Below are 57,671 nucleotides of genomic sequence, written 5' to 3'. Positions count from 1 at the left end.
TTGGGAAGCTCTGTTTCTTCGTATGGACGGAGGTCGTCACTTCTTTCGTTGCATGTCCATTTTCCAGTTCGTCGGAAACTTTCAAATCTGTTACTTTGTAGCTTTCAACCGGTATAGTGACGGACTTTTTAAGTGTATTCACTCGAACACCCAATCGCTCCAGTTTTTTTGCTACCTCTTTGTACTCGGCAGGGAGGATATAAGCCGTTGGACGATTTCTGACCAGTGTAGGGTAAGCGTCGGTCGAATCGAACCAATCGATGGACGTATCCACCTTTTTGGCTTTTTCCAGATCGATGACGGTTAGTTTTTGGTTCTTGATTCGTTTATTTTCACTTTTTATGACAACCTTATCATTGTCATTCGCTTTTGCGCCTTTTTTGACGACTTCACTTTCTGATTGGCGAACCACTTTTCTCACTTTGCTTGCCTGATCAGCCGTTGCTTTTATGAAGGCAGCCTGTGCTGTAGCTTGTGCATGCACACGTCGCGTGAAATCCGTCCGACCAATATTGATTCCGCGAGTTTCTATTAAATAAGACATCGTATTCTTCAAGCCTAAAGCGTTACGTCCAATCCGTGCCTCCGTGCTTCCTTCGGTGGCCGTCAGCACCCCATCTTCAGAGGTAGCGAGAGTATAGTAGTCCTTATAGGATAGCTTTTCTTTTTCCAATGTCTTAAAAACCTTCGGCAAAAGCAATTCATCGGATGCTTTTCGCAGCTGCTGCGGGATATTTAGATTCTTTGCTGAAGAGATGAGCAAATCATATGAAGCTATTGCGCCATTCTTGCCGACTTTTTTAAGCGGGGCAGGGTTGACCGTGTACTCATGTACGTCAAGAATGACCTCTGGTTCGTAAGCATTTATTGCCCGGTGGATTGTCTGGACTTCAGGATGCTCCACTTTTAAATAGTCCCGATTGGCATCCAAGTTAGTGGCCGTCGTGCGTTTAAAGTAATAGGATCCATCCGGATTCACGCGTGGGACGATGGCGATATTCACTTTATCGAGGACATTGCCAAGCTTCCCTTCTGCTAACCATTGGGCAATGACTAAGGTGGATTCCCCGGCAGCGGGTTCATTGCCATGAATTTGTCCCTGAATCCAGATCAATGGTTTCTTTGAATTCTTTTGCAGTTTTTTTGAGTCCTTACTGAAAAGAAGCATGGGAATATCGCGACCTTCTGTGGATTGACCAATGGTCTTCATTTGAATATGCTTATTTTTATGGGTGAGACCTTCGATGAATGTGTTCATTTCTTCTTGACTGGTAAAAGCAAGTCGATCTTGTTGAAAGGCAGGCGTCTTGAATGAAGTGTCAGGTACAGGAAAGAGGTAGGAGAGATTATCAGGTTGAATATAACTTGGCCCACTCCCATAGTAAGGAGTGAATTCTTCTGCTTGAGCGACGTTGCTATGGCTCGGCAATCCAGTGGCAAGGCTAAGAGAGATGACAGAAACTAAGGTAGGTGCGATTTTTTTCACAGATAGTCCTCCTGGAAAAGTCATTTACCATAAATTAACATAATGTGCACAAGAAAAGTAGTCAAAGCTAACAATATGGTAAAAATGATTAATAGAACCTAAGTGTTTATGCCCATATATTATTTTAATGTGTTTTGTAACTGGCTTAAAAGGTCGTCTGTGTCGGCCCCAATAACCAATTCTCCATTAACCATGGCGTAAGGAGATTTCTTGCAAAGCGCACATTCACTTAAACATTCATATTCTTTATACTGAATCCGGGGACTCTTTAAGAATTTTCCATAGACCTCCGAAGTTTGTTCATTGAGGAAACGATCAAGATTATTTTGGCAAAATTCTATTTTGACATGTTCTTTTTTTGTGAAAAGTTTAGTTAGAAAGGTTTTCATCATATCGCTACTTTCGTTGAAGAGTAAATAGATGTTATTTCCATTTTATCATGTAGGAAGGGGGGTGCATAGGTAGAGCTGGACGAACTATCCTAAAGAATGAAAGGAATTCTCGGTAAAGAGTCATCCAGACAATTCCATTATACCCAAGTAATTAGATTTATTAAGTTGACACATAGCGGAGACATGGTAGAATGAAAAGGTAATAATGATAATGAATCTCATTATCATATTTAAGTGACAAACATCATTCTATCGTTCATTTGAAATGAATTTTCATTCAAGCATTAATACATAGTTTCAAATCAATCATATATCACTGTATATTTACTGAGATAGGAAGAGTAGGAAACGTAGATGAAGATTAGATATTTAGTTCTTATGTTAATCGTTTTATCCTTTACTTCTCTATTTATAGGTGTTAAGGATATTACGCCCTTGGATTTATTGGACTTAAGTGATGATAAAGTCCAAATTATGTTGCAAAGCCGTTTTCCTAGAATGGTAACCATTATTATAGCTGGTGTCGTCATGAGCATCAGTGGTCTTATCATGCAGCAATTGAGCAGGAACAAATTTGTATCACCTACAACTGCTGGTACGATGGATTCAGCAAGACTAGGTCTTCTTCTTGCTCTGATCATCTTCCCATCGGCAGCCCTTATAGAGAAAATGGCATTTGCCTTCATCTTCGCCTTGGCTGGTACTTTTCTATTCATGAAAATACTGGACAAAGTAAAATATAAGGATACTATTTTCATACCATTAGTGGGATTGATGTTTGGTAATATCGTTGGATCCATTTCAACTTTCTTTGCTTATAAGTATGATTTAATCCAAAGCCTCAACACTTGGATGAATGGGGATTTCTCGATGATCATGTCTGGTAGGTATGAATTGATATATGCTAGTATCCCGTTAGTCATCGTCGCATATATCTTTGCCAATAAATTCACGGTGGCAGGGATGGGGGAAGAGTTTGCCATCAATTTGGGCCTCAATTACAAATTTGTGGTCAACCTTGGATTGGTTATCGTGGCGCTTGCCTCCACGCTCGTTTTATTAACGGTAGGAACAATTCCTTTCATCGGGTTGATCGTACCTAATATTGTTTCCCTTTACCTTGGTGATAACTTGAAGAAGAGTCTTTCTCATACAGCATTGCTAGGGGCTGTTTTCCTATTAATCTGCGATATTTTGGGCCGGATCATCATTTATCCATTCGAGATTCCGATTGGCCTTGTGGTGGGAGTAATAGGAAGCGCCATATTTATCTATTTGATAATGAGGAGAAAGGCATATGAATAATAAGAGTAAGATCATAATATTGGCGGTTCTTGCCGCCGTTTTAACAGCCTTTTACATCTTTTGGGACCTTGGCCCGAATTGGGATTATTCCCTTCCGAGGCGGGTCTGGAAAATTATCGCCATCATCGTAGTGGGGTGTGCGATAGCCTTTGCTACAGTGATATTCCAGACGGTCACCAATAACAAAATACTGACACCAAGCATCTTGGGATTAGATTCCATGTATATGCTCATCCAAACAGCGGTCATTTTCTTGCTTGGCTCGACGCATATCTTGATCACGAATAAAAACCTTAACTTCCTGGTAACGTTGGCCATCATGCTCATCTTTGCCAGTTTGCTTTTCAAATTCATGTTCAAGCAGAACCGGAACATTTATTTCCTACTGCTGATTGGAATCATCTTTGGAACATTATTCGGTAGTATGTCATCCTTCATGCAGGTGTTGATTGACCCGAATGAGTTCCAAATCATACAGAACAAAATGTTCGCGAGTTTCAATAATGTCAATACAGATCTTTTAATCTTGGCTATTGTACTCATGATCGCGGCTATCGCTTACTTCTTTAGATTCATGAAATATTTAGATGTCATGTCCCTTGGTAGGGATCAGGCCGTCAACTTGGGTGTGGATTATGATTACGTCACCAAACGAGTATTGATCGTTGTCACGATACTCATCTCGATTTCAACGGCCCTGATCGGTCCCATCACATTCCTCGGTTTGCTGGTTGCCAATGTCGCGTATCAATTCATCAATTCCTATCAGCATAAAATCATCCTTCCGGGTGCGATGCTGATCAGTGTCATCGCCTTGGTCGGCGGTCAGTTCATTGTTGAGAGGATCTTTACCTTCTCGACTACATTAAGTGTCATCATCAACTTTATCGGCGGTGTATATTTCATCTATCTTCTATTAAAGGAGAATAAATCATGGTAGAAGTTAAAAAATTATTCAAACGGTACAATAATAAAACGGTCGTTGAGGATGTCTCTTTGAAAATCCAAAAAGGAAAGATCACTTCTTTCATTGGACCCAATGGTGCAGGAAAAAGTACGGTCCTCTCCATGATAAGCCGGCTCATTGCCAAAGATTCAGGGGACGTCCTGATTGATGGAAAAGATATGAACAATTTCAAAAGTAACGAGCTTGCGAAGAAGATTGCCATTCTAAAGCAGGCCAACCACATTAACATTCGTTTAACCATTCGTGAACTCGTCGCTTTTGGCCGTTTTCCTTATTCACAAGGGAAACTGACGAAAGAGGATTGGGTATATGTCGATGAAGCGATTGAATATATGGAACTTGCGGATATGCAGGACAAGTTTCTAGACCAGCTTAGTGGTGGACAGCAACAACGGGCATTCATTGCCATGGTCATTGCTCAAAACACAGAATATGTGCTTCTTGACGAACCATTAAACAACTTGGACATGAAGCATTCCGTTCAAATCATGAAGGTTTTAAGAAGACTGACCGATGAATTGGGAAAAACGGTCATCATCGTCATCCATGATATTAATTTTGCTTCTTGTTACTCCGATTACATCGTTGCACTGAAGGATGGAAAGGTTGTCCATAATGGACCGACCGAACAGGTCATCAACTCCAATGTCTTAAAGGAAATATATGATATGGACATTGAAATCCAAAACATCAATGATAATAAGATTTGTGTGTACTTTACTTGAGTTAATCCGTTCATATTGATTTAAAATCACCTAGGATTCAAAGCTTGAACATACTTTAATCTCTATTTTTCAAACTGTTTCAGTAGGCAGGCGCCCAAGATATGGCTGGCTGAAAGGGTTTATAGAAGATATGGTTACAGAAGGCTAATGGTTTCAAAGGTGATTTCAAATATAAAATAACTTTCGAGGTGACTATCTAATGATGAAAAAATTATCTTTATTGCTTTTATTGGCAATGTTGGCAGTCGTAGCTGCAGCTTGTGGATCGAATGATGAAAAAGAAGAATCAAGTACAAAAAAAAATACAAGTGAAACAGCTAAAAGTGAAGAATTCACCGTTAAACACCAATTAGGCGAAACAAAAGTTAAAACGAACCCTGAAAAAGTTGTTGTATTCGATATGGGTGCCCTTGATACTCTGGATAAATTAGACGTAGAGGTAGCGGGTGTTCCTCAAGATAGCCTTCCTAAATACCTTTCTGACTACAAGGAAAGCACTGAAAATGTAGGTGGCTTGAAAGAACCTGACTTCGAAAAAATCAACGAAATGGCTCCTGACCTTATTCTGATCTCAGGTCGTCAATCAGAAGCATATGAAGAATTAAGTGAAATCGCCCCAACTGTATTCGTTGGTGTGGATACTACAAAATATATGGAATCATTTGAAGAAAACGTTACACTTTTAGGTAAGATCTTTGGTAAAGAAGACCAAGCAGCTAAAGAACTTGCAAGCGTTGAAGAAAATATTGATGCTTTGAAGGGAAAAGTTCCTGCTGATAAAAAAGGTTTAATCGTTCTTGCTAATGGTGGAAAAGTAAGTGCATATGGTCTTAACTCAAGATTCGGTATCATCCATGATGTATTCGGCGTTCCTGCTGTAGACGATAAATTAGAAGTATCAACACACGGTCAAAGCATTTCTTTCGAATATATTGCTGAAAAAAACCCGGACTACCTTTTCGTTATCGATAGAGATGCTGTAGTGGGTGATGGTGCTGCTGCGAAAGAAACTGTTGAAAATGACATTGTGAAGAACACAAACGCTTATAAAGATGGCCACATCGTTTATCTTGACCCTAACTACTGGTACTTATCAGGTGGCGGATTAGAATCCGTTAATGAAATGGTTAATGAAATCTCTGAAGGCCTTAAGTAATTCATGAATCCCGAAATGCCTGTTCCCACTTTATGTGAGAACAGGCATTTTTTTATTGGCTAACACAATCGCAGAGGTGGAAACATACCTTTAAGAAATCAACGAAACAGAGTGCGTAAAATTATTTTTCTTCCTATTATAATGCTCCTCACGGAGTGCTCATGAAAACGAGTAAGATGGTGTGTATCTTACAATAAATCGAAATGAAAAAAATCTCATGCAGGTTACAAAATTATTTTTTTATGGAGAATGAATCATTTTCGAGGACAATCCGTATATATTAAGGAATGTCTTAAGGGAAATTGGAGAACCAGGAAAGAAGGAGAATGGTGTCGATAGAAGACGATATCTTGTGGATAACATTAGCCCGCTCATAATCGTATGAGCCATCTCAAACCGTTACGAAGTGGGGGGAGGAGAAAGGGTTTTGGATCTTCATTGGGCGAAAACTACAGTTGGTTTCAAGATGTCGAATGATCGGACAAGAAAAAAAGGAATTATAGTAAAGGGATGACAAAATAAAACGATGAATTTTCCGATAATTTCCGAAAAGCTGTTTACATATTTTGTAAAGTTGTGGTCTTTTCGTAAGGAGTCGTTTATAATGGTAAAGGCTTAGGAGATTTGAAATCGGGATGGAAATATCATTCGTCGTTGCCAGGAAACATGGGTTATATTTATTGGAATATAACAGGAGCTTCCTATATATTTAAAGGTATAGGTATTGAAACTTTTTTGGATGGAGAATAATGACAGACGAGAAAAAACACGTGACATTTGAAAGTTTTGTGCATTCTTGACTATAGAAGCAAAAGAGTGCTATCATAAGGTTTGCGAATTTCCGTCTTCTGTAAGAAAGTAAAAGTTTACTATATACCACTAGTTTAATAGAGGTGAAAGCATGAAAAATTTCTTGAAAAAAGGCCAGCATTTATTTATAAATAACATACTAGGCTTTTTTGTTGTTGCTATAGTCTTGTTTTGGATAAAAACCTACATTGGTTATCGAATGGAATTCAATTTAGGCCTAGAGAATGGATTACAACAGTTCTTACTTTTCATTAACCCAGTTAGCTCAGCTATCTTGTTTTTCGGCTTGGCATTATTGGTGAGAGGTAAAAAGTCGTTCAAATGGGTTATCAGGTTAAACCTATTGATGTCCTTATGGTTATTCTTTAATATTGTGTATTACCGTTCCTTTACGGATTTCATTACACTACCAACCTTGACGCAAGTGCAAAATGCCGGAGATTTGGGACCGAGTGTTTTAGCATTATTTAAATCTTATGACGTATTTTATTTCCTAGATACGGTTCTTTTAATGGTTCTATATAAATTCAAAGACGTTAAATTGGAAAACGTTAAAGTTAAACGTCGTACAATAGCATTGGTCTACCTTACTGGACTTGTGATTTTCGCTATCAATTTGGGACTGGCTGAAAAAGACCGCCCCCAATTATTATCAAGAACATTTGATCGGAACTACATTGTTAAGTATCTTGGCATGTTCAACTATACTGTATACGATGCCGTTCAAAACACTAAAACGTACGCTCAGCGTGCAACGGCCAACAGCACGGATATTGCAGAAGTCGTCAACTATACAAAAGCGACAAGTGCAGAGCCGAATCCGGAATACTTCGGTAAAGCAAAAGGCAAGAACGTTATTTACTTGCATTTAGAATCAATGCAGAATTTCTTGATCGACTATAAGTTGAATGGAGAAGAGGTTACTCCTTTTCTAAATTCACTTGCACATAATGAGTCGGACTTCATGTATTTTGATAACTTCTTCCATCAGGTTGGTCAAGGAAAGACAGCGGATGCTGAATTCATGCTTGAGAATTCATTGTTCGGTTTACCACAGGGAGCAGCATTCACTACTCAATCGCAAAATACGTATCAAGCAGCACCAGCTATCCTAGGACAAAATGGATACACTTCCGCCGTGTTCCATGGTAACTATAAATCCTTCTGGAACCGGGATAAGATGTATAAGTCACTTGGATTCGATAATTTCTTTGATGCCGCACATTACAATATGGACAACAAAGATGAAGTGTTGAGTTATGGATTAATGGATAAGCCTTTCTTTAAAGAATCGATTCCTATGTTAGAAACGCTTCAACAGCCTTTCTATACAAAGTTCATAACTGTATCCCATCATTTCCCTTATGCCATGGACCAAGAGAAAACAACAATCGAAAAACATACAACAGGGGATGCATCGGTTGATAGTTATTTCCAGACAGCTCGCTATGCTGACGAAGCCCTTAAAGAATTCTTCGATTATCTGAAGGAATCAGGTTTGTATGATAACTCTGTCATCATCATGTATGGTGATCATTACGGTATCTCGGAAAATCATACAGATGCGATGTCAAAAGTGCTTGATAAAGAAGTGGGCACGTTTGAAAATGCTCAGCTACAACGTGTACCATTATTGATTCACGTTCCAGGTGTTGAAGGTGGGGAAATGCACCAATACGGAGGTCAAATCGATCTTCTTCCAACCATGCTTCATTTACTCGGAATAGAATCCAATGATTATGTACAATTCGGTTCAGATTTATTGTCAAAAGATCATAATGAAATTGTACCTTTCCGGAATGGAGACTTCGTATCGCCAGAAGTTACTTCTATCAAAGGAAAATACTATGATTCGAAAACTGGGGAATTGGTCGAGGAAAATGAAGACATCCTCAACTCTAAATCGAGAGTGGAGACCATGCTCAATTTGTCCGACAAAGTCGTGAATGGTGACTTGCTTCGTTTCTATTCACCGAAGGGCTTTGAACCAATCGATCCAGCAGATTACGATTATACGTACAAAGAAGATGAATCGAACCAGGTTGATCCGGATAATAAATAATAATGAAAGAAAGCAGGATGGGAAGCAAATGCTTCCCACCCTGCTTTTTTTAGGTACGTTAAGACTTTGAAGTCATCATGGCAATGTACTTTTTGATTTCTTCGGGATTTCCGGCGTATTTTTCGGCACGCTGTTCATCTTTAAGTAGTTTATCTTTTGCCTTTTTTAAAATTTCCTCACCTTTTGACTGAGGGACGACGACTACTCCATCCATGTCCCCAATAACCAAGTCCCCTGGGTTTACGGTGACTCCACCACAGGAAATGGGCAAATTGGTCTCTCCCACTCCATATTTTCCACTTGAGGCAACGGTGGTGCCTTTGCTGAATACAGGGAAATCAAGTTCCTTAATAGCACCGAGATCACGTATCACTCCATCAACCACGAGTGCCCCAATTTGCATCGTCTTCATCATGCCAATGACGAAGTCACCAGCAATGGCCCGGTATGTATCTCCTTTACTGTCGACCACCAATATATCCCCTGGACGTGCCTCGCCGATTGCTTTTAACACGGCTGAGTTATCACCAACGGGTAATTGAACCGTATATGCCCGGCCGGCAAACCTATACCCTTCCTTTAAGGGCTTAATGCCTGAATCTACGTTGTTCATGCCCTCCATTGCATCTGAAATGGCCGTGGTAGGAATCTCTTTGAATTGTTGAATTAAATGATCCATATTCTTCATCCTCCTCATTTTAAAAAGACACCTTCATTATACATGTTATTTTAATTTTCTGATAACTAAATCCGGCTAGGTCCCAGAGGATTTCGCTAGTCGACCTGCTCACATTATTCCATTAGTAAAGCCCATCCTTATACAAGGATGGGCTTTATATATCAGTTGGAGACGAGTGATAATTGACCGTCTTCCATCTTATACACTTTATCGCAATATTGTAGCATGCGTTCATCATGGGTTACCATGATGGCTGCTTTCTTCCGTGACTTAACTTCTTTGGCGATAAGTTGGACGACTTCATGTCCTCGTTTGGAATCAAGGCTTGCAGTTGGTTCATCTGCAAGTATGATATTGGGTTGGTTCATGAAGGCTCTGGCGATGGCTGTCCGCTGGCGTTCTCCACCTGATAACTCGTTTGGAAACTTACTCATTTTACTTCCTAGACCTAAGTCAGTGAGTAGACTTTTAGCAAATGCTTTATCTTGCTTTGTGATCTTGCCTGCCATTTTTTTCACGACAAGCAATTGGTCAAGTACCGTTAAATACGGTATGAGGTTCGATGTTTGTAAGATAAAACCGATATCGTTCAAACGGACATTGGCCAGTTCTTTCGCATTGAGGCCACCTAGATCCTTACCATTCAGGCTGACTGCACCTGCAGAAGCTTGAAGGAGGGCTCCTGCTATGGAAAGGAAGGTACTTTTACCAGAACCGGATGGGCCAATGACGGCCACAAATTCCCCTTGTTCGACGGATAAAGAAACATCTTGAAGGGCCGCTATCTTATGGCCACCCTCTTCGTAAAATTTCGATACATGTTCAAGTTGTAATCCAGTCATTATTCTGCCCTCCCAATAGCTTGCAATGGATCGATTTTCGTGATTTTACGAACTGAAATCCATGAACTTACAACGGATATGATAAGTAAAATTATGCTGTAGATAATCACTAACTTCGTATCCAGTTCAAATGGCATGCCTGCTGGTAAGATAAGTGCCGTACCATATGTTAAGAGGATACCTACGATTATACTGATAAGTGATAATAGGAACACTTGGGAAACAATCGCTTTACCAAGGAACCCATTGCTTGCTCCAATCGCTTTCATGATGCCAAATTGGTTGGATTTTTGTAGCGTTAGTACATAGAAGAATACACCTAGGACGAAAGCTGAAATCGCAAGAAGGAAGACAAGCATCATAACGATTGTCCCATTTTCTTCCACGTAACCTGGCATACCTTGAACCGCTTGGGATTTAGTAACGATATCATAACCCTTGAATTCTTTATTTATGGAATCAACGTCAATATCTTTGCCTTGAAGCATAATGGCGTTAACAGGTTCATTGACTCCATTATCGGAACCAGGAGCCGCATAGTGAATGCTCCGCCACTTATCAAGTGTTGTAAAGACGGATGTCACATGGTTGTATGTTTGATTTTCTGTAAATCCAACAATCGTAACTTTCTCTGTCGTTCCTTCCAATTCCAAGGTATCGCCAAGCTTAAAGCCTTCTTCCTTGAATGAATCATTTACGACAACATCTTTGGGACGATCTTTAGATAGAGCATGTCCTTCGATGATTTCAGGCTCCAGGAAGCTACCGGGTTCTATCGCAAGCAAGGCGATATCCGTTTTTTCCTCCGTTGCGTCAGTATCCCCTTTTAAAACAGTTGCCATTGAATGTCCCATGGGAGATACAGCTTTGACTTCCGGGAATTCCTTTAGTTCATCTGCAAGATCTCCACTAAACATGGACCGTGTCATCGAGTTTCGGGATCCTTCTTCAAAGACTACATAATCGGCATCCATATTCTTGAAGGATGCAGCACTTAATGTAGAAAGTCCATTGCCAAGTCCTGAAAGGATGAAGACTAGCCAAGATATGAGCACTAGGATGATACCTATCATCATGAATCGGAATTTTCCGTGCTTGAGTTCCTTTAGTGCAAGATACATCGTAACACCTCTTTAGTTTTATAGTGATTAGTCAGTTATGACTATTTCTCCTAAAGTATAGTACCGTCTGTATTAATAGTCAAATAGAAATTCCATGCAAACAAAAAACCCCACCGAGTAGGAAGTGCAGGCTACTTGGCAAGGGTTTAGACTATCATGTACTTTTCAGTTCTTTCAGCTGATCCTTAAGGGTGAGTACGGTGTTCTTGATGAATTCCGTTTCTGCTTCAAGCATGGCAATCTTATGAGCTACGGCAAAATCGACGCCATGTCCTGAACCGTGTACGGGAGTCTTTTTTAACACGGTAATCAGTTTCGCATTCTCTGTGAGCTTGTTTTCAAGAGCTGGAATGACATTTTCCAAGGGGAGGTGATCAATGAACATCAGGCCGATATCCCCGCTGAACTTTACACTTTCCGCAGAGGAGAGGTTTTGAATGAGCAGCTCGTAGAAATATTGTTTTCCCTTTTCATTAATGGAATACACTTTACGAGGTGGTCTGTTGCCTTCTTGCTCAGTGTGTACCTCAATGTAGCCTTGTTTACTTAATTTATCTAATGTTGCATAAGCGGTTGGCTTCTTCATATCTGTAATGGTACTTAAGTTTCTTTCTATGAATTCATTAATTTGGTAGCCATGTTGACTCTGGGCCATAAGTAATCCAAGTAAAATAAGTGATCGAGTATCCATAATGGGGCCCCTTTCCGATGGTATCTACTCTTATAGTAGCATGTTTTACATCAAATCTATAGCATGAGTTGGTCGATAAATGGATGAAGCGAGGCCCATAGTCTTTTCTGAAAAGAGACCAATAGACGAAGCGGGTCTACCGGGGATTGCATCATTCGGTGTTTCTGCCTCGCTTTGTTAATCCCAGGCTTATGAGAAATTACATGTGTACTGTTTTCTAGCGGGTATAATGGGTATAGTAGTGGAAAGAAGAGAAGAAGAAGGAGGAGGAAACGATACGTGATCATTGTATATATTAGTCTGGCCCTCTTTATTGGTTCGATTATTTATTTAGCATTTTTTGCTTTTAAGACATTTAAGGATTCTAAACCAACCATTGATAATGTAAATGAAACTGTTGCGCGCATGCAGGCGAAAACAGATCAGATTAAGTCGGAGACGGATCATCTTGCGGAGACACAGCAGGAAATCACAGAGGATGTTCAATATAAAAAAGAAGCGGTTCAGTATACGGTGGATGCCGCGAAGGAAACACCCCAACCATTTAAGAATATCTGGCATACCATTAAAGGCGATAAAGGGACAATGACAAGCAGAAGAAATGGGTAAGAAACGTTTGACCCCCATTAAATCGAAATGATATAGTACAGGTAATTGAAATGTTTCTAGGGTTCCGCGGTGCAAGGCCGGACTGGTCCGAGAGAGACGCGCAGGGAAAACTCTGCGTACACGGAGGGATAAAAGCCCGGGAGGTTATGTTTGTGACCTCCCGGGCTTATTCTGTATTGGAGGAAAATAAGATGGCTTGGATTCAACTCGTTATTGCTGGGTTATTTGAAGTGGTTTGGGCTACAAGTTTGAAATATACGGAAGGCTTCACGAAATTATTTCCTTCTGTCATCACGATTGTAGGCATGATTATTAGTTTTTATTTTCTGTCCTCAGCAATAAAGACGCTACCGATGGGAACGGCGTATGCGATATGGACGGGAATTGGAGCAGTCGGCGCCGTATTGGTGGGCATCATTGCGTTTAACGAACCGAGGGATGCCATACGCCTGGTCTTCGTTGGTTGTATTGTCGTAGGGATTCTCGGGTTGAAAATCACTTCTTCTGAATAATTCCTTCCCTCCTTGCAAATAGTAAGGGAAACCATATGTGAGGAGGGAAAAAAATGAAAAAATACAAAGCGTTAGTGACAACCGCAATGGTGGCTTTATTCATTACAGGATGTTCCGCGAATGAAAATGAAGGAGCAAACGAAAACCTCGGGCTGAATCGGACCAATCAGGATAGAGATTTGAGTCAAACTGGTTATAATCCTACGACGGTGAACGATAGAACGGATACTAAAACTAATAATAATAATAATAATAATAATAATAATAACGACAACAACAACAACGCTGGTCAAGGTAACAATCAGATGAGGGTAACTGAGAATATTGCTGACCGAATCGAGGAATTGAAGCAAGTAAAAAGAGCAAGAGTTATCGTGATCGATAATGATGCATATGTGGGTGCCGTACTCAGAAAAGGGGAAGACTCCCTTACCACGGAAGTGAAAAACAAAATTGAAGGTGCTGTAAGAAACAGTGATACTTCCATCAATGATGTTCATGTATCGACCAACCCCGATTTTGTAAAGAGGATGGATCAATACGTGAAAGATGTTAAAAGTGGAAAACCGGTTGAAGGGTTTACAGATGAGTTTCAGAATCTTGTACACAGGGTTTTCCCTAGTTAAACTAGCATATATCCATTCATGATCAAGGCTTGTCCGATTGATTTTCAGCTGAAGAGCTTGAAGATAAAGCGGGTGAGCCTTTTTTTAGGTGTAGAAAATATGTTATTGGTAATATTCTGAAGTTTCACTCTTTATAATAGAAAGATTATTGTATAATTATGTAAAGGTTATGGAGGGAGTGGTAGGTATGGAAAAGACGTGGTGGAAAGAGTCGGTTGTTTATCAAGTGTACCCTCGTAGTTTTATGGATAGCAATGGAGATGGAATAGGTGACTTGAAAGGAATCTTACTCAAGCTTGATTACTTACAGGAGCTTGGTGTGGATGTAATTTGGCTTTCTCCCGTATACAAATCACCGAATGATGATAACGGGTATGATATTAGTGATTATCAGTCAATCATGACGGAATTCGGGACGATGGATGATTTTAATCGGCTTTTAAGTGCGGTCCATGAACGGGGAATGAAAATCATGATGGATCTCGTAGTGAATCATACGTCAGATGAACACCCATGGTTCCTGGCTTCTCGTTCCTCCGTGGATGACCCGAAGCGAGATTACTATATTTGGAGACCTGGTAAGGATGGAAAGGAACCGAATAATTGGGAGTCTGTCTTCAAAGGTTCAGCATGGAAATATGATGAGGGAACGGATGAATATTATCTACACTTATTTAGCCAAAAGCAGCCCGATTTGAATTGGGAGAACCCTCAACTTCGTGAGGAAATCTATAGCATGATGAAGTGGTGGCTGGATAAAGGGGTTGACGGATTCCGGATGGATGTCATTAACTTTCTATCGAAGGACCAGCGATACATGGATGGAAACATTTTGGATGGAAAACAGCACGGCGATGGAAGTCCCTATTTCCTGAATGGACCCAGAATTCATGAGTTCTTGCAGGAAGTCAATCAACGCGTCCTTTCTGATTATGATGTGATGACAGTTGGAGAAATGCCCGGTGTTTCACCAGATGACGCGGTACTCTACACAGGGGAGGATCGTGGGGAATTACATATGGTCTTCCAATTTGAACATATGGATATAGGGGGAGGACCGGAAGGAAAATGGAATAATGAAAAATGGGATCTGAGCGATTTAAAAGGGATTCTCTCAAAATGGCAATATGGGTTGGAAGAGGTAGGTTGGAACAGTTTGTACTGGAATAACCATGACCAGCCAAGAGTTGTATCAAGATTCGGAGATGATGGGGAGTATCGGGTGGAAAGTGCGAAGATGCTTGCTGCTTGTCTTCATATGTTAAAGGGGACACCCTATATCTACCAGGGGGAAGAGCTGGGAATGACCAATATCGCTTTTGAAAGCATAGAAGAGTATCGTGACATAGAAACGATGAATTCCTATGAAGAATTAGTGAATACGTATGGATGGTCAAAAGAAAAGATGATGGCTGCCATTCATGCACGTAGTCGAGATAATGCGCGAACACCCATGCAGTGGAATGATGGACGGAATGCGGGATTCACGACAGGAACTCCATGGATCGGCGTGAATGCCAACTACCCGGAAATCAATGCAGAGAAGGCCTATAATGATCATCAATCCATTTTTCATTTTTATAAAAAGCTCATTCAATTACGTAAACAACATGACATTATCGTATATGGTCGTTTTGATTTACTTTGTCCGGATGATGAACAGATTTTTGCCTATACGAGGACGCTAGGTGAGGAAAAGGTGCTTGTGCTATGCAACTTTAAGGGACAAGAAGCGACTTTGACGATACCGACGGCGTTACATTCATTAAAGGCTACCCTGTTGATCGGCAATTATGAGCAGGAGGAAAGCGACACGGTCTCCAGTGAACCGTTGCGTCCATATGAATGCCGTGTCTACCTTTTGAAATAAGAAAAGACCTGAACTTCTCTGTTGAAGAGAGATTCAGGTCCTTTTTTTTATTTCACTTTTAGATCACATTCCTCAAGGGGAATGATTTTGGATTTATGTTTAATTTTATATCCGAGCCAGAGAACGAAGAACAAAAGAAGACCAATGTAGGAAACAAACATGGAGTTCCAATCAATTCCGTCTGTGCTGAAAGCTTGATAGCCTTGTCCAAGGATGATGAAGAGGCAAAGGACAAGCGCAAAAACCGGACCGAACGGAAAGGTTCTTGAACGGTATGGGAGGTCATTTAAATCCAGACCTTGAGCGATATAAGCTTTTCGGAATCGATAGTGGGCAAGGGCAATCCCGACCCATGTGACGAAACCAGCCATGCCGGAAGCGTTCAGTAACCAAATATACACGACTCCATCCCCGAAGAAGGAAGCCAAGAAAGCAAGACATCCGACTAAAGAAGTCACGATAAGAGCATTTACAGGTACGCCTCTTTTATCAAGCTTGCCAAGGAACTTCGGTGCTTTTCCGTCACGTGCTAAATCCCATAGCATACGGGTTGAGGCATACATGCCAGAGTTACCAGCTGAAAGTACGGATGTTAAAATGACTGCGTTCATGACAGCAGCGGCAAAGGCAAGGCCTGCGCGTTCAAAAACAAGCGTAAATGGACTGACGGCAACATCTTCACTTAGTAAACGTGCATCCGTGAAAGGAATGATCATTCCTATGACAAAGATTGCTAGGATATAGAATAAGATAATGCGCCAAAAAACGGATTTGATCGCCCTAGGGATGTTTTTCTCAGGATCTTCACTTTCTCCAGCGGTTACTCCAAGCAATTCCGTTCCTTGGAAGGAGAAGCCAGCTGCCATGAAGACTCCTAGAATGGTAAAGAAGCCTCCATTAAATGGCCCATCACCCATGGTGAAATTAGAAAAACCAATCGGATCATTTCCGCCCATGATGCCAAAAATGATTAAAAAACCAGTAATTAAGAAGATAATGACGGTCACGATTTTAATCATTGCAAACCAATATTCGGCTTCGCCAAAGCCCTTAACGGACATATAGTTAATTAAGAACATGATGAGTAATGCAACGGCACTCCAAATGAATGATGGAGTATCCGGGAACCAAAATTTCATGATCAGGACAACGGCCGCCAATTCAGCTGCTATCGTGATGGCCCAGTTATACCAATAATTCCACCCAATCGCAAAACCGAAAGAGGGATCGACGAATTTGGATGCATAAACGCGGAACGAACCGGCAACTGGCATATAAGCAGCCATCTCGGCAAGGCTTGTCATTAAATAAAAAACCATGGCGCCAATTACCGCATAAGCAACTAATGCACCACCGGGGCCAGCCGTATGAATGGCACCACCACTCGCTAAAAATAGTCCGGTGCCGATTGTTCCACCTAGAGATATCATCATAAGGTGCCTAGCTTTCAGACTCCTTTTCAGTTCAGTAGGATTTGAATTTTGTTGTTGATTTTTCAATTGATGTTACACTCCTTTTTATGGGAAGGGGACGGAATATAAAAAAAACAGCAGTCGAAAAAGATCGACGGCTGTATATAGATACCCGTTTAATCCTTCCGAAGATAGCTCCCCACGTTTTATGAAAACGTGACAGTGATGTTCCTGTTCGAAAACATCGCCAGCCTAGAAATACAAGGAATATTTCTACACTTCGGCAACTTATCCTTTCAAACGGAGTCGTCAACTTTCCTGAATCTCGTCCGTGTTACTTTTATAAGCCGCAGCCTCTAACTCATCGGTAAATGAGGAAGTATTCAATTCGTACTGTTAATAACGCGAATTTTAAATGGTGACATACAGTTTGTGAGTCACCGAGTGAAATTTGCTATATTAAAATTATAAAATATTCCTCTAGAGAGCGCAATGTTTATTTTTCAAGTATCTTTTTCCCTAATTAGACATGAATCAAACCATTTCGCGCTCAACTGGATAATATAGGTGAATAATAAAATCAAATAATTCTGATTATTAGACACTTTTTCGCGTTATAAGGCTGAAACCTAGCTTTACATGTTTGATCGTGGCAGGATCTTCAAAAAGGTCAACAGCCATTCTCCCAATCGAATCCAAGGGTAGGGATATAGTCGAGATGTCCAGCATTTCGCTAATACTATCGTTATTGAAACCAAGGATGGCGACGTCTTCAGGTATCTTCACTCCCGCTTTTTGAGCGGAAATGATGAAGCCAGCTGCCGTATCATCGTTCGTTATAATGATGGCCTCCGGCTTATCCTGCATGGCGACCCATTCTTGAAAGGCCCTTTCTCCGTCTTTGATATAATAACTGCCTTCAAACAGCCATTCCTCTTTACTTATAAAATGATGTTTTTTCATGCTATCTTCAAACGCCTTTATCCGAAGTGAACTATTCCTGCTCTTTTTTCGCCCAAGGCTGTAGCCTATTTTCTTATATCCCTTGTTTACCAAGTAGTCGAGGGCTGAGGAAAAGGCGGCATAATGGTCGATGCTGATCGAAGAAAATTCTGACTGCGATGTATCTTCACATAAGATAATCGGACCGTAGACATGATACTCCAAGAGCACTTTCATTTCTGAGATTCTAGAACAGACGATGATGCCATCGAGTTGCTTCATTTGTAACATTTTCAGTGCTTGGATTTCTTTCTCTCTTTCATATTGTGTTTGGAAGATGACAATATGGTAACCAAGGACATTTGCTTGTTTATTAATTCCCTGGATGATTGCTCCGTAATAGGGGTGATTGGTGTATGGAATGATGACGCCAATCAGATGAGTCTTGCCTTTCGTAAGATGGATGGCGTTGATATTTCTCGTATAGTTCAATTGCTCGATGGTCTTTAGTACACTCTTTCTCTTTTCCTCACTTACATAAGGATGGTTATTCATCACGCGAGATACGGTCGTAATCGATACACCTGCATATTCAGCGATTTTTTTTATGTTCGTCATTAGATCACCATTTTTCGTTTTTTACAGTCTACCCTATGAAACCCATTTCAGAGCAAGAGAACGAAGGCATAACGGGGAAATCCCTTCATGCTGGGACTTGTTCTGGTATGGGTTTCATCCTTTAAGATTAATAAAAGTCTTGAAGGAGGGATGAAGATGTTAACGACTTTGCTTTGTTTGATCGTGCTTTGCGGGATTGAGTTGGGGTTAGCTTATCTAGCAGTAAAATCACAAAAATGATTTAAAGCTTTGCTTCATAATAAAAAACGGAAATCGCCCATGACCCGAGATGAAGAAGTAAGAGAATACCTAGAACAGGGGCAACAGAGAGTTTTACGCCAAAAAATAATAAGAAGAAAAAGATATAGATCCCAAAAAGGGTGAAAAACCAGCTGGTTGCCCGTGCTTTAGTTCGGATGAGGTCAAATCGTTCATCCAATCCCCGTCGCTTGGCAGCGGCACGGCGACCTCCCCTTAATCCAGCCAGCCCTCCGATGATGCCAAGGGTACTTCCTAAAAAAGCCCACCAGTTAAAATCCATTACATTTCCTCCTCCTCAAATAGAAATATATCCTCAATGGTCAAATCGAACACTTTTGCCAGTTTGTAAGCAAGCTTGATGGATGGATCGAATCTTCCGGATTCTATAGAAATAATCGTCTGCCGGGATACGCCCGTTAGTTCGGATAGCTTTTCTTGTGTAAGTTGATGAGACTTGCGCATATCCCGTAATTTGTTTTTCAACCCCTCAGGCTCCTTTCTTTAATGTAAAGCTCACTGTACGTAAAGTATACTTTACAAAAGTTGTTTTGTATATATTTTCCTGCATTAAATTTCTTCAGTCCAACATTTAAAAATTTGCACTTTTTACGAATAATTGTGTATAGTATAAAATAAGTTGTATAGAGGAAACATTCTAGCGCGTAGGACAAAATATAACGGATTTTTTTTGGCCTAAATCTTGCCCTTGGTAAACTTTTTTATATAGGGCTATAAAATGGAGGGGAATACATGAAGTTTTTGAAATGGGTTGGAAGCTTGCTTATGGCAGTGGTCATGATATCAGGATGTAGCAATGAACCATCGAATCACGTTCAAGGAAAGCTGAATGTAGTAGCTACGACGGGGATGATTGGGGACTTGGTCGAGAATATCGGCGGTGAACATGTGAAGGTCACAAGTTTAATGGGGCCGGGAGTCGACCCCCACCTATATAAGGCAACGCAGGGGGACGTGAAAACACTTGATTCAGCTGACATGATTTTTTATAACGGTGTGCACCTTGAAGGGAAAATGACGGATATCTTTGAAATGATGAGTAAGGAGAAACCGACGATTGCGGTGACGAAAGACTTTACGGGGGATCAGCTTCATAAGGTCAGTGAAACGGAACATGACCCGCATGTCTGGTTTGATGTAAAGCTTTGGATGGTGGCAGCGGAAGCCGTGAAGGAAGAGCTGATTGCAAATGACCCGGACCATGAAGCTAGTTATCTAGAAAATTATGAAGCCTATGTTATCCAGTTGAAGGAACTTGATGAATATGTCCATGAGGAGATAAATAAGATTCCGGAGAATCAGCGGGTCCTCGTCACGGCACATGATGCTTTTGGGTATTACGGCAAATCATATGGATTGGAAGTGAGAGGGCTTCAGGGGATGAATACTCTATCGGAATATGGTTCGAAGGATGTAACGGATATGCGTGAATATCTTGTGGAAAATGAAATCAAAGCCATTTTCGTGGAATCAAGCGTACCGAAAAAGGCTATCGAAGCGGTCATTCAGGGAGCTGAAAAGCAAGGCCATAGCGTGGAAATAGGCGGCGAGCTGTTCTCGGATGCAATGGGGGAAAAAGGCACGGAAGAAGGAACCTATATCGGAATGGTCCGGCATAATACCGATACGATCGTGAAGGCATTAAAATAGGAGGAAATGGGATGAATTATGCGTTGAAAGTCGAGAATCTGACGATAGCTTATCATAAAAAGCCGGTGGTCGAAGATGTTACATTCGAGGTTCCGGAAGGGAATCTGATTGGTATCATCGGTCCGAATGGGGCGGGGAAATCCACCTTGATCAAGGGGATTCTTGAATTGGTTCCAAGACTAGCCGGGAAAGTCACGATCCATGGTGCTTCTTATAAATCCATGAGGAAGAGTATCGGTTATGTACCACAGCGAGAATCGGTGGACTGGGATTTCCCGACAAATGCACTCGATGTCGTGATGATGGGCAGGTACGGGCACCTGGGCTGGTTGAAGCGTCCCGGGAAGGCTGAACGAATGAAGGCGATGGAATGTCTGGAAAAAGTAGGGATGGTTGAGTATGCTGACCGTCAGATTAGTCAGCTTTCCGGCGGGCAGCAGCAACGGATTTTCCTGGCACGGGCGTTGGCGCAGGAAGCGGACATCTATTTCATGGATGAACCATTTGTGGGCGTTGATGCCGCAACGGAAAAGGCAATCATCCAGCTATTGATGGAGCTGAAAGAAAAAGGGAAGACAGTTCTTGTAGTGCATCATGATTTGTCGACTGTGAAGGAATATTTCGATTGGACGATGTTGCTGAATAAAAAGGTGATGAAGATTGGTCCGACAGAAGAGGTCTTCATTCCTGAGTTTTTGCAGGAGACATATGGAGGACGGTTAGCGATATTATCCGATGCTGAGTCAGGCTTGCTATTGAAATGAGGTGTACACGATGAACGTTCTGGATATACTTGCGGACCCCAACACAAGATGGATATTGCTAGGCACCATGTTCCTTGGCTTAAGCAGTGGAGTCATCGGAAGTTTTGCTTACTTGAGAAAACAATCCCTATTGGGTGACACGCTCGCACATGCGGCCTTGCCTGGGATTTGCGTCGCTTTCATAGTAACAGGGGTGAAGTCGACCTCCTTCTTTCTGATTGGAGCGGCCGTCGCAGGTTTAGTGGCGGTTTTTCTGATTAGCATACTAACGAGGTACAGTAAAATCAAACAGGATGCGGCACTAGGCATCGTATTGACTTCATTCTTTGGATTGGGAATCGTATTGCTAACCCAAATCCAGCAGAGTGAATATGGAAACCAAAGCGGACTGGACACTTTTCTGTTCGGGCAAACGGCATCGATGGTGATGTCGGATGTGTATATGATGATGACCGTTTCCTTTATACTCATTTTCACTTGTACGTTATTTTTCAAGGAATTTAAGCTATTGTCCTTCGATCCTGGATTTGCCAAGGGGATGGGATTGCCGGTCGTATTCCTCGACTATTTCATCATGATGCTGATAGTGGCGGCTGTCGTCATCGGCATTCAGGCGGTAGGGGTAGTGTTGATGGCATCCTTGCTGATTACCCCAGCCGTTTCTGCCAGGTACTGGACGGAGCGCCTGCATATCATGGTCATACTCTCTGGAATTTTCGGTTTGCTGAGCGGGGTGTCCGGGACATTAATCAGCACGTCGGTCAATAACCTGCCAACAGGCCCTTTGATTGTTTTATCGGCCACGGTCTGGTTTTTCTTTTCCATGCTTTTTGCTCCTAAACGTGGAGTCATCTCCAAGACGTGGAGAAGGGTTTCGGCAAAAAAGATCTATGTAAATGAACAGGAAAAAAGGAAAGGAAGCCATTCAGCATGAACGATTTTTGGATTATCTTAGTCGGGGCGCTTGTAGCGAGTTCCTGCAGTGTACTGGGGTGTTTTTTAATAGTAAGGAAGATGACCTTGATTGGCGATGCAATCAGTCACTCGGTTTTACCCGGCATCGTATTGGCGTTTTTAATAACGGGGTCGCGTGATTCGATTCCCATGCTGATTGGTGCAGCAGCACTCGGTTTACTTACCGTATTCTTAATCCAGCTATTCCAAACATCCGGGGTTCAATCCGACGCAGCGATAGGCATCGTGTTCACTTCCCTATTCGCAGTAGGGATTGTATTGGTCAGTTTATATACACAGCAAATCGATTTTGATCTGGATCATGTCCTGTATGGCGAGATTGCATATACCCCATGGAATATGATGTCGATCGGTGGGGTTATGGCAGGGCCAAAGGCCGTTTGGATTGTAGGAAGTTGTTTCATGATCAATCTTCTCTTACTTTTCCTTTTCTTCAAGCAATTTAAGCTGGTTTCCTTCGATCCCGCACTTGCTGCAGCGATGGGCATACCGGTTATACTTTTTCACTATTTACTGATGGGTCTCGTTTCGCTGACAACTGTGGCGTCGTTTGATAGTGTCGGTTCGATTTTGGTGGTGGGGATGCTCATTATTCCTGCGGCAACGGCCTATTTGCTTTCGGACCGATTAAGTCGGATGATTGTCGTCAGCATCGGGGTCGGGATCTTGAGCTCGGTCATTGGGTATTATTCAGCAACTTTTCTTGATGCTTCCATCTCAGGGTGCATGGTTGGTTCAGCCGCTTTCTTATTCGGCTTGGCTTTCCTTTTTTCACCGATCAACGGGGTGGCCACTAGGTTTATAAAACGAAGAAGGGCGAGGGAAACCCATTTATAGTACATTCCACTTAGAGGCTGCATGATTTTCACTTCATGTGGCCTTTTTGCCATCAAACTATCCTTAGATATAGTTGTGATTTTCTTTGTTTAAAGTATAATGAGTAAGTGTAATTTAAAGAAGCAGGAACCTTTTTAAGGGAGAGTTCATTATGGAAGAACAAAATAAATTTTCATCGCGAATAGATTTTTCTTTGGTCACGATATTATTGTTGTTATGTATTGGTAGTTGTTTGGCCATATACAGTGCGCAGACTACTGGACAATACGAAGAAAACTTCTTAATAAAACAAATATTTTGGTATGCGGTTGGAGTCGGGATTGTTCTGGGAATCATCACGCTGGATTCAGATCAGTTGAAGAAGATATCTTGGTATGCATATGGGTTCGGATTATTGCTATTGTTATTATTGCTTGTCATGCCAGATTCCATTGCGCCCGTACGTAATGGTGCGAAAAGTTGGTTCATCATTAAGCCACTGGGATCGATACAGCCCTCGGAATTCATGAAGGTTTTTCTCATTTTGGCCTTGGCGAATGTCATTTCAAATCATCATCTCAAGAATACGTTGAAAACCATCCAAACCGATCTCTGGCTTCTTGTTAAGATAGGGCTTGTGACGGGAGCTCCGTTGCTGTTGATCATGCAACAGCCGGATTTAGGTACATCGCTTGTTTTAATGTCAATCATGATCGGAATGATCTTCATTTCGGGGATATCATGGAAAATCTTGCTTCCAATCGTGACAGCCGGTATCGTTGCAGTTTCCACCATCATGTACTTCGTCCTCTGGCATCCGGAATTGCTTGAGAAAATAGGTGTGAAAACGTATCAGTTCGGCCGTATTTATTCATGGCTGGATCCTTATAACTATGCGAGTTCGGAAGGGTATCATTTGACGAAATCCTTGCTGGCCATAGGTTCGGGGCAGACCACGGGTAAGGGCATAGGGTCAAGGGAAGTATATTTACCGGAAAGTCATTCGGATTTCATCTTTAGTATCATCGGGGAAGAATTCGGCTTCATCGGTTCCAGTATCATTATCTCCTTGTTCTTCTTATTGGTTTACCATATTACAAAAACCGGCATGGAAACGCGGAATAATTTCTATACATATATTTGTGTGGGCATCATCAGCATGTTAACGTTTCACGTGTTTCAAAATATCGGAATGACGGTCGGCGTATTACCGATCACCGGAATTCCGCTTCCATTCATCAGTTACGGGGGAAGCTCGCTCATGGGGAATATGATGGCCATGGGCTTGATATTCAGCATAAGGTATCATTATAAAAAGTACATGTTTTCGACGGATATATAAAAAACGCCGGCCATTCACCATGGCCGGCGTTTTTTATAGTTATTGAAGCTTTGAACCGGCTGGGAATTGATCTTTATATCCAGAGAACTGCTGGTAGGACTGGCCTAAACTATCAGTTTGTGCCTTTTCCAAGCCATACCATCCTTTTTCGAACATCAGGTTATAAAGTTCCCGTTGCATTTCCTGGGTTTCCTTAGAGACCGAGAAAATATCTTGAAATAAAGCTTGGTTACTCATCTCATGGAGGGCAACTGAATAAGAGTTACAGAAATACTTCTCTGTTGCCAACATATCATTTGTAAAATCGCGATCATTCATTTCTGGCGTTTTGGCAATGGTTGATTCGGGATTTTGGACCTTGTTTTGATTAGGCATCAAGAAACCTCCTTTACTGGAATTGTTGTTGGTTTTGCTGTTGGTTTGGATTTAAGTGGGACAAGATGGTGTCGTAATGACGTTGATGCATCTGTCCACAGCGGGTTAAAGCGTCTATGATTTGAGGATCTTTACATTGTTTCGCGTAAAAGTGTGCTTTTTTAATCGCAATCAAGTTCCAGGAAAGCATATCGGTAAGGTACATACTATCTTTTACAGATACCATTTCGGGTGGCTGTTTCATGAAACCGGTCGTTTTTAGCTGGTTGTTCATCGAGTTTTGTTGTTCCATCATCTTACCTCCTTCATTGTGGTCTGAACGAGATTAATTTCCCCTGTTTTTAATTTTATATTCGAGAAGAGCAAGTGACTGAATATACATGAAGGATATAAGAGTCTAACCCTAACATCTATTTTTCCAAACGGGGATTTGGAGGGAACGCAGATGGAACTAATGAGGAACTTCTTTCTCTACCTATCGAAGTATAAACCATTAATTAAGGCTGCACGGAGATATGGATTGCGTTTTGGGGCAGCCCGCTTTGTTGCCGGAGAAACTTTGGTTGAAGCGACTAAGGTCATTGCAGAACTAAATCGGAAAGGGTTATCTGTGACGATAGACTATCTAGGTGAATTCATAGATCATGAGCAGGAAGCAGAAGAGATGGCAAACCAGTGCATCGATGCGATTCGAGCCATTTCCGAGCATGGTCTCGATTCCCAGTTATCCTTGAAACTGACTTCGATGGGTTTGGATATCTCGGAACATGTTGTCATGAAGAATATGAGAAGGATTTTAGAAGAAGCAAAAGCCGCCCGGGTATTCGTTACGCTAGATATGGAAGATTTTCCGCGCTGTCAGCCAACATTAGAAGTGTTCAAAAAACTAAAAGCTGAATATAATGATCTTGGTACGGTTATACAAGCATATCTTTATCGGACGGAGAAAGATCTCGACGAGTTGAATTTCCTCCATCCGAATCTTCGACTGGTTAAAGGAGCTTATAAAGAACCAAGTGACATCGCCTTCCCAGAAAAAGAGAAGGTGGATGCAAACTTCAAGAAAATCATTAAAAAGCATCTGCTAAATGGGAACTATACGGCGGTCGCCACCCATGATGATAAAATCATTGATTACACGAAAAACCTCGTCAAGAGACATGGCATCAGCCCGGATCGGTTCGAATTTCAAATGTTATACGGCATCCGGAATGAAAAGCAATTGGAATTAGCTGATGAGGGTTATAAGGTTAGGGTGTATGTTCCATATGGTACGGATTGGTACGGATATTTCATGCGCCGCCTAGCGGAGAGGCCAGCCAATGTTGCCTTCGTTTTAAAGGGGATATGGAAGAGATAGCAGGTGTAAGAGCCGGCCCGGATAAGGGACGGCTACTCTACTTTGGACTCTATTTTTTAAATTGATTGTTCTGGCTGTTCACCTTATTCTTTCCGTTGTTACGTTCACCGCCAGGACCCGCGTTTCCTTTCACGCTTGCGGCACTTACGGCTCCTTTGGAAGGATTATCTTTATGCTTCATGAGTATACGTCACCTCCTGTTCGTTATTTTCTTCTAAAGAGTGAAAACTAACCAAGGGTTTTACGATAAAAATATTTAATTTTTCCTGTTTAATCATTGCAGAATTTCCAAATTTATTCTATATTAGTAATAAGAATAAATATTCAAAAATTTTTTAGGACAAAAATGAATGAGCATTCATTCAATACATTGTGTAAGGGGGATATGAACTTGGTTCGACAAATACGAAAGGCTGCTGTTCTAGGGTCAGGAGTTATGGGATCAGGGATTGCTGCACACCTTGCTAACATCGGCATTCCGACTTTATTATTGGATATTGTACCTCGTGAACTCACGGAGGACGAGAAGAAAAAAGGTCTTACATTAGAAAATAAACAAGTACGTAACCGCATTAGTCAGACTGCGATTACTAAACTTCTAAAACAAAAACCAGCTCCGTTATCAGCAAAAGGCAATCTGGCCTTGATTGAAGCGGGGAACCTGGAAGATGATATAAGCCGTTTAAATGAAGTAGATTGGGTAATTGAAGTGGTCGTGGAGAGACTTGATGTGAAGCAGAGTGTGTTTGCTCAGGTTGATAAATACCGTAAACCGGGCAGCATCATTTCTTCCAATACATCAGGTATATCAATTGAGGCGATGGCCAAGGGACGTTCTGAAGATTTCCAAAAGCATTTCTTGGGAACTCACTTTTTCAACCCTCCACGCTATTTAAAACTTTTGGAAGTCATTCCTACGAAAGCCACTGCTCCTGAAGTACTTGAATATATGAAGCAATTTGGTGAAGACGTTCTTGGTAAAGGAGTGGTCGAAGCCAAAGATACACCGAATTTCATCGCCAACCGCATCGGTACGTATGGTCTGCTTGTTACCCTTCGTGAAATGCAAAAAGGCGGATACAGCGTGGGTGAAGTGGATTCTGTAACAGGTCCATTGATTGGCAGGGCGACGAGCGCAACATTCCGTACGCTTGATGTAGTGGGTCTTGATACTTTTGCACATGTTGCGAAGAATGTATATGACCAGGTTGAAGGAGAGGAAAAGGAAGTTTTCCGCATCCCGGATTTCATGAATAAAATGCTTGAAAACGGTTGGCTTGGAAGCAAATCCGGACAAGGATTTTTCCTGAAAAAAGGCAAGGAAATCCTTGAACTGAATCCTGAAACACTTGAATACGAACCACGGAAAAAACTGAAAACGCCTTCTATAGAAATGGCGAAACAGGCAAAAGGTCTTTCTAATAAAATGAAAGCGCTTGTTTATAGTGATGACCGTGCTGGCCTCCTGCTTTGGAATGTGTTGAATCCAGCCCTTGTGTATTCTGCACAACTACTAGGAGACATTGCTGACGATATTGTGGCAATTGACCAGGCAATGAAATGGGGCTTCGGTTGGTCTACAGGACCTTTCGAAACGTGGGACGCAATTGGTGTCGAAAAATCAGTAGCACGCTTAGAACAAGAAGGTGTCACTGTTCCTCAATGGGTGAAGGAAATGCTGGAAAAAGGCATCACTTCATTCTATAAAGAAGAAAATGGTGTAGTTTCCTACTATCACAATGGTGAATATAAGGAACTTCTTGAGAATCCAAAGGTGATCAACCTGAAAGCGATCAAGAAGCAAAAAGGCGTAATCAAGAAAAACAGTGGTGCAAGTTTGATTGATATTGGAGACGGAGTCGTACTTCTTGAGTTCACGTCACCGAACAATGCAATTGGTCTTGATATCATGCAGATGATCAATGCGGCTGTTGATGAGGCCGAAGCAAATTATAAAGGCTTGGTCATTGGAAACCAAGGCAAAAACTTCTGTGTAGGCGCCAATATCGCCATGATGTTGATGGAAGCCCAGGATGACAATATATTCGAATTGGATATGGTGATCAGCCAATTCCAAAAAGCGATGTTGAAAATTAAATATAGTGCGGTCCCTGTTGTCGTAGCGCCATTCAATATGACGCTTGGCGGAGGTGCAGAAGTTTCCCTTCCTGCTGCACGCATTCAGGCGACTACGGAAACGTATATGGGTCTAGTGGAAGCTGGCGTTGGCTTAATACCTGGTGGTGGCGGAACCAAAGAACTTTATGTGAAAACATTGAAGAGCATGCCAAAAGGCGTCGACTTTGATTTGCAGAAGGTAGCGAATCGGGTATTTGAAACGGTTGCCATGGCTAAGGTTTCTACTTCTGCCGAAGAGGCCCGGGAAAATAATTTCCTTGGTGCTTCCGATCGAATCAGTGTGAATTCCGACCATCAGTTATATGATGCGAAGCAGTCCGTCATTTCGATGTATGACCAAGGTTACACAGCACCAACCCGCACGAAAATCCCTGTGGTTGGTGAGACCGGTTATGCCGCACTTCTTTTAGGGGCAGAAGCGATGCGTCTTTCAGGCTTCCTCTCCGAGCATGACCTAGTCATCGCTAAAGAGCTTGCGTATGTCCTGGCTGGTGGGAAACTTCCATTCGGTACAGAAGTAGATGAACAGTATATCCTGGACCTAGAAAAACAAGCATTCTTAAAATTGATTTCAACACCGAAATCACAACAAAGGATGCAACACATGCTTGTTAAGGGAAAACCACTTCGTAACTAATTGATCGTCCAAAGATAGAGTCAAATAACTAAAGTTCAATAGGTTGATAGCTTAAAAATGAAGTAAGGGGGATCCTCATGAAAGAAGCAGTAATAGTAGCTGGAGCAAGGACTCCGGTAGGAAGAGCAAAAAAAGGTTCTCTTGCTAACGTTCGTCCAGATGATTTAGGGGCTCTTGTGGTAAAGGAAACGTTGAAGCGTGCTGGAAATTATGAAGGCAATATCGATGATTTGATCATCGGCTGTGCGATGCCGGAGGCAGAGCAAGGCCTGAATATGGCAAGGAATATCGGAGCATTGGCTGGCTTGCCATACACGGTGCCGGCCATTACCATCAATCGTTACTGTTCGAGTGGTTTGCAAAGCATTGCATATGGAGCGGAACGAATCATGCTCGGCCAAAGCGATACGGTCATCGCAGGTGGCGCAGAATCTATGAGTCTAGTGCCTATGATGGGCCATGTTACCCGTCCGAACGCACATCTTGCTGAAACGGCGCCTGAGTATTACATGGGTATGGGGCACACAGCCGAAGCTGTAGCGAATAAATATGGGATTTCCCGTGATGACCAAGATGCATTTGCTGTACGAAGCCATCAAAGAGCGGCGAAGGCCATTGCAGAAGGGAAATTCTCTGATGAAATCGTTCCGGTAGACGTAACTCTCCGTTCTGTAGGTCCGGATTTGAAACTGCAGGAAAAGAAATTTCAATTCACTCAAGATGAAGGCGTCCGTGAGGGGACGACAGTCGAAGTCCTTAAAAAGCTAAGACCGGCATTTTCTGTAACTGGATCCGTTACCGCAGGAAATTCATCGCAAACAAGTGATGGAGCTGCTGCCGTTATGGTGATGGAGGGAGAGAAAGCTTCCTCTTTAGGCATGAAGCCAATTGGTAAGTTCCGTTCCTTTGCGGTAGCGGGAGTTCCGCCTGAAATCATGGGGATCGGCCCAATCGCTGCGATTCCTAAAGCATTAAAACTTGCAGGGCTTGAGCTATCTGATATCGGTTTGTTCGAATTGAATGAGGCGTTCGCTTCTCAATCCATTCAAATCATCCGGGAGCTTGGCTTGAACGAAGAGATTGTCAACGTCAATGGAGGGGCCATCGCCCTTGGTCATCCACTTGGCTGTTCGGGTGCCAAATTGACCCTAAGCCTGCTTCATGAAATGAAACGCAGAAACCAACAATTCGGAGTCGTCACCATGTGTATCGGCGGCGGTATGGGTGCTGCCGGAGTATTCGAATTATTAGCATAGAACCTTTTATCCGGATGCAGGTGTAATCACTGTATCCGGCCTTCAATGAAACTTACTATAATGAAACTTACCATATAGGAGGAATTTTTATGTCCAATCCAACAACAGAAAACTTGATTAAAGGTGGAGCATTTTTAGTCGAAGATATTACGTATGATCAAGTGTTTACACCAGAGGATTATTCTGATGAGCACAAAATGATTGCCAAAACTTCTGAAGATTTCGTAGTGAACGAGGTCCTTCCGCAAGTTGAACACTTAGAAAACCATGAATTTGACCGTTCTGTAAAATTGCTGAAGCATGCTGGGGAAATTGGCTTACTAGGAGCTGACGTACCAGAAGAATATAGCGGTCTTGGCCTTGATAAAATCAGCTCTGCATTAATTACGGAAAAAATGGCACTTGCTGGCGGATTCGGAATTACGCACGGTGCGCACGTAGGAATCGGTTCTTTACCAATCGTATTATTCGGTAATGAAGAGCAAAAACAAAAATACCTTCCACTACTTGCAACAGGTGAAAAAATTGCGGCATATGCTTTAACTGAACCGAGCTCGGGATCTGATGCGTTGGGTGCGAAAGCAACGGCAAAATTGAATGCAGAAGGCACTCATTATATTTTAAATGGAGAAAAACAATGGATCACGAATGCAGGATTTGCAGATGTATTCTGTGTTTACGCAAAAATCGATGGCGAACAGTTTTCCGCTTTCATCGTAGAACGTGAATATCCTGGTGTATCTACAGGTGCCGAAGAAAAGAAAATGGGCATTAAGAGTTCTTCTACACGTACATTGATCCTTGAAGATGTAGCCGTTCCGGTTGAGAACCTTCTAGGTGTCGCGGGTAAAGGTCATGTCATTGCCTTCAATATCTTGAACATCGGACGTTATAAATTGGGTGTCGGTGCAGTAGGCGGTTCAAAACGTGCTCTTGAACTTACAGCTGCTTATACAAATCAGCGTCAGCAGTTCAAAACGAAAATTTCTGATTTCAACCTAACAAAAGAAAAATTAGCGACGATGGCTTCTAAAATCTATGCCGCGGAAAGCTCTGTTTATCGTACGGTCGGCCTTTATGACCAAAGACAAAGCAAACTGACTGATGAGCAAGTAAAAGACGGTAAATCGATGGCCGCAGCCGTTGCTGAATACGCAATCGAGTGTTCATTGAATAAATTCTTCGCTTCGGAAGTGTTGGATTATGTAACTGATGAAGGGGTTCAGCTTCATGGTGGGTATGGCTTCATGCAAGAATATGAAATTGAGAAAGCGTACCGTGATTCTCGTATTAACCGCATCTTTGAAGGGACAAATGAGATCAACCGCTTGCTCGTTCCAGGCACATTCCTGAAAAAGGCACTTAAAGGTGAACTTCCTCTTCTTCAAAAAGCACAAGGCTTACAAGAAGAGTTAATGATGATGATGCCGGAAGAGCCAGGCGATGAGCCGTTGGCACAAGAAAAAATGCTGGTTAGAAATGCTAAGAAAATTGGCATCCTGGCTGCAGGTCTTGCTGCACAAAAATTCGGTAAAAAACTTGATCAAGAACAAGAAATTCTTTCAAATATTGCTGATATTGTATCTCTTGCCTATGCTGCTGAATCAGTGGTGCTACGTACGGAAAAAGCAATCGCGACTACGGGTCTAGAAAAGAACCAACAAAAAGTGCTTTATACTGAAATCTTCGTTCAAGAAGCTTTCAATGAAATCGAGCAACATGCAAAAGAAACGTTGATTGCTGTTGAAACTGGCGATACGTTGCGCATCATGCTTTCTTCCCTTCGCAAGTTGACTAGACATAATCCAATCAATGTCATTGCGAAAAAACGTGAAGCTTCCGTCAAAGTAATCGAAAATGAAAAATATGCACTTTAATTCTTAAAGTCTTAATCAAGGGGATGCCCATATCGGGTATTCCCTTGATTTATTTTGTGGGTCTTTCATGGGGATGCGAATAGAGAGTCTATCGTTGTATTGCCCCCAAAAAACGGGTATTCTAAGGGAAGGTGGTGAAACGATGGGCTTAACTTTATACTGGTACCCAAAATGCGGCACATGCCGTAATGCAAAGAAGTGGCTGGATCGCCATGAGTTGCAATATGAAGCGATTCATCTCGTGGAAAATCCCCCTTCTCGGGCAGAAATTGAACAAATATATAAAAGTAGTGGACTAGAGTTGAAGAAGTTTTTCAATACGAGCGGGCAAAAATATCGCGAGCTCGGTTTAAAAGACAAACTGAAAGAAGCTTCAGAGAAAGAGATGCTCGATATATTGGCTACGGATGGCATGCTTTTGAAAAGACCAATTGTGACGGACGGTTCAAAAGTGACAGTAGGTTTCAAAGAAGAACAATTCGATCAAACCTGGAGCTAAGACTTTACAAAACATTTGGATAATTCCTTATCATAACAAAGAATCTACCTTATAATGTAATAGATAAAATATAAGCTGTAATATGGAGGGAATTAATATGTCAACGCCAAAAGAACTTCGTTATACAAAAGAACATGAATGGGTCAAAACGGAAGAGGGTACAGTACGCATAGGGATTACTGCATTCGCCCAGTCTGAACTTGGGGACATCGTTTTTGTTGAACTTCCAGAGGTCGGATCTGAACTGAAAGCGAACGAGCCCTTTGGTAGTGTAGAATCCGTTAAAACGGTTTCTGAACTTTATGCTCCTATTAGCGGCAAGGTCGTTGAAATCAATGAAGAGTTAAATGACAATCCTGAATTCGTTAATGAATCTCCGTTTGAAAAAGCATGGATGATCGTCCTTGAACCATCAGACAGCAGTGAAATTGAAAAACTGATGAGTGCAAACGAATATGATAGCCTGATAAACGGGTAAGTAAGGTGAGGGGGAGGCTTTAATTAAGCCTGCTCTTTTTCAATTTGAGTGGAGACGGGGTGATGAGATGGAATGGGATGTACCCGATAAAGTGATCATGGTTGAAGGCCTTTCAGACAAGCGCAAAGTGGCATCCGTTCTGGACGAAGAAGTGGAAATCAGATGTACCAATGGCACCATTTCTTTAACGAAGTTGGATGAAATGGTGGATGAATTGATAGGCTGGGACGTTTACATCCTTTTTGACGCAGATGCGTCAGGGGAAAAGCTAAGGAAACAATTTCGTCGGGAACTGCCGGAAGCAAGGCATTTGTACATAGATAGGATGTACAAGGAAGTCGAGGATACCCCAGAACATCACATCGCTTCCGTGCTACTGACTGCAAATATGAAAGTGAAAACTAAATTTACAAGTAAAAGGATGGAAGAGTAACTGATGGAGGAATGGAAAGAAGAAGACTTTAAGCAAGCTGTTGATCAAGGGAACACTTTTAGCTTATATCTATACACACCTTTGTGTGGAACCTGCCAGGTGGCTTCAAGAATGCTTTCCATAACACTAGAGCTGTTCCCGGAAATGAAGGCTGGAAAAATGAACATGAATTATGTCCAGACATTGGCTGAACGATATGAAATTGAGAGCGTACCCTGTCTTTTGCTTTTTGAAAAAGGAAAGATGACAAAAAAAATATATGCCTTTCAGTCTGTTCCTTATTTGTATGGATTGCTGAAAGAGATAAGCTAAAAGCCGATCCTACATGGATTGGTTTTTTTGTTGAAGTCATGGGGGGAATATAGCATTCGTATTAATGATTGAATATTCTAATAACTAATTGACTACCTGCTACTAAAGTGCTATATTTTGTATGAAGTACATACGTTATAGACGCATCATACACGAGGATGGAATGTCTGCCATTTACAAAACGCGCTTATCCAGGCGACATCGTTCAATAGGGAAATCTCTATCGACCCCGGCGGGAAATTCCGACTTCTTCATATTATAAGGTTCCTTGCATATAACAAGAGATGAGGCAATATCGCTTTAATTCCTACTAAAACAATGGAAGAAGGGGAGAATATAATGACAGAAAAAAAATTCCGCTTTGAGACGTTGAGTGTGCATGGCGGTTTAAAAGTCGACGAAACGGGTGCCCGCGCCGTACCCATTTATCAAAGTAATGCTTATTTGTTCAAAGATACAGATCATGCAGCGAATCTATTTGGATTAAAAGAGAATGGTTACATCTATACGAGGCTTCACAATCCCACTGTCAGTGTCTTTGAAGAAAGAATGGCCCTGTTAGAAGGGGGAATCGGTGGATTGGCAGTTGCAAGCGGCATGGCCGCTATATCCCTTTCCATCCTTAATATCGCTGGTATGGGGGATGAAATCGTTTCTGCTTCAACACTGTACGGCGGGACCTATAATTTATTTGAAAATACACTCCCTAAATACGGAATCAAAGTGAAATTCGTCTCACCTGATGATCCGGAAAATTTCAAACGGGCAATCACTCCACGAACGAAGGCCATATTTGCCGAAACAATCGGCAACCCAAGCTTAAGGGTTCTTGATATCGAAGCAGTGGCGGAAATAGCCCACGAAGCAGGGATACCTCTTATTATCGATAACACTTTCGCAACGCCGTATCTGTGCCGACCAATTGACTTTGGGGCGGATATTGTCATCCATTCAGCTACAAAGTGGCTATTGGGTAATGGTACGACATTAGGGGGAGTCATCATCGACGGTGGTAAATTCGATTGGAATTCGCCTAATTATCCAGGCTTTACGGAACCTGACCCTAGTTACGATGGACTTGTCTATTCCGAAGCGGTAGGGCCTGCTGCCTTTATTACGAAAGCGCGTGTGCAATTGCTTCGGGATTTGGGACCGACGTTAAGTGCTCAAAGTGCATTCCAGTTCACGCTTGGCCTGGAAACGCTCCATGTCAGGATGAAGGAACACCTGTTGAATACGAGGACAGTCATTCAATACTTGGAGAACCATCCGGCAGTCTCATGGGTTTCTTATCCGGGTAACGATGATCATCCCGATAAAGCCCTTGCAGATAAATACTTGCCTAAGGGAGCCGGATCTGTGGTGACGTTTGGAATTAAGGGGGGACGTGAAGCAGGTTCCACACTCATCAATTCGGTTGAGTTATGGTCGCATGTCGCCAATGTCGGGGATGCTAAAAGCCTAATCATCCACCCAGCAAGTACAACTCACCAGCAATTGAATGATGCAGGACTGGTCAAGGCCGGTGTCAGTGCCGACCAGGTTCGCCTTTCAATCGGTATTGAAAATGTAGACGATTTACTTGAAGATCTAGAGCAAGCGATTGAAAAAGCGACGAATATCGTGTCAGTGAATTCTCAAAGAGTTTAATGGAGAAACAGGTACACCCTAGGATTTTACATTGCACTCCTTTTTTATCTGTGTTAAAATTTCAGACATAGTAAAGTGAATGTTAAGACAAAAAAGAATAGTCCATATATAGCTCTTATCAAGAGAGGTGGAGGGATGTGCCCGTTGAAACCCGGCAACCGACAAGGATTTTCCTTGGAAAGGTGCCAATTCACACAAAGCGTAGAGGCTTTGGGAGATGAGAGGAAGGCCTGCTTTTCCCTGCCTTTCTGCTCATGCAGAAGGGCTTTTTCTATTTTCTTTGAATCATAGAGGGATAGATTCATCAGGAGGCCATAAAAATAAATCGACTAAATTCATAGGCTTAATTGGATAAAGAGGTGAGCATACATGATTACATTGTCAAACGTCAGTAAACTTTTTCGAACAGGAAAAGCAAATAGCGAAACGATTCATGCCGTGAATAGTGTGAATTTAGAAATAAATAAAGGCGAGATTTTCGGAGTCATCGGATACAGTGGGGCTGGCAAGAGTACGCTCATACGTATGCTGAATGGGTTGGAACGGCCTACTGAGGGCTCCGTGAACGTTGCGGGAAATGAAGTTTCAACAATTAAAGGGTCTAAGCTTCGTAAAGCCCGTCAAGAGATTAGCATGATTTTTCAGCATTTTAATCTCTTGTGGTCAAGGACCGTTCAAGAAAATATATCCTTTCCTCTGGAAATTGCGGGCATCTCCAAGCAAGAACGCATCAAGCGCGTCAATGAACTCATTAAGTTAGTTGGATTGGAAGGAAGAGAAAAAGCGTATCCATCGCAGCTAAGTGGTGGACAGAAGCAAAGGGTGGGAATAGCGAGGGCTCTTGCCAATAACCCGAAAGTGCTTTTGTGTGATGAGGCCACGTCCGCTCTAGATCCCCAGACAACCGATTCCATCCTGGAATTGCTTGTGGATATAAATCAACGCCTTGGTTTAACCATTGTCTTGATTACACATGAGATGCATGTCATTCGGAAGATTTGCAATCGAGTGGCTGTGATGGAAAGTGGACGGGTAGTCGAACAGGGAGCTGTCCTGGAAGTATTCAGAAACCCTAAAGAACAGATGACTAAGCGTTTTGTTCAGCAGGTGACAGAACCAGAAGAGACAAAAGAAACGATGGAGCATTTGTTTGAACGGTATCCAGCAGGAAAAGTGATTCAACTGACATTCGTGGGGGATCATGCAGAAAGCCCGTTGATCACAAAATTGGTACGTAATTTTGAGTTGGATGTGAACATTGTCCAGGGGAAAATATCACAAACGAGAAGCGGCTCATATGGAACATTGTTCATCCACCTTGATGGCAGTGAAGATGAAATGCTCCGCGCAATCGAATTCATAAAAGCACAGCAGGTAGGCGTGGAGGTGATTACTCATGCTTGAAGAATTATTGCCGAATGTAGATTGGGAAGACATCATAGAAGCGACGAAAGAAACGCTGTATATGACAAGTATTTCAGTTGTAGCGACCTTTTTTATAGGGATACTATTGGGGTTGCTTCTGTTTTTAACAGGCAAGGGGAATATGTGGGAGAATCGGGGCGTTAACGGTGTGTTAAGTGCTTTCGTTAATATTTTCCGTTCGATTCCATTCCTTATCTTGATTGTATTATTAATTCCGTTCACCAAATTACTTGTCGGTAGCATGATTGGTGAGAATGCGGCATTACCAGCACTCATTATCGGTGCAGCACCGTTTTATGCGCGGATGGTCGAAATCGGCCTTCGTGAGATTGATAAAGGCGTGATTGAAGCGGCTAAATCAATGGGAGCCAAAACCAGCACCATCATTTATAAGGTCCTCCTTCCAGAATCGATGCCGGCCCTTATATCAGGCATCACGGTAACATCGATTGCATTGGTTGGATACACGGCAATGGCAGGTGTCATCGGGGCTGGTGGATTGGGTAACTTAGCCTATCTGGACGGTTATCAACGGAATCACAACGACGTTACCCTGGTAGCGACGATTGTCATATTAATTATTGTCTTCATCATACAGATTATCGGTGATGTGATTACTTCTAAATTGGATAAAAGATAAGGGGAGATGAAAAGGATGAAAAAGTTTTTAGGGTTTGCATTCGTTCTAGTTTTATCAATTGCATTGGCGGCTTGCGGAACGGATAAAGAGAAAGATACAGGTAGTGGCGATGATACGAAGAAGTTAGTGGTGGGTGCATCGAATGTACCACATGCAGAGATTCTTGAAAAAGCGATTCCTCTTCTTAAAGAAAAAGGCATTGAATTGGAAGTGGAAACATTCCAAGACTATATCTTGCCAAACAAGGCTTTGAACAATAAAGAACTGGACGCGAACTACTTCCAGCACATTCCTTATTTAGAATCTCAAATTAAGGAAAATGGATATGATTTTGTTAATGCAGGCGGCATCCATATTGAACCAATTGCTTTGTATTCACAAAAATATAAAAGCATTGATAAGCTTCCAGAAGGAGCAACAATCATTTTAAGCAGCTCTGTTGCAGACCATGGACGTGCCTTATCACTTTTAGAAAAGAATGGCCTGATTACTCTTAAAGAAGGCATTGATAAAACGACAGCTACAGTAAAAGATATTGTCGAGAATAAGAAGAACATTAAATTCGATGCAGATTATGAAGCGGCATTACTTCCGAAAATCTATGAAAGCGGCGAAGGAGATGCGGTCCTAATCAACTCTAACTATGCAATCGACGCTGGCTTGAATCCACTTAAAGATTCCATTGCAATAGAAGATTCTGAATCACCATATGTGAACGTGATCGCTGTTAATAAAGGTGACGAAGACAAAGAAGAAATCAAGACGCTTGTGGAAGTATTACATTCCAAAGAAATTCAAGATTTCATTCTTGAGGAATATGAGGGTGCAGTCGTACCTGCAAAGGAATAAAGCAACGAAAGACGACCTGGATTTCCAGGTCGTTTTTAAGTTGGGGTTTAAAGTTGAAAGCAAAGGGTATAGAATAGACGAAGAAACAAAATGATTCACAAATTTGAAAGGATGGTTCACTATCAATACTTTAGATTTAAACGTAACGAGCGAAATGGAAAAAGCTATGCAGTTATCACATGGGGTTGGGTACAGTGAATACAGCAGAAATTTAGACCTTCGTATCGAGGTTGAAAAAGTAAGAGATAGGGAACATGAGCAATGCAATAAAATGGTTCTGGAATTACAACGTAAAATCCACGGATAAGCATATATTAGAGTCTTTCAAAAATCGGTCTGTAGAGGTAAAATGAAAAGTGATCTGTTGTACGTACCGGATCCTGCTCATTACTCCTGCAGATCGATTTTTTTCATGATAAGGGCCAACCGTCTTCCCCTTGAACTTTTCGGGAATATCTTATTATGAATGGAATCCCGAATAATTAGCTTACATTAACGAAAACTAAAATAAGGGCATATTTGCAGTGAAAAGCCTTTATACGGTCGTTTTATAACAATAGGGCAGGTTTCCACTCCCTAGCGAGTAAAAACCTCCATCTATATTAGTTGATTCTAAATTGGATTTGTTATAAAATTGTAATGAGAATAAAGTGAGAATGATTTTTTGAAAACTATAGTCAAGAAAGTGATTTTCACTTTCTGTAATAAAATAGGAATTAAGTTCACGGAGGTATTATTATGTCAGGTTCAACATTAACGGTAAAAGATCTTCATGTATCAATAGAAGGCAAAGAAATTTTAAAAGGGGTTAACCTGGAAGTAAAAGGCGGAGAAATCCATGCAATCATGGGGCCGAACGGAACAGGTAAATCCACTTTATCTTCAGCAATCATGGGTCACCCTAAATATGAAGTAACAAGCGGAAGCATCAGTTTTGATGGTGAAGACGTATTGGAAATGGAAGTTGACGAACGTGCTCGTGTTGGTCTTTTCCTTGCTATGCAATATCCAAGTGAAATCAGTGGTGTTACAAATGCAGACTTCTTGCGTTCGGCTGTCAATGCACGCCGTGAAGAAGGCGACGAAGTTTCACTTATGAAATTCATCCGTCAAATGGATAAAAACATGGAATTCCTTGAAATGGATGAAGATATGGCTCAACGTTATTTGAATGAAGGATTCTCTGGCGGAGAGAAAAAACGTAATGAAATCCTTCAATTAATGATGATTCAACCAAAAATCGCCATTTTGGATGAAATTGACTCAGGTCTTGATATCGATGCACTTAAAGTCGTTTCTAAAGGAATCAATGAAATGCGTGGAGAAGACTTCGGTTGCTTGATCATCACTCACTACCAACGTCTACTAAACTACATCACACCTGATTTCGTACACGTTATGATGCAAGGTCGCGTCGTTAAATCAGGCGGTCCTGAATTAGCTGCACGACTAGAAGCAGAAGGTTATGACTGGATTAAACAAGAATTGGGCATTGAAGACGAAACTGTTGGCGAAGAAGCGTAAGTAGGAGGATTTGCAATGACTACAGAAATGAAATTATCGCTTGAAAAAGAGGACATAAGCTCTTATTCAACAAAAAATAATGAGCCATCTTGGCTATCAGACCTTCGAATCAAAGCTTTTTCAGATTTAGAAGAGCTTCCGATGCCTAGACCGGATAAAACGAAGATAGATAAATGGAATTTCACTTCATTCAAAACCCATACGGTTGAAAGTGAAGCATTTGCTTCTTTAGAAGAACTTCCAAAAGAGATTAAATCGATCATTGAAGAAAATGAAAATCTATACATTCAACGCAATAATACGCCGGCACATATTAATTTGTCAGCAGCTATAAAAGAACAAGGCGTTATCTTCACGGATATTTTCACAGCGGCTCGAGATCATGCTGAGTTAGTACAGAAGTATTTCATGAAAGATGGCGTGAAAGTGAATGAACACCGTTTAACGGCTCTACATGCTGCATTGCTTAACGGGGGAGCATTCCTATATGTTCCGAAAAATGTAGAAATCAAGGAACCAATCCAAGCAGTATTCTTGGTGGATAATCCTGAAACTACACTGTTCAATCACGTATTGATCGTAGCGGAAGATAATAGTTCTGTAACATACGTGGAGAACTACTTCTCGGCCGTTGAGTCTAATGAAGGCATCGCTAATATCGTAACGGAAGTGTTTGCGAATGCAAATGCGAAAGTGGAATATGGCGCTGTTGACACTCTATCCAAAGGATTCACAACATATGTGAACCGTCGTGGGGTAGTTGCACGCGATGCTCGTCTTGAGTGGGCACTTGGATTGATGAACGATGGTAATACGATTTCAGATAATACAACCAATCTAATAGGTGATGGCTCTTACGGAGATACAAAATCCGTAGTGGTTGGACGCGGGGAACAAAAACAAAACTTCACGACAGCCGTTGTTCATTTCGGAAAACGCTCTGAAGGCTTCATCCTTAAGCATGGTGTTATGAAAGACAGTGCATCAACCATCTTTAATGGTATTGGTAAAATAGAGTATGGTGCCACAAAGGCCAATGCGGAACAGGAATCACGTGTATTGATGTTAAGTGAAAAGGCACGTGGAGACGCTAACCCAATCCTGTTAATCGATGAGGATGATGTTACGGCAGGACATGCTGCGTCTGTCGGCCGTGTTGATCCCCTTCAACTTTATTACTTGATGAGTCGTGGTATCGCGAAAAAAGAAGCAGAAAGACTTGTCATTCACGGATTCTTGGCCCCTGTTGTAAATCAACTTCCAATCGAAGGAGTTAGAAAACAACTAGTCGAGGTCATTGAAAGGAAAGTACAGTAATGAACCCATACGAAATTCGTAAGCTTTTTCCGATATTAGATCAAGAAGTCAATGGTCAGCCATTAGTTTATTTAGACAGCGCTGCAACATCTCAAAAACCGGCTGCTGTCATTGAAACGATTGAAAATTATTACCGCGGTTTCAACTCTAATGTTCACCGTGGTGTGCATACACTTGGAACAAAAGCTACGGATGCGTATGAAGGTGCACGTGAAAAAGTTCGTAAATTCATCAATGCATCCTCTACTGAAGAAATCATATTCACTAGAGGAACGACTACATCCTTAAATACCGTAGCGAAGAGTTACGGTGGTGCAAATATTAAAGAAGGTGACGAAATTGTCATCTCCTATATGGAACATCATAGTAATATCATTCCATGGCAGCAGCTCGCTAAAGAAAAGGGTGCTGTACTGAAATATATTCCGCTACAAGAGGATGGAACGATTTCGCTTGATGATGTGCGGGCTACCATTACGGATGCCACGAAAATCGTGTCTGTCATGCAGGTTTCCAATGTGCTTGGTGTGATTAATCCTGTTAAGGAAATCGCAAAGATCGCGCATGAACATCATGCAATCATGGTGGTGGACGGAGCGCAAAGTACACCGCATATGAAAGTGGATGTCCGTGATTTAGATTGTGATTTCTTTGCTCTTTCAGGCCATAAAATGGTCGGTCCGACTGGAATCGGCGTATTATATGGTAAAAAGGAACTTCTCGAAAAAATGGAGCCGATTGAATTTGGTGGAGAGATGATTGACTTCGTAGGTTTGTATGAATCTACTTGGAAAGAACTCCCTTGGAAATTCGAAGCCGGAACTCCAATCATCGCAGGTGCCATCGGTCTTGGTGCTGCCATTGATTTCTTGGAAGAAATCGGCATGGATCAAATCGAACAGCATGAACACAAACTTGCTGCCTATGCGATCGATAAGTTGTCTGAAGTGGAAGGCCTTACGATTTATGGCACAAAAGATCCGAAAAAACGTGCCGGTGTAGTAACCTTTAATATAGATGACGTCCATCCACATGACGTCGCTACCGTCCTAGATGCAGATGGAATCGCTGTCCGTGCCGGTCATCACTGCGCTCAGCCTTTAATGAAATGGCTGGACGTATCATCGACAGCAAGAGCAAGTTTCTATCTATATAACACGGAAGAAGAGATCGATAAGCTAGTGTCCGGGCTTGTCAAAACGAAGGAGTATTTCAGTAATGTCTTTTGATAACTTAGATACACTTTACCGTCAGGTCATCATGGATCACTATAAGAAACCCCGTAACAAGGGTATGCTTGAAGATGGAAGTTTGACCATCGATATGAATAATCCCACATGCGGCGACCGTATTCGTTTAACGATGAAAATCGAAGACAATAAGGTCAGTGATGTTAAATTCGATGGCGATGGCTGTTCGATTTCAATGAGCTCGGCTTCCATGATGACTCAAGCCATCAAAGGAAAAGATATAGAGACGGCTTTAGCGATGTCCAAGACTTTTTCAGAAATGATACAAGGAAAAGAGTATGATGATGAAATCGACCTTGGTGACATTGAAGCACTTCAAGGGGTCTCTAAGTTCCCTGCACGAATCAAGTGCGCGACTCTAGCCTGGAAGGCCATGGAAAAAGGTTTAAAGGAATAATTAAATTTAAATGAGCTGTTGTAGATTCAGCCATTTGAAATGGAGGAATACAAGCTATGGCTAAAAAGATGCCTGAAATTGGCGATTATAAATATGGCTTTGCGGATAAAGATATTTCCATCTTCCGCTCAAAGCGCGGCCTGACAAAAGAAATCGTGGAAGAAATTTCACGCATGAAAAGTGAACCACAATGGATGCTAGATTTCCGTTTGAAATCATTGGAGCATTTTTACAATATGCCGATGCCTCAGTGGGGCGGAGACCTAAAAAGCTTGAACTTCGACGAAATCACTTACTATGTGAAACCATCTGAGAAGTCCGAGAAATCATGGGATGAAGTGCCTGATGAAATCAAGCAAACGTTTGATAAATTAGGAATTCCTGAAGCGGAGCAAAAATATTTAGCAGGGGTTTCTGCTCAATATGAATCCGAAGTGGTTTACCACAACATGAAGGTAGAATTAGAAGACATGGGTATCGTATTTAAAGATACGGATTCCGCTCTTCGTGAAAATGAAGATATCTTCCGCGAGCATTTCGGTAAAACGATTCCGCCAACGGATAATAAATTCGCTGCCTTGAATTCAGCTGTATGGTCCGGTGGATCATTCATCTATGTACCAAAAGGCGTGAAAGTGGATACACCGCTTCAAGCATACTTCCGTATTAACTCAGAAAATATGGGTCAATTCGAACGTACGCTGATCATCGTCGATGAAGGAGCATCCGTTCATTATGTTGAAGGTTGTACAGCACCAGTTTATACAACCAATTCCCTTCATAGTGCGGTCGTGGAAATCGTCATCAAAAAAGACGCATATTGCCGTTATACGACAATTCAAAACTGGGCTAACAATGTGTTTAACTTGGTTACGAAACGTGCGGTTTGTGATGCGAATGCAACGATGGAATGGATTGATGGAAACATCGGTTCTAAACTGACGATGAAATACCCAGCCGTCATCTTAAAAGGCGAAGGCGCTCGTGGTATGACATTATCCATTGCCATTGCTGGTAAAGGTCAACATCAAGATGCAGGAGCGAAAATGATTCACCTTGCACCTAACACTTCTTCAACAATCGTATCAAAATCGATTTCTAAACAAGGCGGGAAAGTAACTTACCGTGGTATGGTCCATTTCGGACGTAAAGCCGAGGGAGCCCGCTCAAATATCGAATGCGATACATTAATCATGGATAATCAGTCAACATCTGATACAATCCCATACAATGAAATTTTAAATGACAACATTTCTCTTGAGCATGAAGCGAAGGTTTCCAAAGTATCAGAAGAGCAATTGTTCTACTTGATGAGCCGTGGAATCTCTGAGCAAGAAGCAACAGAAATGATCGTCATGGGCTTCATTGAGCCATTCACGAAAGAGCTTCCGATGGAATATGCAGTAGAAATGAACCGCTTAATCAAGTTCGAAATGGAAGGTTCTATTGGTTAATCATCTATATATGTTTTTAACAAACGTTGTAGATGGAATAAAGTGAAGGAAACCGGGTGTGCACATGCCATTTCGGTTTTCCTTTGCCCGAAGAAGGCGAACTTAGTTCGTCTTCTTCTATTTTTTTCTGTTGATCCTCTTAAAGGGTTTAGACGATTGAAGGGAAAGTACCAATCAAGCAGGTACTTTTTTTGTCTTTAAAAGAAAGTACATATAGGTAGAGGTGGATATTGTGGATTGGCTGATTCAGAATAAAGAATTGGTTTTCGTAGGAATCGGTGTTAGCCTTGTTTTAGGGCTGACTGGGATATTCCTGAAAAAGGGGGAACCGAACTCCCAGCCGGTTTCCGGAAGTCGTTCTAAGAGTCATGGAAGGGATCATAGTGGTGCGATTAGGCATCATGATGAATAAACTGAACCGTTTTGGCTAGAATGGTTCTAAAATATTAAGTCTGAAAAAGGTCCTTATCCAAGGGCCTTTTTCATTTACTCATTATCTGCACGAAATGATAGGTTAAAAGGGAAGAATCCTTGCTGGATGTATGTGTAACAACCGGTAGATTTTGATATGATAAAGGAATAGGAAACCAGTCGTATGAGAAGCAGGAAGAGTGAATCGAGTGACAGTGCTTATACGTTTTGAAGTCAGTAGTGAAAGGGTAAAAAAAGTATAGTGTAAGTGGTTTAGGAGGGGTGAAGAGTGATATACATTGGCTTAACAGGTTGGGGGGACCATGATTCATTATCAATCGATAAAGTTCCCACTCGTGACAAGCTGAAGGTATATGGAGCGCATTTTCCAACGGTTGAGGTGGATGCATCTTTTTATGCCATTCAGCCGAGGCGGAATATAGAAAAGTGGATAGCCGAGACAGCAGATTCCTTTCAATTTGTTGTAAAAGCCTATCAGGGAATGACTGGTCACCAAAGAGGTGAGATTCCTTTTGAAAGTAAAAAAGAGATGTTCACTGCATTCCGGGAATCTCTTGAAGCTTTTCAAAAGTCGGGTAAACTCGCGATGGTCCTTTTTCAGTTTCCGCCATGGTTTGATTGCAAACGGGAGAATGTTCAGTATCTCCGATGGTGTAGGGCGGAGATGGGGGATATTCCTGTGGCCATTGAGTTCAGGAACCAAAGTTGGTACCGACCGAATAGGGTCCAGCAGACACTCGAGTTCATCGAGCAAGAAGGGTGGATTCACACGGTATGTGACGAACCACAGGCAGGAGAAGGTTCCATCCCCCTTGTCCTCAAGGCTACGCATCCAGATAAAACGTTAGTACGCTTTCATGGACGCAATATCCACGGTTGGCAGAAACCAGCTTCTGGAGCAAACTGGCGGGAAGTGCGCTATTTATATCGCTATAACCAACAGGAATTAACCGACTGGGTGGGAAAACTTCGCCTATTAGAAAAGCAGAGTAAGGATGTATATGTATTGTTCAACAATAACTCTGGTGGGGACGCGGCGGATAATGCCAAACAATTTATCGATTTGCTAGGCCTTACATATGAAGGATTGGCTCCTAAGCAACTTGGTTTGTTTTAATTTGGACTATATAATGAATAAAGACTGGGTGGGCAAACTAGAAGAAGAGCTTTAGCTCACAAATCGATAAAGGCGGATTTCTTCATGATATGGGTATTATTAATTAGTGTGGGTTTATTGGCGGGTACAATCGGGGCCCTTGTAGGATTAGGGGGCGGAATCATCATAGTGCCTTCGCTCTTATTTCTAGGTAGCTCCACAGAGGTGATGGGCGCCTTGACGCCACAAGTAGCGGTTGGTGTTTCAACAGTCATCATGATTTTCACTGGATTGGCTTCCACTTTATCTTATATGAAGCATAAAGTAGTGGATTATAAGGCCGGTCTCATTTTCTTTGCTGGAAGCGCCCCAGGGGGGATCATCGGAGCTTATGTGAACAAAGTTCTCAATGTGGATGCATTTTCGCTGTACTTCGGCCTTTTTATGATAGTGATGGCCATCGTCTTATTGGTGAAAGATAGATTGCGACCGATCACCTTCAAACCGGGGACCGGAAAAATCACCAAGACTTATATAAACAAAAATGGACAGGCATCCACTTATGGATATCAGCCCTTGGTGGCCATATCCATCTCATTTGTCGTGGGGATCAGTTCCGGGTTATTTGGCATTGGCGGAGGATCGCTCATGGTCCCGGTCATGATGCTGGTATTTTTCTTCCCGCCCCATGTGGCTGTGGCGACATCGATGTTCATGGTATTTTTATCTTCCATTACGAATTCCATCACGCATATCTCTCTGGGGAATGTTCATTGGCCATATGTGATTGCCTTGATTCCAGGGGCTTGGCTTGGTGCGAAACTTGGAGCTTTTGTGAATACACGCCTGAACAGCTCAGCACTTGAGAACATGCTGAAATTGGTTCTGATCATTATTGGGCTACGTCTTATTTACCAAGGTATAACAGGATAACGAGGGGGAAAAATGATGTCAGAAATCATACATCTATATCACACCAATGATTTTCACAGTCATTTTGAAAATTGGCCTCGTATTGATAAGTTTCTTAAAGAAAGAAGACAACTTCATCAAGAAACGGGAGAGGAAGCGGTCATACTAGATATAGGAGACCATGTCGACCGCTGGCACCCATTCTCAGAAGGTACGATGGGTAAGGGGAATATTGACCTTCTGAACGAAGCGGGTTATCAATATGTAACAATCGGCAATAACGAAGGCATTACATTGCCTCATGAAGCGTTGGATACTTTGTATAATAAAGCTCATTTCAAGGTATTGGCAGCGAATATCTATTACCTGAACGATAATAGGCCCCAATGGGCGCTTCCTTACTGGATACATACCACGAAAAAAGGTACAAAGCTTGGCATGATCGGGCTGACCGCCTTTTTCCAAAAGTTTTATCGTGCATTGGATTGGCATATTGCCGATCCATTTGCGGAATTACAAAAACAGATAGAAAAGATCAAGGAAATGGCAGATGTAGTGATCGTTCTTTCTCATCTGGGCATACATGATGACGAAAGAATGGCAGAAGACTTTCCGGAAATAGATATCATTCTTGGTGCTCACACCCATCATATTCTTCATCAAGGAAAACTCGTCAACCAAGCATTACTTTGTGGTGCGGGAAAATATGGGTTTTATATTGGTCAAGTGGAATTGACCCTTAATGACAAAAAAGAAGTAATCAAGAAGACGGCCATGCTCTACGATACCAACGACCTTCCCGAATTGGAGGGCGAGCGGAGCTGGATTGAAGATATGAACCAAGTCGGGAGGGATGCTCTCAAACAAGTTGTCCTATCCTTACCTGAACCTTTGGAGAATGATTGGTTTAAAGTGTCGCCGCTTACGAAGATTCTAGGTGAAGCGTTACGAGAGTGGAGCGAAGCGGACTGTTCCTTTGTGAATGCTGGGCTGTTATTGGAAGGCTTGCCACAAGGTCCCGTCTCCAAAGGGGATATTCACCAGATCTGTCCCCATCCGATCAATCCGTGCATCGTTGAAGTGAATGGCCGGGAATTGAAGGAAATCCTCATGCTTTCCCGAAATGAGGAGTGGCCCCATATCCAGGTGAAGGGCTTCGGATTCCGAGGAAAGATCATGGGAGTCATGCACTATGATCAAATAGAATTTAAACGGACGAAAAACGGAATCGTTAAAGAAATCAGCGTGAAAGGTACAAAGATTCAACCGGATCAAACCTATAAACTGGCCCTACCAGATATGTTTACGTTCGGGCACTTCTTCCCAAGCATTCAGCGCTCCAAACAAAAGGAGTACTTAATGCCAGAATTTTTACGTGATATCCTTTTATGGAAGTTGAAAAAAATGTATCCCGACAACTAGGTATATATCACGGTTCCTCCCTCTTTTTCATAATATATGAGAAAGAGGGGGCGAAACCAATTGATTAACATGATGCCAATAATGATCGATAGCAAAACATTCTTAGCCATCTCCGTCCAACTGCCCAAAACCAATTTGCTTGCCGTAGCATCCGAAAAGGGATATATCATGTGCGGAGCATTAGACGTCGGTCTTTTGAATGAAACGTTAAAGGACCGGAAAATCCTTGCAGGAAGGGCTATAGGCGTTAAAACGATAGAAGAGTTACTGGATGCACCTCTCGAAACCGTTACGTGGGAGGCTGAAGAAAAGGGCATTTACCGGGGAATGATTGGAAGGAAGGCATTAATGAAAATGATTTAACCATAAAGGCTTTCCTTTAAATAGAGGGAGCCTTATTTTTAATTGAAAAAAATAAATATGTTTCAGGTTGAATTTCCACAAATATAGCCGATATTTCCTATAAGGAACTATTTAAAATTTTGAATCTGAAACGGAGTATTAGTATGAGGCTATCCATTACAGCGTCGCTTAATCCGGGAGAGCGGCTCGGTATGAACATCTATAATGAGCAGGGCAACATCCTTTTGAGCGAGGGGCTAACATTGACACAAAAAATGATCAATCGATTGGTTGCCCTTAATATTCCCTTTGTTTATATTCAAGATTCTAGAACGGATGACATCATGCCAAAGCCACCGATTTCTGGGGAACTAAGGCGAGAGGCCCTTCAAACGATAGAAGCCACTTTTCTGGAAATCAAAAATGGCGTCAAGGTGAATAGTGCATTTACCATCGAGAAGGCCGCGTTGAAATTCACCCATCTCGTACGAAGTATCATGGAAGAGTTGAAAAACAGCAACGAATTGCTGACTTTACTGGCTGACGTCTATACATATGATGATTATATTTTTACTCATTCCTTTAATGTGACGCTATACACACTTGCTTTAGGTATGGAATTGAAGCTAGAAAAAAAACAGTTAGAAGTTCTTGGGCTGGGCGCCATTCTACACGATGTCGGCAAGATGCTTGTACCAGTGGATATCTTGAGAAAGCCGGATAAGCTAACCGAGGAAGAGTTTGAGCAAATTCAAAAGCATCCCGAGTATGGATTTCATTTAATTAAAAACGTATATACGGTTTCACTCATCGTCGCGAATTGCGCCTATCAACACCATGAAAGGCTGGATGGGTCTGGATATCCCCGTGGGGTCAGGGGAGACGAAATTCATTATTACGGTAAAATCATTGCGGTCGCCGATGTATTCGATGCGGTTACATCTAATCGCGTTTACCGCAAGGCGATGCTTCCCCATGAGGGCTTGGAAATCTTATATGCAGGTGCAGGGAAAAAGTTCGACAAACAGATAATCGAGGCTTTTCGCCGGGCGGTGGCCATTTATCCTAACGGATTAACTGTGGAACTGAATGATGGGAGAAAAGGAATCGTCTCTTCCCAAAACGAGGGAATAGGGGATCGACCCATTGTACGTATCCTTGAGGAACCTAACCATAAAGTAGTGCATCCATATGAGGTGGATTTACGGACAGACCTCCATTTGCTGATAAAGGAGTGCCTGAATATACAAGAAAACAGCTTAACCTTATAAAGGGCAAGCTGTTTTTTACTTCTTATCTTCCTTCTCGTCCTTCATGATGGCAGGAGCGACCGTGCCGCTTCCGTTGCTATAATAACTTGGGACATCCCCCTGCATCAAAATGCTGCCAACCTTCACTTCCTGGCTGACTTTGGTTTCTTTTGTGAATGAGGGGATGACAATCTGGATATTGACATTGAAATCGACGGACATTTCGTAATACACATTATTGATGCCGGCGTTTGTGAGTTTGGTTTTTAAATCCGACTGGACATTCCCGATGACGGACATTTTCACGGGAATCTTGGGTCCATAATTGGAAAGAAGGCTATTTCCGGTTACCACCCCTAAGGGGACATAATACACCACCGTTTTATATTGTTCATCATTAAGTTTGGCTGGTTCCTTTTTGTTGAAGGGATTTCCCTTTTTAATTCCGAGATTATTTTGAATATCCTTTGTGATGTTGGAACGTAATTCATTATAGATTCCAGGGTTAAAGCTGTAGGAGGGGTTGGCATCGTCATTTTTGTTGGTGACGATGATCTTTTCCATATCGACTTTAGAGATATTGTCATCAACAGCTTCGTGAATGGTCTCGGTTGCAATCCGCTTGATTTCATTTTCTGCCACTTTCATGATGACCGGTTCAATTTCCTTATCAACGTAACGAAGCGTCAGGATGCTTGATAGGATAAAAAGGATGAATGAATAAAGAAAAACCTTTCTGGTAGGAAGAGGTCCTTTTTTGCGGAACTTTTTTGGGCGGAATCTTTTTCGAAACACACTTTAGCCCCCTTTACTAATACTTATGCATAAAGTTCGGGGGTTTATGTTCGTTATATAACAAAAAGCAGCGAAGGAACCCAACGCCGCTCATCTTGTTTTTTTTGCTAAATCCTTTCGTTCCCACATTTTCAAATAAGGATAGGGATCAAAACTCCACTCGGTGATTCCATTATCTTTATACATCCCATAATGGAGATGAGGCGGGAATTTTCCGGATGTCCCGGGCGGTCCGTAACCCGTACTGCCCACACCGCCGATGACCTGACCAGGCTCGACGATTTGTCCCACCTTCAAACCTTCAGAAAAACCGCTTAAATGGGCGAAGTAATGGTACGTATTGTTTAGGTCACGTATGCCAATCCGCCACCCTCCATATTTATTCCACCCCTTCATTTCAATGATCCCATAACACGTAGAACGGACGGGAAGGCTATAGTCCGCGAATATATCCGTTCCTTCATGAATCCTTCGGCCTCCCCATCCTCGAGCACTCCCCCATGTATTTAAATACGTATAATGAGTCCGTACGGGTACAGGGAAGGCTTTTTCCTGTAAATCTAGCCTGCCATACTTTTTATAGATATGGGCGTGGCCAACGATGATGCTGACTGTCTTGTCCCTTTTATAATAATCAAATAGTCCAATCCGGATATTATCTTCATCTGTGCCGTAATACAGGAGATGCTTGGCAAAGGCATATAAACGGTCGGTGTCGTTTTCCAGTTCCGCTTTTCCGTCCCCGTTGCCATCCTGCCCCAATCCATCGAAGAAAGAGATGGAAAGCGGGTTTGAGTCGGTGAGGTTGGGATTGAGGGCCCCTCTCCACCTCGAAGGCTCCATGTGGATCCCTATCAGGCCCTTGGCCGGTTCCAAATCGTTTCGGGAAAGTCGCAGGCTATGTTCGTATTGGTCGGCTCCTGCAAGGTAATACCAAGGAATCTGCAAGGTGGCCTCCATGTTTTTATATAGTTCCATCCTCCCTTGATAGGGATCCGGGGTTTCGGCTGCCGATACTGATGGTATATGGGTATTCAAACAAAACAAACAGGCGATGAAGAAAAGTAATCCCTTTTTCAAAGAGGCAGCTCCTTTCGTAGACAATTCGTATTCATCCTTTCGTAGACAATTCGTATTCATCCTTTCGTGTAGCTGGACATCGAGCCTAAATGCTTTTCTTTCTGCTTCTTCTATAGTTTTACTGATTTAGCTTTAAACATGAAAAATAAATAATGGTAAACCTCCTATAACTTGTATATTTGCGTTATTATTGTTAAAGTAGGGTGTCATAATTTCTCAGAATGGAGTGACTTTCTTGTCTACTACTAATAAAGAAATTCTTCGTAAACCAGACTGGCTGAAAATTAAATTAAATACAAATGAAAATTATATGGGTCTGAAAAATATGATGAGGGAAAAAAATCTTCATACCGTTTGTGAAGAGGCAAAATGTCCGAATATCCATGAATGCTGGGCGGTTAGACGGACAGCCACATTCATGATTTTAGGTGAAATTTGCACGAGGGCTTGCCGGTTTTGTGCAGTCCAGACAGGCCTTCCCAATGAATTGGATTGGGCCGAACCTGAACGTGTAGCGGATTCCGTCGTGTTAATGAATCTAAAGCATGTGGTGATTACGGCCGTGGCCCGTGATGATTTAAAGGATGGGGGCGCCGCTGTTTTTGCTGAAACAGTCCGGGCTATCCGGCGTAAGAATCCGTTTACATCCATTGAAGTCTTACCTTCTGACATGGGTGGCGAATACGACAATATTAAGATGTTGATGGATGCTAAGCCTGATATACTGAACCATAATATCGAGACGGTAAGAAGCCTTTCCGATAAAGTACGGGCTAAAGCGAAATATGAGCGATCATTGGAGCTATTAAAAAGGGCAAAAGAATTACAGCCGGAAATACCGACAAAATCCAGTTTAATGGTAGGGCTAGGGGAGACGCGTGAAGAAATCCTTGAAACCATGGATGACCTTAGAGCACATCATGTGGATATCATGACGATCGGCCAATATTTACAACCGACGAAAAAGCATTTAAGGGTGTTGAAATACTATACACCGGAAGAGTTTGCGGAATTAAAGGAAAGGGCATTGGAAAAGGGGTTCAGCCATTGTGAATCCGGTCCGCTCGTCCGTTCTTCCTACCATGCAGATGAACAGGTGAATGCTGCGGCCAAGCATAAACATAGTAAAGGTGAAGAGTTACTGAAATAAAAAGGAAAGGACCGATTCTTATTCGGTCCTTTCTTAGGTTCATGCTAGTTAATCCATGGTCTTTTGACGAATGTTATCATGACGATCTCTTTTGTCATTCATCATTTCTCCATTTTCATTTTCTACATTACTCATCTTGTAGCCTTGAGGGGACTTGAGCATATTTTTGATGGTTTGTTCAATTGTATAATCCATTCCTTGACTGCCAGAACCCAGTGTGGCGAAGTTCTCGATATCCTGTGCGTGTGTTTGGTCGTCACTTACATATACATGATAGTAACGGGGTACGACGCCCATGGCAGTACGTTTCACCTGGTCAGCCGTTTCAGTCCGGTTTTTTGAATCCGTATCATAAACGACTAGTACTTCCTCATCCGTGACGAGTGTAGCGACGTCATTGACATTTGGTAGCTGAACGCTTAGTGTTGAAATCATATCAGCTAGCTGTTCGCGATCGATGGAGGCCGTTTTATTGTCGATGTTTCTTCCATCAACGGTCGTTTTATTCGTACGGGTAAAGCCGAAATCGTCACGATTGGTGTCTTGATTACGATTATCCTCGTCATAATACTTCGACGGGTTATTTACATTTTGTGGGTCACCTGCACCCCTGTCATTATTCATCAAACCGTTGCTTTGATCTTGATTGCCCGAGCAGCCCGTTAGAGCAATAATTGAGCTTAAACCTACCGTTAGGATCATTTTTTTCAACGGAAACACCCCCTTGTCTAATAGGGTGAACATATTTCTTGATTTTTCGCTTAGTAATTAATGGGGAATCAGTTATAATTTAAAGAAGGAATGCATTTTAAAGAGGTGAAACGTATGATCAACATCAATAACCTGACGTATGAAATCATTGAAGACGAAAGAGAAGGCTATAATGAAGAAGCATTTAAAGCAAGATACAGTGAGATATTAACGAAGTATGATTATATTGTCGGGGATTGGGGTTACGGTCAATTGAGACTCCGCGGTTTTTTCGACGACACTAATCAGAAAGCCACCTTTGACACGAAAATTAGCACGCTCAGTGAATATCTATATGAATACTGTAATTTTGGTTGCCCGTATTTCGTCGTAAAGAAAATTAAAAAGTAAAAAGAGCCAGAATGGATTCTGGCCTTTTTCATTTCTCTCGATCACGAGTTTCCGTACCCTTTATATGGAGGTTGAATATGTTTTTCCGGGTCATCATGAGTAGGATGAGCACCGGGATACTTCCGCTGTAGGTTTTCATGAAGCGATTTATTTTCATAATTGAATGCACTCTGATAACGTTGTCCTTCTAGCCACGGCGTGGTTTTATTCTCAACGGGAGCATCCTGATTTATGGGCGATCCGAACGGTCCCTCTGGAAACTCTTCTGGAATTAGAAAGTCCTGTTGTTTTTGCACGGTTGAAAAATCGTGGTATGTTTCCTCTTTTTTATCCAAGGCAATCCCTCCTCATGTACTCCATACATTCAGTAGGTTACCCTCTTTTAAGAAAAAACGGCGCACTTAGATGATTTCCATTAAAAAGTGGGTAAGTTCCTCCGCTTCCGCTTCTGTCAGTGAAAATGCATGTTCAAGATAGCCTTCCTCTTCCAAATCATCCGGCCCGATAATGGCAAAACGATTGCTCTGCATATTCAGCACAAGTTTTTTTCCATAAAAACGGTCGGTCATCGTAATGGCAAAATCATATCTGGATTCCTCTCCCATAAAACTAATGAACCTGGTTTTCGTATCAACTAAATCATTGTATAAATAAAAACGATCTTCCACAGTATCACACCTTTCCCCTTGCCTGCAATTGGTAGTACCATCATCATAACAAAACGGTTGCCATAGGGAAACAGACATTTTTGTCGCCTGCCAAGTTGCCGTTTCTTCAAGAAATGAGTATTTAGTATGAAGTTTCTGATAAAACGACAAAATTTTTCTGTTTTAAGCTAAAAAAATCCCTATTTATGTTAGAATATAGGAAAAATAACCCGGAATAGAGGAAGATTCTATGACATCGTTAAAGGGTAAAGGGTATATATTACTAGGAAAATGGTTCAAGGTATTTTCCTCATCAGCCAAACTTCGGTTCTACCCGCCACAGTTCGCCCTAAGAAAGCCAGTGGTTCGCGCGGTGGAAGCGGCTATTTCCCATGATTATGAAGTGGCAGTCATAGTTTTTAACGTAAAAGAATTGCTCGAACTTAAAGAAAAGGGCCAGCACGAAGAACTTCCCCAGTTCATTACCAGTTTGAAACAGGCATTTAAAAAGGTTGTAATAGATAAAGTACGGGAAGAAAACCTATTAACGATACATGACTATTATTCAGACGGCATTACTCTCTTAATGAACATAAAAGGGTCGTCGAAATCATTGATCTATATGGATGAATTAATCCGTTCCATTTCCAGGGAAGTGAAAGAAAGGTTGCTTAGTGTTAACCCTGAACAACCGGTCACTTTAAACACAGGATACATGTTCGTGGAGCATAAGCATTATTCGATTGAGGGAGCCCTTGATAAAGCGCATAGGCAAGCGGTCACCATGGCAGAAGCTGAATCACCGATGAATGAAATGCGGGAATCGATTAATCAAATTATCGAGAATGGGAATATTAACTTACTGGCACAACCCATTTTTGATGTGGCGACCAATCAAATCAAGGCATATGAAGTGCTGACCCGTGGCCCGCGTGGTACAGAGCTAGAGAACCCATTGGCGCTTTTCGCAGTGGCCAGGCAGACGGGGCGGTTATATGATTTGGAGAAAATCGTTTTGGAAAAGTCCTTCAGACAGATTTCCGAGAATGAGTCCCCCCAGAATGTGTTTATCAATTTCACCCCGGTAACGCTCAGTGATCCCCGGTTCGTAAATGAAGTAAAGGATATGCTCAAGAAATACAAAGGTGTGCATGCTAATCAGATCGTCATGGAAATTACCGAAAGAGACCCGATTCTAAATATAGAAGAATTCATTGAAAGCATTAGAGGGTTACGTGAATTGGGGTTCCGTCTAGCAGTGGATGATACGGGAGTAGGATACTCAAGTCTCTACGCGATCATAGAAATCATGCCGGAGATCATAAAAATCGATCGATCGGTCATCGAGAATATCGATCATAATGCCGTGAAAGAAACGATGTTAAAAGGACTTTTACTGATTGCCAAGGAGACAGGATCGGTTGTCGTGGCAGAAGGAATTGAGAGTATAGGAGAAGCTATGGTATTATCAAGGAATAGGGTTGATTTGGCGCAGGGGTATTACTACGCTAGACCTTCAACTGTAGATAAAATTTCTATATCATCTTAAGAATCAGAAAGGATCTGGGAGTATGTACTTTGTAGACCGACAAAAAATCGGACGGATTTTAGAGTATCTGGAAAAACAATTGGAGCTTTTTGAAGGACAGGAAAGTTGGAACGGGAAACTTATGGAACATAGTGTCGAGAGGATCATTCAAACCTCCATTGATTCCGTATTGGATGCGGGGAATGCCATGATCGATGGTTTCATTATGCGTGACCCAGGCAGCTATGAAGATATTGTCGATATCCTGCTAGACGAAAAGGTCATTACCGAACCGATTTCCTTACAATTTAAAAAGGCATTGCCATTAAGAAAGATGCTCGTTCAGGACTTCATTGAAGTGGATCATACAGTGCTCCTAACCGTTTTCAAGGAAAACATTGAAGCATTCAAGCAATTCCCTGAGTTAATAAGGAACTATTTATTAAACGAATTGGGCCCAGTTTCAGCATTCAAAAACTAATTTGGTTAAATAGGGGGGAATGTGCATGAAGGCATATAAAGGATATTTAATTGACTTAGATGGCACAATGTACCGTGGCACCGAGCAAATAGCGGAAGCGGCCGGTTTTATAAATGAGTTAAGAAAAAGGGACATCCCTTATTTATTCGTGACCAATAATTCATCCAGGACACCTGAGCAAGTGGCCCAAAAGCTGCGCAGTATCGGTATTGCGACTGACGATGCCCAGGTATTCACGACAAGCATGGCGACGGCAAACTACATTGCTGAACAAAAGGAAAATGCGTCCGTCTATGTCGTGGGTGAAGAAGGCATTACCGAGGCGTTGAGAGAAAAGGGTATGAAACTTGTTGATGAACATCCTGATTTCCTGGTCATGGGCATTGATCGTGGCGTGAATTATGAAAAGTTATCCAAAGCATGCCTTGCTGTCAGAAATGGAGCCGTTTTCATTTCGACGAATGGCGACATCGCCATTCCTACCGAACAGGGTCTTTTACCAGGGAACGGGGCGTTGACTTCTGTCGTTTCCGTTTCTACGCAAGTTCAGCCGATTTTCATCGGTAAACCGGAATCTGTCATCGTTGAGCAGGCCCTTAGGGTATTAGGTGTGCCTAAAGAACAGACAATCATGGTCGGCGATAATTACGATACGGATATTTTGGCAGGGCTTAATGCAGGGATTGATACCTTACTTGTACATACGGGCGTCACGACAAAGGAACGGTTAAAGGAATACGAAAAACAACCGACTTATGTGGTGGATACCCTTGATTTATGGCAGTTTGAATAAAAAAAGATCCAGGTTTGCAGATGCTAAAATGTACCCTATAGAGTAGACACTTTAAAAAAGTCTCTCTATAGGGTACTTTTATTTGTATAAAGAAAAGATAGGATTGGAGATACATCACA

General features: G+C 41.9%; 61 protein-coding genes and 3 riboswitches (1 of these 64 running past the window's edge). Of the genes, 43 read left to right on the top strand and 18 right to left on the bottom strand.

Annotation, left to right across the window (positions count from 1 at the left end):
• A protein-coding gene (locus tag ACIQXH_RS13110) for a M14 family metallopeptidase (protein WP_403123877.1) crosses the window boundary here: on the bottom strand, window positions 1-1,486 show its 5' portion. Its footprint begins 170 nt before the window's first position; the window shows 1,486 of its 1,656 coding nt (coding positions 1-1,486); its start codon is at window positions 1,484-1,486; its stop codon lies beyond the left edge, outside the window.
• Between the two features lie 119 nt (window positions 1,487-1,605).
• A complete protein-coding gene (locus ACIQXH_RS13105; protein ID WP_403124269.1) occupies window positions 1,606-1,875 on the bottom strand; it encodes a DUF1450 domain-containing protein in 270 nt (89 codons plus the stop codon).
• A 357-nt stretch (window positions 1,876-2,232) separates the two neighbouring features.
• Between ACIQXH_RS13105 and ACIQXH_RS13100 the strand changes: the two genes are divergently transcribed.
• The 5 genes from ACIQXH_RS13100 (at window position 2,233) to ltaS (ending at window position 8,903) form a co-directional block, all read left to right on the top strand.
• Window positions 2,233-3,183, top strand: coding sequence for an ABC transporter permease (locus ACIQXH_RS13100; RefSeq protein WP_402870859.1), 951 nt, complete (start codon window positions 2,233-2,235; stop codon window positions 3,181-3,183).
• On the top strand, window positions 3,176-4,123 hold the full coding sequence (locus ACIQXH_RS13095) for an iron chelate uptake ABC transporter family permease subunit (RefSeq protein ID WP_402870861.1): 948 nt from the start codon (window positions 3,176-3,178) through the stop codon (window positions 4,121-4,123). Before ACIQXH_RS13100 ends, ACIQXH_RS13095 begins: the two co-directional genes overlap by 8 nt.
• Entirely contained in the window at window positions 4,117-4,875 is a 759-nt protein-coding gene (locus tag ACIQXH_RS13090) for an iron ABC transporter ATP-binding protein (protein ID WP_402870864.1), read from the top strand. The genes ACIQXH_RS13095 and ACIQXH_RS13090 overlap by 7 nt, the downstream gene beginning before the upstream one ends.
• A gap of 202 nt (window positions 4,876-5,077) precedes the next feature.
• Window positions 5,078-6,031 (top strand): siderophore ABC transporter substrate-binding protein, encoded by a 954-nt coding sequence (locus ACIQXH_RS13085; RefSeq protein ID WP_402871333.1) that lies wholly within the window; start codon window positions 5,078-5,080, stop codon window positions 6,029-6,031.
• A gap of 901 nt (window positions 6,032-6,932) precedes the next feature.
• Window positions 6,933-8,903, top strand: a complete 1,971-nt coding sequence (gene ltaS, locus ACIQXH_RS13080) for a lipoteichoic acid synthase (RefSeq protein ID WP_402870866.1) — start codon at window positions 6,933-6,935, stop codon at window positions 8,901-8,903.
• A 58-nt stretch (window positions 8,904-8,961) separates the two neighbouring features.
• Here ltaS and ACIQXH_RS13075 read toward each other — a convergent pair whose 3' ends face one another.
• The 4 genes from ACIQXH_RS13075 to ACIQXH_RS13060 form a co-directional block, all read right to left on the bottom strand.
• On the bottom strand, window positions 8,962-9,582 hold the full coding sequence (locus ACIQXH_RS13075; protein WP_402870869.1) for an RraA family protein: 621 nt from the start codon (window positions 9,580-9,582) through the stop codon (window positions 8,962-8,964).
• Window positions 9,583-9,743: 161 nt separating this feature from the next.
• Window positions 9,744-10,424, bottom strand: a complete 681-nt coding sequence (locus ACIQXH_RS13070) for an ABC transporter ATP-binding protein (protein ID WP_402870872.1) — start codon at window positions 10,422-10,424, stop codon at window positions 9,744-9,746.
• Window positions 10,424-11,545, bottom strand: coding sequence for an ABC transporter permease (locus ACIQXH_RS13065; protein WP_402870875.1), 1,122 nt, complete (start codon window positions 11,543-11,545; stop codon window positions 10,424-10,426). Before ACIQXH_RS13065 ends, ACIQXH_RS13070 begins: the two co-directional genes overlap by 1 nt.
• A gap of 154 nt (window positions 11,546-11,699) precedes the next feature.
• The gene (locus ACIQXH_RS13060; RefSeq protein WP_402870878.1) at window positions 11,700-12,236 is read right to left on the bottom strand and encodes a PadR family transcriptional regulator; all 537 of its coding nucleotides are present in this window, start codon (window positions 12,234-12,236) and stop codon (window positions 11,700-11,702) included.
• A 279-nt stretch (window positions 12,237-12,515) separates the two neighbouring features.
• Here ACIQXH_RS13060 and ACIQXH_RS13055 point away from each other — a divergent pair, with 279 nt between their 5' ends.
• The 4 genes from ACIQXH_RS13055 to ACIQXH_RS13040 all read left to right on the top strand — a co-directional run bounded on the left by ACIQXH_RS13055 (window position 12,516) and on the right by ACIQXH_RS13040 (window position 15,853).
• Window positions 12,516-12,845, top strand: coding sequence for a DUF948 domain-containing protein (locus ACIQXH_RS13055; RefSeq protein WP_403123874.1), 330 nt, complete (start codon window positions 12,516-12,518; stop codon window positions 12,843-12,845).
• Between the two features lie 45 nt (window positions 12,846-12,890).
• A riboswitch (guanidine-I (ykkC/yxkD leader) is annotated at window positions 12,891-12,990 on the top strand.
• Between the two features lie 46 nt (window positions 12,991-13,036).
• Window positions 13,037-13,357, top strand: coding sequence for a quaternary ammonium compound efflux SMR transporter SugE (gene sugE / locus ACIQXH_RS13050; RefSeq protein WP_402870883.1), 321 nt, complete (start codon window positions 13,037-13,039; stop codon window positions 13,355-13,357).
• Window positions 13,358-13,410: 53 nt separating this feature from the next.
• Window positions 13,411-13,983, top strand: a complete 573-nt coding sequence (locus tag ACIQXH_RS13045; RefSeq protein WP_403123872.1) for a YhcN/YlaJ family sporulation lipoprotein — start codon at window positions 13,411-13,413, stop codon at window positions 13,981-13,983.
• Between the two features lie 187 nt (window positions 13,984-14,170).
• On the top strand, window positions 14,171-15,853 hold the full coding sequence (locus ACIQXH_RS13040; RefSeq protein ID WP_402870888.1) for a glycoside hydrolase family 13 protein: 1,683 nt from the start codon (window positions 14,171-14,173) through the stop codon (window positions 15,851-15,853).
• Between the two features lie 47 nt (window positions 15,854-15,900).
• Here ACIQXH_RS13040 and ACIQXH_RS13035 read toward each other — a convergent pair whose 3' ends face one another.
• The 4 genes from ACIQXH_RS13035 to ACIQXH_RS13020 form a co-directional block, all read right to left on the bottom strand.
• Complete coding sequence (locus tag ACIQXH_RS13035) at window positions 15,901-17,352, bottom strand: amino acid permease (protein ID WP_402870890.1); 1,452 nt, start codon at window positions 17,350-17,352, stop codon at window positions 15,901-15,903.
• 97 nt (window positions 17,353-17,449) lie between these two features.
• Window positions 17,450-17,632, bottom strand: a riboswitch (Lysine riboswitch).
• Between the two features lie 230 nt (window positions 17,633-17,862).
• Window positions 17,863-18,825, bottom strand: a complete 963-nt coding sequence (locus ACIQXH_RS13030; RefSeq protein ID WP_403123869.1) for a LacI family DNA-binding transcriptional regulator — start codon at window positions 18,823-18,825, stop codon at window positions 17,863-17,865.
• 241 nt (window positions 18,826-19,066) lie between these two features.
• On the bottom strand, window positions 19,067-19,366 hold the full coding sequence (locus ACIQXH_RS13025; RefSeq protein ID WP_402870897.1) for a hypothetical protein: 300 nt from the start codon (window positions 19,364-19,366) through the stop codon (window positions 19,067-19,069).
• Window positions 19,366-19,569 carry a helix-turn-helix transcriptional regulator gene (locus ACIQXH_RS13020; protein ID WP_402954408.1) on the bottom strand — a complete coding sequence of 68 codons (204 nt, stop codon included), beginning with the start codon at window positions 19,567-19,569 and terminating at the stop codon, window positions 19,366-19,368. The genes ACIQXH_RS13025 and ACIQXH_RS13020 overlap by 1 nt, the downstream gene beginning before the upstream one ends.
• Before the next feature lie 267 nt (window positions 19,570-19,836).
• On the opposite strand from ACIQXH_RS13020, the gene ACIQXH_RS13015 reads away from it, so the two are divergent.
• The 5 genes from ACIQXH_RS13015 (at window position 19,837) to rodA (ending at window position 24,651) form a co-directional block, all read left to right on the top strand.
• Complete coding sequence (locus ACIQXH_RS13015) at window positions 19,837-20,754, top strand: metal ABC transporter solute-binding protein, Zn/Mn family (protein ID WP_402870902.1); 918 nt, start codon at window positions 19,837-19,839, stop codon at window positions 20,752-20,754.
• Window positions 20,755-20,765: 11 nt separating this feature from the next.
• Window positions 20,766-21,518 carry a metal ABC transporter ATP-binding protein gene (locus ACIQXH_RS13010; protein WP_402870903.1) on the top strand — a complete coding sequence of 251 codons (753 nt, stop codon included), beginning with the start codon at window positions 20,766-20,768 and terminating at the stop codon, window positions 21,516-21,518.
• A 10-nt stretch (window positions 21,519-21,528) separates the two neighbouring features.
• On the top strand, window positions 21,529-22,452 hold the full coding sequence (locus ACIQXH_RS13005; RefSeq protein WP_403123866.1) for a metal ABC transporter permease: 924 nt from the start codon (window positions 21,529-21,531) through the stop codon (window positions 22,450-22,452).
• Window positions 22,449-23,330, top strand: coding sequence for a metal ABC transporter permease (locus ACIQXH_RS13000; RefSeq protein WP_402870908.1), 882 nt, complete (start codon window positions 22,449-22,451; stop codon window positions 23,328-23,330). Before ACIQXH_RS13005 ends, ACIQXH_RS13000 begins: the two co-directional genes overlap by 4 nt.
• A gap of 151 nt (window positions 23,331-23,481) precedes the next feature.
• Window positions 23,482-24,651: a rod shape-determining protein RodA gene (gene rodA, locus ACIQXH_RS12995; protein WP_402990037.1), complete on the top strand. Its 1,170-nt coding sequence runs from the start codon at window positions 23,482-23,484 to the stop codon at window positions 24,649-24,651.
• 39 nt (window positions 24,652-24,690) lie between these two features.
• On the opposite strand, the gene ACIQXH_RS12990 is transcribed toward rodA, so the two are convergent.
• Complete coding sequence (locus tag ACIQXH_RS12990) at window positions 24,691-25,026, bottom strand: spore coat protein (protein ID WP_403123863.1); 336 nt, start codon at window positions 25,024-25,026, stop codon at window positions 24,691-24,693.
• 13 nt (window positions 25,027-25,039) lie between these two features.
• A complete protein-coding gene (locus ACIQXH_RS12985) occupies window positions 25,040-25,318 on the bottom strand; it encodes a hypothetical protein (RefSeq protein WP_403123860.1) in 279 nt (92 codons plus the stop codon).
• A 153-nt stretch (window positions 25,319-25,471) separates the two neighbouring features.
• Between ACIQXH_RS12985 and ACIQXH_RS12980 the strand changes: the two genes are divergently transcribed.
• Entirely contained in the window at window positions 25,472-26,386 is a 915-nt protein-coding gene (locus ACIQXH_RS12980; protein WP_403123858.1) for a proline dehydrogenase family protein, read from the top strand.
• Between the two features lie 49 nt (window positions 26,387-26,435).
• On the opposite strand, the gene ACIQXH_RS12975 is transcribed toward ACIQXH_RS12980, so the two are convergent.
• The gene (locus ACIQXH_RS12975) at window positions 26,436-26,567 is read right to left on the bottom strand and encodes a YuzL family protein (protein ID WP_402870919.1); all 132 of its coding nucleotides are present in this window, start codon (window positions 26,565-26,567) and stop codon (window positions 26,436-26,438) included.
• A gap of 210 nt (window positions 26,568-26,777) precedes the next feature.
• On the opposite strand from ACIQXH_RS12975, the gene ACIQXH_RS12970 reads away from it, so the two are divergent.
• The 23 genes from ACIQXH_RS12970 to ACIQXH_RS12865 all read left to right on the top strand — a co-directional run bounded on the left by ACIQXH_RS12970 (window position 26,778) and on the right by ACIQXH_RS12865 (window position 49,998).
• On the top strand, window positions 26,778-29,162 hold the full coding sequence (locus tag ACIQXH_RS12970; protein ID WP_402954394.1) for a 3-hydroxyacyl-CoA dehydrogenase/enoyl-CoA hydratase family protein: 2,385 nt from the start codon (window positions 26,778-26,780) through the stop codon (window positions 29,160-29,162).
• 77 nt (window positions 29,163-29,239) lie between these two features.
• Window positions 29,240-30,418: an acetyl-CoA C-acetyltransferase gene (locus tag ACIQXH_RS12965; RefSeq protein WP_402870923.1), complete on the top strand. Its 1,179-nt coding sequence runs from the start codon at window positions 29,240-29,242 to the stop codon at window positions 30,416-30,418.
• Window positions 30,419-30,507: 89 nt separating this feature from the next.
• Window positions 30,508-32,295 (top strand): acyl-CoA dehydrogenase family protein, encoded by a 1,788-nt coding sequence (locus ACIQXH_RS12960; protein WP_402870926.1) that lies wholly within the window; start codon window positions 30,508-30,510, stop codon window positions 32,293-32,295.
• 142 nt (window positions 32,296-32,437) lie between these two features.
• Window positions 32,438-32,794 (top strand): arsenate reductase family protein, encoded by a 357-nt coding sequence (locus ACIQXH_RS12955; RefSeq protein WP_402870929.1) that lies wholly within the window; start codon window positions 32,438-32,440, stop codon window positions 32,792-32,794.
• A gap of 97 nt (window positions 32,795-32,891) precedes the next feature.
• Window positions 32,892-33,272 carry a glycine cleavage system protein GcvH gene (gene gcvH / locus ACIQXH_RS12950; RefSeq protein WP_403123856.1) on the top strand — a complete coding sequence of 127 codons (381 nt, stop codon included), beginning with the start codon at window positions 32,892-32,894 and terminating at the stop codon, window positions 33,270-33,272.
• Between the two features lie 67 nt (window positions 33,273-33,339).
• Window positions 33,340-33,705 (top strand): toprim domain-containing protein, encoded by a 366-nt coding sequence (locus ACIQXH_RS12945; RefSeq protein ID WP_403123854.1) that lies wholly within the window; start codon window positions 33,340-33,342, stop codon window positions 33,703-33,705.
• A 3-nt stretch (window positions 33,706-33,708) separates the two neighbouring features.
• Window positions 33,709-34,017, top strand: coding sequence for a thioredoxin family protein (locus ACIQXH_RS12940; protein WP_402870937.1), 309 nt, complete (start codon window positions 33,709-33,711; stop codon window positions 34,015-34,017).
• Window positions 34,018-34,356: 339 nt separating this feature from the next.
• On the top strand, window positions 34,357-35,667 hold the full coding sequence (locus ACIQXH_RS12935; protein ID WP_402954385.1) for an O-acetylhomoserine aminocarboxypropyltransferase/cysteine synthase family protein: 1,311 nt from the start codon (window positions 34,357-34,359) through the stop codon (window positions 35,665-35,667).
• Between the two features lie 112 nt (window positions 35,668-35,779).
• Window positions 35,780-35,891, top strand: a riboswitch (SAM riboswitch).
• 145 nt (window positions 35,892-36,036) lie between these two features.
• Entirely contained in the window at window positions 36,037-37,071 is a 1,035-nt protein-coding gene (locus ACIQXH_RS12930) for a methionine ABC transporter ATP-binding protein (RefSeq protein WP_402954382.1), read from the top strand.
• Complete coding sequence (locus ACIQXH_RS12925) at window positions 37,064-37,732, top strand: methionine ABC transporter permease (RefSeq protein ID WP_402870946.1); 669 nt, start codon at window positions 37,064-37,066, stop codon at window positions 37,730-37,732. Before ACIQXH_RS12930 ends, ACIQXH_RS12925 begins: the two co-directional genes overlap by 8 nt.
• A gap of 15 nt (window positions 37,733-37,747) precedes the next feature.
• A complete protein-coding gene (locus ACIQXH_RS12920) occupies window positions 37,748-38,581 on the top strand; it encodes a MetQ/NlpA family ABC transporter substrate-binding protein (protein WP_402870949.1) in 834 nt (277 codons plus the stop codon).
• Window positions 38,582-38,735: 154 nt separating this feature from the next.
• Window positions 38,736-38,888 (top strand): YuzK family famiily protein, encoded by a 153-nt coding sequence (locus ACIQXH_RS20450; protein ID WP_483878323.1) that lies wholly within the window; start codon window positions 38,736-38,738, stop codon window positions 38,886-38,888.
• 431 nt (window positions 38,889-39,319) lie between these two features.
• Window positions 39,320-40,105 (top strand): Fe-S cluster assembly ATPase SufC, encoded by a 786-nt coding sequence (sufC, locus tag ACIQXH_RS12915; RefSeq protein WP_402870953.1) that lies wholly within the window; start codon window positions 39,320-39,322, stop codon window positions 40,103-40,105.
• 15 nt (window positions 40,106-40,120) lie between these two features.
• Entirely contained in the window at window positions 40,121-41,422 is a 1,302-nt protein-coding gene (gene sufD, locus ACIQXH_RS12910; protein WP_402870955.1) for a Fe-S cluster assembly protein SufD, read from the top strand.
• Window positions 41,422-42,651, top strand: coding sequence for a cysteine desulfurase (locus ACIQXH_RS12905; protein ID WP_402954373.1), 1,230 nt, complete (start codon window positions 41,422-41,424; stop codon window positions 42,649-42,651). The genes sufD and ACIQXH_RS12905 overlap by 1 nt, the downstream gene beginning before the upstream one ends.
• Complete coding sequence (sufU, locus tag ACIQXH_RS12900) at window positions 42,641-43,069, top strand: Fe-S cluster assembly sulfur transfer protein SufU (protein WP_403123851.1); 429 nt, start codon at window positions 42,641-42,643, stop codon at window positions 43,067-43,069. The genes ACIQXH_RS12905 and sufU overlap by 11 nt, the downstream gene beginning before the upstream one ends.
• Window positions 43,070-43,125: 56 nt before the next feature.
• Entirely contained in the window at window positions 43,126-44,523 is a 1,398-nt protein-coding gene (sufB, locus tag ACIQXH_RS12895; protein ID WP_402870963.1) for a Fe-S cluster assembly protein SufB, read from the top strand.
• Between the two features lie 232 nt (window positions 44,524-44,755).
• A complete protein-coding gene (locus tag ACIQXH_RS12890) occupies window positions 44,756-44,935 on the top strand; it encodes a hypothetical protein (RefSeq protein ID WP_402954370.1) in 180 nt (59 codons plus the stop codon).
• 288 nt (window positions 44,936-45,223) lie between these two features.
• Entirely contained in the window at window positions 45,224-46,072 is an 849-nt protein-coding gene (locus ACIQXH_RS12885; RefSeq protein WP_403123847.1) for a DUF72 domain-containing protein, read from the top strand.
• Between the two features lie 84 nt (window positions 46,073-46,156).
• On the top strand, window positions 46,157-46,984 hold the full coding sequence (locus tag ACIQXH_RS12880) for a sulfite exporter TauE/SafE family protein (protein ID WP_402954364.1): 828 nt from the start codon (window positions 46,157-46,159) through the stop codon (window positions 46,982-46,984).
• Window positions 46,985-46,999: 15 nt separating this feature from the next.
• Entirely contained in the window at window positions 47,000-48,385 is a 1,386-nt protein-coding gene (locus ACIQXH_RS12875; protein WP_403123844.1) for a bifunctional metallophosphatase/5'-nucleotidase, read from the top strand.
• Window positions 48,386-48,445: 60 nt separating this feature from the next.
• The gene (locus tag ACIQXH_RS12870; RefSeq protein ID WP_402870974.1) at window positions 48,446-48,748 is read left to right on the top strand and encodes a YunC family protein; all 303 of its coding nucleotides are present in this window, start codon (window positions 48,446-48,448) and stop codon (window positions 48,746-48,748) included.
• A 143-nt stretch (window positions 48,749-48,891) separates the two neighbouring features.
• Window positions 48,892-49,998 (top strand): HD-GYP domain-containing protein, encoded by a 1,107-nt coding sequence (locus ACIQXH_RS12865; RefSeq protein ID WP_403123841.1) that lies wholly within the window; start codon window positions 48,892-48,894, stop codon window positions 49,996-49,998.
• Between the two features lie 15 nt (window positions 49,999-50,013).
• Here the strand turns inward: ACIQXH_RS12865 and yunB are convergent, their stop codons facing one another.
• Both yunB and ACIQXH_RS12855 read right to left on the bottom strand, forming a co-directional pair.
• Entirely contained in the window at window positions 50,014-50,772 is a 759-nt protein-coding gene (yunB, locus tag ACIQXH_RS12860) for a sporulation protein YunB (protein ID WP_402870979.1), read from the bottom strand.
• Between the two features lie 90 nt (window positions 50,773-50,862).
• A complete protein-coding gene (locus ACIQXH_RS12855) occupies window positions 50,863-51,828 on the bottom strand; it encodes a M23 family metallopeptidase (protein ID WP_402871335.1) in 966 nt (321 codons plus the stop codon).
• Between the two features lie 259 nt (window positions 51,829-52,087).
• Here ACIQXH_RS12855 and lipA point away from each other — a divergent pair, with 259 nt between their 5' ends.
• Window positions 52,088-53,002 (top strand): lipoyl synthase, encoded by a 915-nt coding sequence (lipA, locus tag ACIQXH_RS12850; protein WP_402870983.1) that lies wholly within the window; start codon window positions 52,088-52,090, stop codon window positions 53,000-53,002.
• 48 nt (window positions 53,003-53,050) lie between these two features.
• Here lipA and ACIQXH_RS12845 read toward each other — a convergent pair whose 3' ends face one another.
• Complete coding sequence (locus ACIQXH_RS12845; RefSeq protein ID WP_402871337.1) at window positions 53,051-53,704, bottom strand: YhcN/YlaJ family sporulation lipoprotein; 654 nt, start codon at window positions 53,702-53,704, stop codon at window positions 53,051-53,053.
• A gap of 123 nt (window positions 53,705-53,827) precedes the next feature.
• On the opposite strand from ACIQXH_RS12845, the gene ACIQXH_RS12840 reads away from it, so the two are divergent.
• The gene (locus ACIQXH_RS12840) at window positions 53,828-54,103 is read left to right on the top strand and encodes a YutD family protein (RefSeq protein ID WP_230159383.1); all 276 of its coding nucleotides are present in this window, start codon (window positions 53,828-53,830) and stop codon (window positions 54,101-54,103) included.
• 41 nt (window positions 54,104-54,144) lie between these two features.
• On the opposite strand, the gene ACIQXH_RS12835 is transcribed toward ACIQXH_RS12840, so the two are convergent.
• Together ACIQXH_RS12835 and ACIQXH_RS12830 are read right to left on the bottom strand one after the other, a co-directional pair.
• The gene (locus ACIQXH_RS12835; protein ID WP_402870984.1) at window positions 54,145-54,438 is read right to left on the bottom strand and encodes a cytosolic protein; all 294 of its coding nucleotides are present in this window, start codon (window positions 54,436-54,438) and stop codon (window positions 54,145-54,147) included.
• 66 nt (window positions 54,439-54,504) lie between these two features.
• Window positions 54,505-54,771 (bottom strand): DUF3055 domain-containing protein, encoded by a 267-nt coding sequence (locus tag ACIQXH_RS12830; RefSeq protein ID WP_402871339.1) that lies wholly within the window; start codon window positions 54,769-54,771, stop codon window positions 54,505-54,507.
• 229 nt (window positions 54,772-55,000) lie between these two features.
• Here ACIQXH_RS12830 and ACIQXH_RS12825 point away from each other — a divergent pair, with 229 nt between their 5' ends.
• From ACIQXH_RS12825 to ACIQXH_RS12815, 3 genes are read left to right on the top strand one after another with little or no spacing between them, the layout of a single operon-like run.
• Complete coding sequence (locus tag ACIQXH_RS12825) at window positions 55,001-56,299, top strand: EAL domain-containing protein (RefSeq protein ID WP_403123835.1); 1,299 nt, start codon at window positions 55,001-55,003, stop codon at window positions 56,297-56,299.
• A gap of 22 nt (window positions 56,300-56,321) precedes the next feature.
• Window positions 56,322-56,759 carry a DUF86 domain-containing protein gene (locus ACIQXH_RS12820; RefSeq protein WP_402870987.1) on the top strand — a complete coding sequence of 146 codons (438 nt, stop codon included), beginning with the start codon at window positions 56,322-56,324 and terminating at the stop codon, window positions 56,757-56,759.
• A 25-nt stretch (window positions 56,760-56,784) separates the two neighbouring features.
• Window positions 56,785-57,552, top strand: a complete 768-nt coding sequence (locus tag ACIQXH_RS12815; protein WP_402954349.1) for a TIGR01457 family HAD-type hydrolase — start codon at window positions 56,785-56,787, stop codon at window positions 57,550-57,552.
• The last annotated feature ends 119 nt before the right edge of the window (window positions 57,553-57,671 follow it).

Origin of the sequence: Peribacillus sp. NPDC097225 (assembly GCF_044761955.1) — a bacterium.
Classification (GTDB): Bacteria; Bacillota; Bacilli; order Bacillales; family DSM-1321; genus Peribacillus.
Note: the sequence above shows the minus strand (reverse complement) of the source record. Positions and strands in the feature narration are given on the sequence as shown.

Bases quoted from the DNA above. Each gene is read 5' to 3' on its own strand.
- ACIQXH_RS13040 (WP_402870888.1), top strand. From the start codon at position 14,171: ATGGAAAAGACGTGGTGGAAAGAGTCGGTTGTTTATCAAGTGTACCCT.
- ACIQXH_RS12815 (WP_402954349.1), top strand. From the start codon at position 56,785: ATGAAGGCATATAAAGGATATTTAATTGACTTAGATGGCACAATGTAC.
- ACIQXH_RS12840 (WP_230159383.1), top strand. From the start codon at position 53,828: ATGATCAACATCAATAACCTGACGTATGAAATCATTGAAGACGAAAGA.
- ACIQXH_RS12975 (WP_402870919.1), bottom strand. From the start codon at position 26,567: ATGAAGCATAAAGATAATCCTTCCAAAGGAGCCGTAAGTGCCGCAAGC.
- ACIQXH_RS13030 (WP_403123869.1), bottom strand. From the start codon at position 18,825: ATGACGAACATAAAAAAAATCGCTGAATATGCAGGTGTATCGATTACG.
- ACIQXH_RS12825 (WP_403123835.1), top strand. From the start codon at position 55,001: ATGACATCGTTAAAGGGTAAAGGGTATATATTACTAGGAAAATGGTTC.
- ACIQXH_RS13095 (WP_402870861.1), top strand. From the start codon at position 3,176: ATGAATAATAAGAGTAAGATCATAATATTGGCGGTTCTTGCCGCCGTT.
- ACIQXH_RS12935 (WP_402954385.1), top strand. From the start codon at position 34,357: ATGACAGAAAAAAAATTCCGCTTTGAGACGTTGAGTGTGCATGGCGGT.
- ACIQXH_RS12905 (WP_402954373.1), top strand. From the start codon at position 41,422: ATGAACCCATACGAAATTCGTAAGCTTTTTCCGATATTAGATCAAGAA.
- ACIQXH_RS13010 (WP_402870903.1), top strand. From the start codon at position 20,766: ATGAATTATGCGTTGAAAGTCGAGAATCTGACGATAGCTTATCATAAA.
- ACIQXH_RS13045 (WP_403123872.1), top strand. From the start codon at position 13,411: ATGAAAAAATACAAAGCGTTAGTGACAACCGCAATGGTGGCTTTATTC.
- ACIQXH_RS12875 (WP_403123844.1), top strand. From the start codon at position 47,000: ATGTCAGAAATCATACATCTATATCACACCAATGATTTTCACAGTCAT.
- ACIQXH_RS13105 (WP_403124269.1), bottom strand. From the start codon at position 1,875: ATGAAAACCTTTCTAACTAAACTTTTCACAAAAAAAGAACATGTCAAA.
- ACIQXH_RS12880 (WP_402954364.1), top strand. From the start codon at position 46,157: ATGATATGGGTATTATTAATTAGTGTGGGTTTATTGGCGGGTACAATC.
- ACIQXH_RS12945 (WP_403123854.1), top strand. From the start codon at position 33,340: ATGGAATGGGATGTACCCGATAAAGTGATCATGGTTGAAGGCCTTTCA.
- ACIQXH_RS12930 (WP_402954382.1), top strand. From the start codon at position 36,037: ATGATTACATTGTCAAACGTCAGTAAACTTTTTCGAACAGGAAAAGCA.
- gcvH (WP_403123856.1), top strand. From the start codon at position 32,892: ATGTCAACGCCAAAAGAACTTCGTTATACAAAAGAACATGAATGGGTC.
- ACIQXH_RS12820 (WP_402870987.1), top strand. From the start codon at position 56,322: ATGTACTTTGTAGACCGACAAAAAATCGGACGGATTTTAGAGTATCTG.
- sugE (WP_402870883.1), top strand. From the start codon at position 13,037: ATGGCTTGGATTCAACTCGTTATTGCTGGGTTATTTGAAGTGGTTTGG.
- ACIQXH_RS13065 (WP_402870875.1), bottom strand. From the start codon at position 11,545: ATGTATCTTGCACTAAAGGAACTCAAGCACGGAAAATTCCGATTCATG.
- ACIQXH_RS12920 (WP_402870949.1), top strand. From the start codon at position 37,748: ATGAAAAAGTTTTTAGGGTTTGCATTCGTTCTAGTTTTATCAATTGCA.
- ACIQXH_RS12990 (WP_403123863.1), bottom strand. From the start codon at position 25,026: ATGCCTAATCAAAACAAGGTCCAAAATCCCGAATCAACCATTGCCAAA.
- ACIQXH_RS12865 (WP_403123841.1), top strand. From the start codon at position 48,892: ATGAGGCTATCCATTACAGCGTCGCTTAATCCGGGAGAGCGGCTCGGT.
- ACIQXH_RS13075 (WP_402870869.1), bottom strand. From the start codon at position 9,582: ATGGATCATTTAATTCAACAATTCAAAGAGATTCCTACCACGGCCATT.
- sufD (WP_402870955.1), top strand. From the start codon at position 40,121: ATGACTACAGAAATGAAATTATCGCTTGAAAAAGAGGACATAAGCTCT.
- ACIQXH_RS13085 (WP_402871333.1), top strand. From the start codon at position 5,078: ATGAAAAAATTATCTTTATTGCTTTTATTGGCAATGTTGGCAGTCGTA.
- ACIQXH_RS13060 (WP_402870878.1), bottom strand. From the start codon at position 12,236: ATGGATACTCGATCACTTATTTTACTTGGATTACTTATGGCCCAGAGT.
- sufU (WP_403123851.1), top strand. From the start codon at position 42,641: ATGTCTTTTGATAACTTAGATACACTTTACCGTCAGGTCATCATGGAT.
- ACIQXH_RS12985 (WP_403123860.1), bottom strand. From the start codon at position 25,318: ATGGAACAACAAAACTCGATGAACAACCAGCTAAAAACGACCGGTTTC.
- ACIQXH_RS13070 (WP_402870872.1), bottom strand. From the start codon at position 10,424: ATGACTGGATTACAACTTGAACATGTATCGAAATTTTACGAAGAGGGT.
- ltaS (WP_402870866.1), top strand. From the start codon at position 6,933: ATGAAAAATTTCTTGAAAAAAGGCCAGCATTTATTTATAAATAACATA.
- ACIQXH_RS12960 (WP_402870926.1), top strand. From the start codon at position 30,508: ATGTCCAATCCAACAACAGAAAACTTGATTAAAGGTGGAGCATTTTTA.
- ACIQXH_RS12955 (WP_402870929.1), top strand. From the start codon at position 32,438: ATGGGCTTAACTTTATACTGGTACCCAAAATGCGGCACATGCCGTAAT.
- ACIQXH_RS13015 (WP_402870902.1), top strand. From the start codon at position 19,837: ATGAAGTTTTTGAAATGGGTTGGAAGCTTGCTTATGGCAGTGGTCATG.
- sufC (WP_402870953.1), top strand. From the start codon at position 39,320: ATGTCAGGTTCAACATTAACGGTAAAAGATCTTCATGTATCAATAGAA.
- ACIQXH_RS12845 (WP_402871337.1), bottom strand. From the start codon at position 53,704: ATGATCCTAACGGTAGGTTTAAGCTCAATTATTGCTCTAACGGGCTGC.
- ACIQXH_RS12980 (WP_403123858.1), top strand. From the start codon at position 25,472: ATGGAACTAATGAGGAACTTCTTTCTCTACCTATCGAAGTATAAACCA.
- ACIQXH_RS13025 (WP_402870897.1), bottom strand. From the start codon at position 19,366: ATGGATTTTAACTGGTGGGCTTTTTTAGGAAGTACCCTTGGCATCATC.
- ACIQXH_RS13100 (WP_402870859.1), top strand. From the start codon at position 2,233: ATGAAGATTAGATATTTAGTTCTTATGTTAATCGTTTTATCCTTTACT.
- ACIQXH_RS12965 (WP_402870923.1), top strand. From the start codon at position 29,240: ATGAAAGAAGCAGTAATAGTAGCTGGAGCAAGGACTCCGGTAGGAAGA.
- rodA (WP_402990037.1), top strand. From the start codon at position 23,482: ATGGAAGAACAAAATAAATTTTCATCGCGAATAGATTTTTCTTTGGTC.
- ACIQXH_RS20450 (WP_483878323.1), top strand. From the start codon at position 38,736: ATGGAAAAAGCTATGCAGTTATCACATGGGGTTGGGTACAGTGAATAC.
- ACIQXH_RS13000 (WP_402870908.1), top strand. From the start codon at position 22,449: ATGAACGATTTTTGGATTATCTTAGTCGGGGCGCTTGTAGCGAGTTCC.
- ACIQXH_RS12940 (WP_402870937.1), top strand. From the start codon at position 33,709: ATGGAGGAATGGAAAGAAGAAGACTTTAAGCAAGCTGTTGATCAAGGG.
- ACIQXH_RS13090 (WP_402870864.1), top strand. From the start codon at position 4,117: ATGGTAGAAGTTAAAAAATTATTCAAACGGTACAATAATAAAACGGTC.
- ACIQXH_RS13005 (WP_403123866.1), top strand. From the start codon at position 21,529: ATGAACGTTCTGGATATACTTGCGGACCCCAACACAAGATGGATATTG.
- ACIQXH_RS12925 (WP_402870946.1), top strand. From the start codon at position 37,064: ATGCTTGAAGAATTATTGCCGAATGTAGATTGGGAAGACATCATAGAA.
- sufB (WP_402870963.1), top strand. From the start codon at position 43,126: ATGGCTAAAAAGATGCCTGAAATTGGCGATTATAAATATGGCTTTGCG.